This is a genomic window from Mesorhizobium sp. M1409 (assembly GCF_040317535.1).
Classification (GTDB): Bacteria; Pseudomonadota; Alphaproteobacteria; order Rhizobiales; family Rhizobiaceae; genus Mesorhizobium.
This window is the reverse complement of the sequence record NZ_JAMYKV010000035.1, coordinates 1-57,488: the sequence shown is the minus strand read 5'-3', so window position 1 is coordinate 57,488 and position 57,488 is coordinate 1. Positions and strand designations below refer to the sequence as shown.

Annotated in this window: 53 protein-coding genes and 1 pseudogene (1 of these 54 running past the window's edge); 24 read left to right on the top strand and 30 right to left on the bottom strand. The window is 62.4% G+C overall.

Going from position 1 to position 57,488, the window contains the following annotated elements:
- The 7 genes from NKG99_RS23895 to NKG99_RS23865 all read left to right on the top strand — a co-directional run.
- Positions 1-1,478, top strand: the 3' portion of a protein-coding gene (locus NKG99_RS23895) for an ABC transporter substrate-binding protein (protein ID WP_352871198.1). Its footprint begins 1 nt before the window's first position; 1,478 of the gene's 1,479 nt are visible here — the last part of the coding sequence; its start codon straddles the left edge of the window (only 2 of its three bases are visible, at positions 1-2); its stop codon occupies positions 1,476-1,478.
- A 65-nt stretch (positions 1,479-1,543) separates the two neighbouring features.
- Positions 1,544-2,503: a carbohydrate ABC transporter permease gene (locus NKG99_RS23890; protein WP_352871196.1), complete on the top strand. Its 960-nt coding sequence runs from the start codon at positions 1,544-1,546 to the stop codon at positions 2,501-2,503.
- Positions 2,500-3,390, top strand: coding sequence for a carbohydrate ABC transporter permease (locus tag NKG99_RS23885; protein WP_352871194.1), 891 nt, complete (start codon positions 2,500-2,502; stop codon positions 3,388-3,390). Before NKG99_RS23890 ends, NKG99_RS23885 begins: the two co-directional genes overlap by 4 nt.
- Positions 3,391-3,400: 10 nt before the next feature.
- Positions 3,401-4,498: an ABC transporter ATP-binding protein gene (locus NKG99_RS23880; protein ID WP_352871192.1), complete on the top strand. Its 1,098-nt coding sequence runs from the start codon at positions 3,401-3,403 to the stop codon at positions 4,496-4,498.
- A gap of 33 nt (positions 4,499-4,531) precedes the next feature.
- Entirely contained in the window at positions 4,532-5,695 is a 1,164-nt protein-coding gene (locus NKG99_RS23875; RefSeq protein ID WP_352871191.1) for a mandelate racemase/muconate lactonizing enzyme family protein, read from the top strand.
- A gap of 21 nt (positions 5,696-5,716) precedes the next feature.
- Positions 5,717-6,460: a ribonuclease activity regulator RraA gene (locus tag NKG99_RS23870; protein ID WP_352871189.1), complete on the top strand. Its 744-nt coding sequence runs from the start codon at positions 5,717-5,719 to the stop codon at positions 6,458-6,460.
- 69 nt (positions 6,461-6,529) lie between these two features.
- Complete coding sequence (locus NKG99_RS23865) at positions 6,530-6,883, top strand: YybH family protein (protein ID WP_352871187.1); 354 nt, start codon at positions 6,530-6,532, stop codon at positions 6,881-6,883.
- Between the two features lie 114 nt (positions 6,884-6,997).
- Here NKG99_RS23865 and NKG99_RS23860 read toward each other — a convergent pair whose 3' ends face one another.
- Positions 6,998-7,300: a DUF982 domain-containing protein gene (locus NKG99_RS23860; RefSeq protein ID WP_352871185.1), complete on the bottom strand. Its 303-nt coding sequence runs from the start codon at positions 7,298-7,300 to the stop codon at positions 6,998-7,000.
- A gap of 335 nt (positions 7,301-7,635) precedes the next feature.
- Here NKG99_RS23860 and NKG99_RS23855 point away from each other — a divergent pair, with 335 nt between their 5' ends.
- Entirely contained in the window at positions 7,636-9,093 is a 1,458-nt protein-coding gene (locus NKG99_RS23855; RefSeq protein ID WP_352871184.1) for an NCS1 family nucleobase:cation symporter-1, read from the top strand.
- Between the two features lie 67 nt (positions 9,094-9,160).
- Here the strand turns inward: NKG99_RS23855 and NKG99_RS23850 are convergent, their stop codons facing one another.
- The 5 genes from NKG99_RS23850 to tpiA all read right to left on the bottom strand — a co-directional run bounded on the left by NKG99_RS23850 (position 9,161) and on the right by tpiA (position 14,228).
- Complete coding sequence (locus tag NKG99_RS23850; protein WP_352871183.1) at positions 9,161-9,700, bottom strand: DUF1697 domain-containing protein; 540 nt, start codon at positions 9,698-9,700, stop codon at positions 9,161-9,163.
- Between the two features lie 21 nt (positions 9,701-9,721).
- Positions 9,722-11,359: a CTP synthase gene (pyrG, locus tag NKG99_RS23845; RefSeq protein ID WP_352871181.1), complete on the bottom strand. Its 1,638-nt coding sequence runs from the start codon at positions 11,357-11,359 to the stop codon at positions 9,722-9,724.
- Between the two features lie 136 nt (positions 11,360-11,495).
- Positions 11,496-12,614 carry a L,D-transpeptidase gene (locus NKG99_RS23840; RefSeq protein ID WP_352871180.1) on the bottom strand — a complete coding sequence of 373 codons (1,119 nt, stop codon included), beginning with the start codon at positions 12,612-12,614 and terminating at the stop codon, positions 11,496-11,498.
- Positions 12,615-12,825: 211 nt separating this feature from the next.
- Positions 12,826-13,290: a preprotein translocase subunit SecG gene (gene secG, locus NKG99_RS23835; protein ID WP_352871179.1), complete on the bottom strand. Its 465-nt coding sequence runs from the start codon at positions 13,288-13,290 to the stop codon at positions 12,826-12,828.
- Positions 13,291-13,460: 170 nt separating this feature from the next.
- A complete protein-coding gene (gene tpiA / locus NKG99_RS23830; RefSeq protein ID WP_352871177.1) occupies positions 13,461-14,228 on the bottom strand; it encodes a triose-phosphate isomerase in 768 nt (255 codons plus the stop codon).
- A gap of 143 nt (positions 14,229-14,371) precedes the next feature.
- Between tpiA and NKG99_RS23825 the strand changes: the two genes are divergently transcribed.
- From NKG99_RS23825 to NKG99_RS23805, 5 genes are read left to right on the top strand one after another with little or no spacing between them, the layout of a single operon-like run.
- Complete coding sequence (locus tag NKG99_RS23825) at positions 14,372-16,264, top strand: SurA N-terminal domain-containing protein (protein WP_352871175.1); 1,893 nt, start codon at positions 14,372-14,374, stop codon at positions 16,262-16,264.
- The gene (trpD, locus tag NKG99_RS23820) at positions 16,261-17,271 is read left to right on the top strand and encodes an anthranilate phosphoribosyltransferase (protein ID WP_352871173.1); all 1,011 of its coding nucleotides are present in this window, start codon (positions 16,261-16,263) and stop codon (positions 17,269-17,271) included. Before NKG99_RS23825 ends, trpD begins: the two co-directional genes overlap by 4 nt.
- A gap of 3 nt (positions 17,272-17,274) precedes the next feature.
- Entirely contained in the window at positions 17,275-18,087 is an 813-nt protein-coding gene (gene trpC / locus NKG99_RS23815; protein WP_352871171.1) for an indole-3-glycerol phosphate synthase TrpC, read from the top strand.
- Positions 18,088-18,089: 2 nt separating this feature from the next.
- Positions 18,090-18,572, top strand: a complete 483-nt coding sequence (gene moaC / locus NKG99_RS23810) for a cyclic pyranopterin monophosphate synthase MoaC (protein WP_352871169.1) — start codon at positions 18,090-18,092, stop codon at positions 18,570-18,572.
- A complete protein-coding gene (locus NKG99_RS23805) occupies positions 18,572-19,777 on the top strand; it encodes a molybdopterin molybdotransferase MoeA (RefSeq protein WP_352871167.1) in 1,206 nt (401 codons plus the stop codon). Before moaC ends, NKG99_RS23805 begins: the two co-directional genes overlap by 1 nt.
- 49 nt (positions 19,778-19,826) lie before the next feature.
- On the opposite strand, the gene NKG99_RS23800 is transcribed toward NKG99_RS23805, so the two are convergent.
- Positions 19,827-20,657 (bottom strand): hormone-sensitive lipase, encoded by an 831-nt coding sequence (locus NKG99_RS23800; RefSeq protein WP_352871165.1) that lies wholly within the window; start codon positions 20,655-20,657, stop codon positions 19,827-19,829.
- Between the two features lie 316 nt (positions 20,658-20,973).
- Between NKG99_RS23800 and NKG99_RS23795 the strand changes: the two genes are divergently transcribed.
- The 4 genes from NKG99_RS23795 (at position 20,974) to lexA (ending at position 25,960) form a co-directional block, all read left to right on the top strand.
- Entirely contained in the window at positions 20,974-22,599 is a 1,626-nt protein-coding gene (locus NKG99_RS23795; protein WP_352871163.1) for an AMP-binding protein, read from the top strand.
- Positions 22,596-23,432: a tryptophan 2,3-dioxygenase gene (gene kynA, locus NKG99_RS23790; protein ID WP_027036649.1), complete on the top strand. Its 837-nt coding sequence runs from the start codon at positions 22,596-22,598 to the stop codon at positions 23,430-23,432. Before NKG99_RS23795 ends, kynA begins: the two co-directional genes overlap by 4 nt.
- A gap of 82 nt (positions 23,433-23,514) precedes the next feature.
- Complete coding sequence (gene kynU / locus NKG99_RS23785) at positions 23,515-24,762, top strand: kynureninase (RefSeq protein WP_352871161.1); 1,248 nt, start codon at positions 23,515-23,517, stop codon at positions 24,760-24,762.
- A 445-nt stretch (positions 24,763-25,207) separates the two neighbouring features.
- The gene (gene lexA / locus NKG99_RS23780) at positions 25,208-25,960 is read left to right on the top strand and encodes a transcriptional repressor LexA (protein WP_352871159.1); all 753 of its coding nucleotides are present in this window, start codon (positions 25,208-25,210) and stop codon (positions 25,958-25,960) included.
- Here lexA and NKG99_RS23775 read toward each other — a convergent pair.
- Positions 25,957-28,422 (bottom strand): ComEC/Rec2 family competence protein, encoded by a 2,466-nt coding sequence (locus NKG99_RS23775; RefSeq protein ID WP_352871157.1) that lies wholly within the window; start codon positions 28,420-28,422, stop codon positions 25,957-25,959. The genes lexA and NKG99_RS23775 overlap by 4 nt on opposite strands.
- Positions 28,423-28,524: 102 nt before the next feature.
- Here NKG99_RS23775 and gltX point away from each other — a divergent pair, with 102 nt between their 5' ends.
- On the top strand, positions 28,525-29,949 hold the full coding sequence (gene gltX / locus NKG99_RS23770; protein ID WP_352871155.1) for a glutamate--tRNA ligase: 1,425 nt from the start codon (positions 28,525-28,527) through the stop codon (positions 29,947-29,949).
- A 184-nt stretch (positions 29,950-30,133) separates the two neighbouring features.
- Positions 30,134-31,462, top strand: a complete 1,329-nt coding sequence (gene gltA / locus NKG99_RS23765; RefSeq protein WP_352871153.1) for a citrate synthase — start codon at positions 30,134-30,136, stop codon at positions 31,460-31,462.
- A 75-nt stretch (positions 31,463-31,537) separates the two neighbouring features.
- On the opposite strand, the gene lpxB is transcribed toward gltA, so the two are convergent.
- From lpxB to NKG99_RS23700, 13 genes are all read right to left on the bottom strand, one after another.
- On the bottom strand, positions 31,538-32,716 hold the full coding sequence (gene lpxB, locus NKG99_RS23760; RefSeq protein ID WP_352871152.1) for a lipid-A-disaccharide synthase: 1,179 nt from the start codon (positions 32,714-32,716) through the stop codon (positions 31,538-31,540).
- The gene (locus NKG99_RS23755; protein WP_352871150.1) at positions 32,709-33,626 is read right to left on the bottom strand and encodes an LpxI family protein; all 918 of its coding nucleotides are present in this window, start codon (positions 33,624-33,626) and stop codon (positions 32,709-32,711) included. Before NKG99_RS23755 ends, lpxB begins: the two co-directional genes overlap by 8 nt.
- Positions 33,598-34,431: an acyl-ACP--UDP-N-acetylglucosamine O-acyltransferase gene (lpxA, locus tag NKG99_RS23750; protein ID WP_352871148.1), complete on the bottom strand. Its 834-nt coding sequence runs from the start codon at positions 34,429-34,431 to the stop codon at positions 33,598-33,600. Before lpxA ends, NKG99_RS23755 begins: the two co-directional genes overlap by 29 nt.
- 11 nt (positions 34,432-34,442) lie before the next feature.
- Positions 34,443-34,910 carry a 3-hydroxyacyl-ACP dehydratase FabZ gene (gene fabZ / locus NKG99_RS23745; RefSeq protein WP_352871147.1) on the bottom strand — a complete coding sequence of 156 codons (468 nt, stop codon included), beginning with the start codon at positions 34,908-34,910 and terminating at the stop codon, positions 34,443-34,445.
- Positions 34,903-35,961 carry a UDP-3-O-(3-hydroxymyristoyl)glucosamine N-acyltransferase gene (gene lpxD, locus NKG99_RS23740; protein WP_352871145.1) on the bottom strand — a complete coding sequence of 353 codons (1,059 nt, stop codon included), beginning with the start codon at positions 35,959-35,961 and terminating at the stop codon, positions 34,903-34,905. The genes fabZ and lpxD overlap by 8 nt, the downstream gene beginning before the upstream one ends.
- Positions 35,962-36,035: 74 nt before the next feature.
- Positions 36,036-38,411, bottom strand: coding sequence for an outer membrane protein assembly factor BamA (gene bamA / locus NKG99_RS23735; protein WP_352871143.1), 2,376 nt, complete (start codon positions 38,409-38,411; stop codon positions 36,036-36,038).
- A 217-nt stretch (positions 38,412-38,628) separates the two neighbouring features.
- Positions 38,629-39,771: an RIP metalloprotease RseP gene (gene rseP / locus NKG99_RS23730; RefSeq protein ID WP_352871141.1), complete on the bottom strand. Its 1,143-nt coding sequence runs from the start codon at positions 39,769-39,771 to the stop codon at positions 38,629-38,631.
- 103 nt (positions 39,772-39,874) lie between these two features.
- Positions 39,875-40,690: a phosphatidate cytidylyltransferase gene (locus tag NKG99_RS23725; protein ID WP_352871139.1), complete on the bottom strand. Its 816-nt coding sequence runs from the start codon at positions 40,688-40,690 to the stop codon at positions 39,875-39,877.
- Positions 40,687-41,445 (bottom strand): isoprenyl transferase, encoded by a 759-nt coding sequence (locus NKG99_RS23720; protein WP_352871225.1) that lies wholly within the window; start codon positions 41,443-41,445, stop codon positions 40,687-40,689. Before NKG99_RS23720 ends, NKG99_RS23725 begins: the two co-directional genes overlap by 4 nt.
- Before the next feature lie 10 nt (positions 41,446-41,455).
- On the bottom strand, positions 41,456-42,010 hold the full coding sequence (gene frr / locus NKG99_RS23715; RefSeq protein ID WP_128309126.1) for a ribosome recycling factor: 555 nt from the start codon (positions 42,008-42,010) through the stop codon (positions 41,456-41,458).
- Between the two features lie 98 nt (positions 42,011-42,108).
- Positions 42,109-42,831, bottom strand: coding sequence for a UMP kinase (gene pyrH, locus NKG99_RS23710; RefSeq protein WP_091574801.1), 723 nt, complete (start codon positions 42,829-42,831; stop codon positions 42,109-42,111).
- A gap of 138 nt (positions 42,832-42,969) precedes the next feature.
- The gene (locus tag NKG99_RS23705) at positions 42,970-44,076 is read right to left on the bottom strand and encodes an aldo/keto reductase (RefSeq protein WP_352871136.1); all 1,107 of its coding nucleotides are present in this window, start codon (positions 44,074-44,076) and stop codon (positions 42,970-42,972) included.
- A 27-nt stretch (positions 44,077-44,103) separates the two neighbouring features.
- Positions 44,104-44,640, bottom strand: coding sequence for a nuclear transport factor 2 family protein (locus tag NKG99_RS23700; protein ID WP_352871134.1), 537 nt, complete (start codon positions 44,638-44,640; stop codon positions 44,104-44,106).
- Positions 44,641-44,754: 114 nt separating this feature from the next.
- Between NKG99_RS23700 and NKG99_RS23695 the strand changes: the two genes are divergently transcribed.
- Positions 44,755-45,681: a LysR family transcriptional regulator gene (locus NKG99_RS23695; protein WP_352871132.1), complete on the top strand. Its 927-nt coding sequence runs from the start codon at positions 44,755-44,757 to the stop codon at positions 45,679-45,681.
- A 21-nt stretch (positions 45,682-45,702) separates the two neighbouring features.
- On the opposite strand, the gene tsf is transcribed toward NKG99_RS23695, so the two are convergent.
- The 5 genes from tsf to NKG99_RS23670 form a co-directional block, all read right to left on the bottom strand.
- Complete coding sequence (gene tsf, locus NKG99_RS23690) at positions 45,703-46,623, bottom strand: translation elongation factor Ts (RefSeq protein WP_109669054.1); 921 nt, start codon at positions 46,621-46,623, stop codon at positions 45,703-45,705.
- 109 nt (positions 46,624-46,732) lie between these two features.
- A complete protein-coding gene (gene rpsB / locus NKG99_RS23685; protein ID WP_352871130.1) occupies positions 46,733-47,521 on the bottom strand; it encodes a 30S ribosomal protein S2 in 789 nt (262 codons plus the stop codon).
- Positions 47,522-47,723: 202 nt separating this feature from the next.
- Entirely contained in the window at positions 47,724-48,002 is a 279-nt protein-coding gene (locus NKG99_RS23680) for a DUF4031 domain-containing protein (protein ID WP_352811983.1), read from the bottom strand.
- Between the two features lie 59 nt (positions 48,003-48,061).
- Positions 48,062-49,360: a lysophospholipid acyltransferase family protein gene (locus tag NKG99_RS23675; RefSeq protein ID WP_352871127.1), complete on the bottom strand. Its 1,299-nt coding sequence runs from the start codon at positions 49,358-49,360 to the stop codon at positions 48,062-48,064.
- Positions 49,361-49,477: 117 nt separating this feature from the next.
- Positions 49,478-50,305 carry a cell envelope integrity EipB family protein gene (locus NKG99_RS23670; protein WP_352871125.1) on the bottom strand — a complete coding sequence of 276 codons (828 nt, stop codon included), beginning with the start codon at positions 50,303-50,305 and terminating at the stop codon, positions 49,478-49,480.
- Between the two features lie 138 nt (positions 50,306-50,443).
- Here NKG99_RS23670 and NKG99_RS23665 point away from each other — a divergent pair, with 138 nt between their 5' ends.
- The 4 genes from NKG99_RS23665 (at position 50,444) to NKG99_RS23650 (ending at position 53,439) form a co-directional block, all read left to right on the top strand.
- Positions 50,444-50,908, top strand: coding sequence for a RidA family protein (locus tag NKG99_RS23665; protein ID WP_352871123.1), 465 nt, complete (start codon positions 50,444-50,446; stop codon positions 50,906-50,908).
- A 14-nt stretch (positions 50,909-50,922) separates the two neighbouring features.
- On the top strand, positions 50,923-51,651 hold the full coding sequence (locus tag NKG99_RS23660) for a glycerophosphodiester phosphodiesterase (RefSeq protein WP_352871121.1): 729 nt from the start codon (positions 50,923-50,925) through the stop codon (positions 51,649-51,651).
- Between the two features lie 50 nt (positions 51,652-51,701).
- Positions 51,702-52,916, top strand: coding sequence for a GNAT family N-acetyltransferase (locus NKG99_RS23655; RefSeq protein ID WP_352871119.1), 1,215 nt, complete (start codon positions 51,702-51,704; stop codon positions 52,914-52,916).
- A 91-nt stretch (positions 52,917-53,007) separates the two neighbouring features.
- Positions 53,008-53,439, top strand: a complete 432-nt coding sequence (locus NKG99_RS23650; protein ID WP_352871117.1) for an HIT family protein — start codon at positions 53,008-53,010, stop codon at positions 53,437-53,439.
- Between the two features lie 75 nt (positions 53,440-53,514).
- On the opposite strand, the pseudogene NKG99_RS23645 reads toward NKG99_RS23650, so the two are convergent.
- From NKG99_RS23645 to NKG99_RS23630, 4 genes and pseudogenes are all read right to left on the bottom strand, one after another.
- Positions 53,515-53,745: pseudogene (locus NKG99_RS23645) on the bottom strand (phosphotransferase-like protein); the annotation flags it as partial.
- Positions 53,746-53,806: 61 nt separating this feature from the next.
- The gene (gene clpA / locus NKG99_RS23640) at positions 53,807-56,275 is read right to left on the bottom strand and encodes an ATP-dependent Clp protease ATP-binding subunit ClpA (protein ID WP_352871115.1); all 2,469 of its coding nucleotides are present in this window, start codon (positions 56,273-56,275) and stop codon (positions 53,807-53,809) included.
- Positions 56,276-56,281: 6 nt separating this feature from the next.
- The gene (gene clpS / locus NKG99_RS23635; protein WP_010909565.1) at positions 56,282-56,611 is read right to left on the bottom strand and encodes an ATP-dependent Clp protease adapter ClpS; all 330 of its coding nucleotides are present in this window, start codon (positions 56,609-56,611) and stop codon (positions 56,282-56,284) included.
- Between the two features lie 280 nt (positions 56,612-56,891).
- The gene (locus NKG99_RS23630) at positions 56,892-57,221 is read right to left on the bottom strand and encodes a phasin family protein (protein ID WP_352871113.1); all 330 of its coding nucleotides are present in this window, start codon (positions 57,219-57,221) and stop codon (positions 56,892-56,894) included.
- Between the last annotated feature and the right edge of the window lie 267 nt (positions 57,222-57,488).

The window sequence follows — 57,488 nt, the reverse complement described above, 5'->3', positions numbered from 1 at the left end:
TGACGAGGATTACACTCGGCAGTGCGGTCCTGCGCGGCACTGTCGTCCCTGTGCTGGTAGCATCGCTGATGTCCACATCGGCGCTGGGCGCGCCGCCGGTCGACCTGAGCAAGTGGTCGCCCGAATATGTGCGCTCCATCGCGGGCACACAGGATTTCGACACGGCGGCCGATTGCGCCAAGGTCACCCCGCTCGACTACAAGGGGCGACTGACTTTCTGGTATCAGGGCGTGTTCGAGGGCGACCCCGACCTCCTGCGCCAATACTACAAGGATTTCTTTGAGACCTTCCGTAAGACCTATCCGAACATCCAGCTCGAGGATCAAGCCCTCACCTATAACGACCTTCTCGACAAGTTCCGCACGGCGCTCTTGGGCAACGCCGCGCCGATGGCGGTGCGCCTGCAAATCCTGGGTGGTACCGAGTTCGCCTCAAAGGGTTACTTGGAGCCGCTCAAGCCCGAGGATGTGGGGTACTCGGCCGAGGATTTCTGGCCCGGCGCCATGAAGGCCGTGACCTGGGAGGGCGTGACCTACGGCATCCCGACCAACAACGAGACGATGGCGTTCATCTGGAACGCCGACATCTTCAAGCGTGCGGGGCTCGATCCGGACAAGGCTCCGGCAACCTGGGACGACGTCGTCAAGTATTCCAAGCAGATCCATGACAAGCTCGGCATTGCCGGCTACGGCCTCGTGGCTCGCAAAAACGCCGGCAACACGCCGTATCGCTTCATGCCACAGCTGTGGGCCTATGGCGGCGGCGTTTTCGACGAAGCGGCGGCGAACCCGACTTATGACAAGGTCGAGCTCGATAGCCCGCAGAGCAAGGCGGCGCTGCAAGCCTCGTACGACATGTATGTTCGCGACAAGTCGGTTCCGGTCTCGGCGCTCACGAACCAGCAGGCCGATAACCAGCCACTGTTCGTCGCCGGCCAGCTCGGCATGATGATCTCGCACCCGTCCGACTACAATGTGATGCTGGACCTGCAGAAGAAGGCGACGGGCACCGACAAGGACAAGGCCCAGACCGTCATCGACAACATGCGCTACGGCCTCATTCCGACTGGCCCCGACGGCAAGCGCGCCGTCGTGTTCGGCGGCTCGAACATTCACATCCTGAAGCCCGAATATGTCGAGGGCGGCAAGGTGGACGAGCCGGCCGCGAAGGCTATCATCTGCATGTGGACCAGCCCGGAATGGTCGTTGAAGATGGCTTACGCAGGCTCGAATCCGGGCAACCTCAATGGCTTCAAGACCAAATGGATGAAGGAGCGTCTGGACAAAATCAAGTTCCTCGATGTCACGACCTCGATGCTGCCATACGGCATCCCGTTCCCCGCGCTGCCGCAGTCCCCCGAGATCATGAACATCATAATCCCGGATATGCTGCAGAATGCCCTGACCGGAGCGATGACCGTCGACCAGGCGGCGGAGGACGCGGCCAAAAAGGTAAAGGACTTGATGGGCGGACTCTAGTCCGAGCCTGACCGGCTGCGCCGATCGTGCAGCCGGTTCGTTCCGAAGAATAAGGGCACGCCACAGTGACGATCGTGACCGGCAAGGCCGAGGCTCGCCGAAGATTGCAACCCGTTAGGGCCGGCGTGCCGCGGAAGATATGGGAGCATCGCGCTGACTACGCGTATGTGCTCCCTGCAATCGCCGTAATGCTCATCGTCATTGCCTATCCGATCTACTACACGATCGAGCTGTCCTTCTTCAAGACGCCGCCTGGCCTGCAGCTCCGCGACAAGAGCTTCGTCGGCTTCGATAACTACACGGCCATCCTCACCAGCGAGGTGTTCTGGAAGGTCACCTGGAACACGCTGATCTGGACACTGGGATCCACATTCATTTCCTTTGCACTGGGGTTTGGCGCCGCGCTGGCGCTCCACCGCGACTTTATCGGCCGTGGTGTCCTGCGCGCCATCCTGATCATTCCGTGGGTCATCAGCGCGGTTGCCGCCTCCTATATCTGGAAGTGGATCTATCATTCGGACTTCGGAATCATCGGCGCGGTGCTGGTCGGCCTCGGATTGGCCGACCGGCCGCCGAACTTCATCGACAACGTCAGCACGGTGCTGCCCTCGCTGATCGTCGTCAATATCTGGCGCGAGTTTCCGTTCGCCATGATCATGATGATGGCCGGTCTGCAGACAGTCCCCGAGCAGTTGCTGCGCGCAGCGGAAGTCGACGGGGCCAATGCATGGCAGCGCTTCTGGCACGTCACTTTCCCGCACTTGCGCAACGTCTCGACGGTGACGATCCTGCTGCTCGCAGTCGCCAACTTCAATTCCTTCATCATTCCTTGGATCATGACGGGAGGCGGGCCATCGAACGCGTCGCATATCTGGATCACGCACATTTATGAGCTCGCCTTCGGCCGCCAGCGCTGGGGCGTCGCTTCGGCTTATTCGGTGCTCCTGTTCCTCATCCTGATGGCGCTCGGCTATTTCTATGTCCGCGCGTTGAGCGGCAATGAAGGGAAAGAGGGGAACTCATGAGCGCGACCGCCGAGTCAGCTCCTCGAGGCCAGACCCGTCGCCGCGTGCGCGTCGACGGATGGCGATGGGCCGGGCGCATGTTCCTCGTGTTCATGCTGCTTTACACCGCGGTGCCGATGATCTGGATGCTGATCACCTCGATCAAGTCCGGATTCGCGGCGACCCAATTTCCGCCTCAATGGTGGCCGGATGAGCCTACCCTCGCCAGCTACCAGAAGCTGCTCGATCCCCAGAGCAGCGTCGGCCAGGACTTTCTCCGCTTCTTCTGGAACAGCCTGTTCGTATCGACCGTCACGACAGTCCTTTCGGTGATCGTGGCTGTTCCTGCCGCTTACGCGTTTTCGCGCTTCCGTTTCCCCGGCCGGAACTTCCTGTTCTTCGCCGTGCTGCTGCGCAACATGTTCCCCGCGGTGATCTTTCTCGTGCCGCTCTTCATCCTGATGCGCATGCTTGGGCTGGTGAACACACATGGCTCGCTTATCCTCACCTATCTCACCTTCGGCCTGCCGCTGGCAATCTGGCTGCTCAAGGGGTTCTACGACAACATCCCGGTCCAGCTCGAGCAGGCGGCACGCATCGATGGAGCGACGCGCTTCCAGGCCTTCATCCTGATCGTGATGCCTCTCTCGACGCCCGGCATCATCGCCACCGCGATCTATTCCTTCATCGGCGCGTGGAACGAGTACATCTACGCCTACACCTTCCTCTCCAAGAACGACCAATTGACCCTGCCGGTCGGCATCCAGCGTTTCTTCTCGGAAAATACGACGGACTTTCCAGGCCTGATGGCGGCCAGCTTTATGATGAGCGTGCCCGTCGTGGTGCTGTTCCTCATCCTGCAACGATACTTCGTACGCGCCCTTACAGAAGGCGCGGTCAAGCACTAGGGAGTTGCCGATGGCCCACGTGGTCCTCAAAGATCTCGTCAAGACCTATGGCGGCTTCAAAGCTGTCAACGACGTTTCACTGACCGTCAATGACGGCGAGTTCGTTGCGCTCGTCGGCCCTTCAGGCTGCGGCAAGACAACCACGCTCAATCTCGTCGCGGGGCTGATCCCGATCACATCGGGCGACATCGTCATCGGGGACCGGGTGGTCAACGATCTCGACCCTAAGGACCGGGACATCGCAATGGTGTTCCAGAACTACGCGCTCTATCCGCAAAAGTCGGTCTACAAGAACCTGGCGTTCCCGCTGCAGATGCGCAAACTGCCCCGGGACGAGATCGACAGGAAGGTCAAGGAAGCGGCGCGAGTGCTCGACATGACGCACCTGCTCGAGCGCAAGCCGCGCGAACTTTCGGGTGGGCAGCAGCAGCGTGTGGCGCTCGGCCGCGCCCTCGTCCGCGACCCGGCGGTGTTCCTCATGGATGAGCCGCTCTCCAACCTCGATGCCAAACTGCGCGTGCAGATGCGGTCGGAGATCAAGCGCTTCCACCAGGATCTCAAGGCGACGATCATTTATGTGACGCACGACCAGCTCGAAGCCGTGACCATGGCCGACAAGATGGCGGTGATGAACGGCGGCTACCTGCTACAATACGATTCACCGGCGCAGGTCTTTGCCCATCCGGTGAACATGTTCGTCGCCAGCTTCATCGGCAGTCCGGCGATGAGCCTTATTCCGCTGGAGGCGTCGACGGCAAACGGCAACACTGTGTTGAACGGCGCGGAGGGCTGGAGCCTCGAGCTGTCGCAACTGAACGCGCGCAAGGTCCAGAGCGCGACCACCAAGAAAATCGTGCTCGGAGCGCGACACTCGACGATCAAGCTGCACAAGAGCACAGTCCCCGGTGCCATTCCGGCCAAGGCCTATACGGTGGAACCAACAGGGGATGTGACCTTCGTACAGGCGTTCCTCTCCGGCGCCATCGTCAACATCAGCGTGTCACCCAACATCGCCGTCGCACCTGACGAGCAGATCTGGCTCGAGTTCGACCAGGAGCGGATGCATCTGTTCGACGGCGAAACCGAAATGGCCCTCAGGGCCGACTGAGACAGGGCGGATGCGTGTGGAACGTGGGCGTGGATGACTACGAAGCTTAAGATCACCGCGATCAAGCCCTATCCAGTGTGGGTAGGAACGCGCAACCAGATGCTGGTCAAGGTCGAGACCGATCAAGGCATCTTCGGCTGGGGCGAGAGCGGCTTGAGCGGTCGCGAGAAGGCCGTGGCCGGCGCGGTCGAGCATTATCGCGAGTTCCTCATCGGCCGCGATCCCATGCGGATCGGGCGGATCTGGCAGGAGGCCTATCGCAGCCAATACTTCGAGGGCGGGCGGGTCCTGCAGGCGGCGATTTCCGCCATCGACATCGCCCTGCATGACATCAAGGGCAAGGCGCTGGAAGTGCCGGTCTACGAGCTGCTAGGCGGCAAACAGCGCGACCGCATCCCCACCTTCGCCTCGATCGGCGACGAGGCCGAGGGCGATATCGCCATCGAACGAGCCCGCGAACTGCGCGCACAGGGGTGGCAGGCGGTCCGCTTCTTCCCCGTCGGGCAGAACAGCAGGGACATCTTCGAGCCCCGCGAGTCGATCGGCGCTACCGCGAAGATGCTAAACAAGGCGCGCGAGGCGCTGGGCGACGAGGTCGTCCTCGGCCTCGACTATCATCATCGGCTGTCGGTGGCAGAGGCGGTGAGCTTCTGCAACAAGCTCGGCCGCGGCGTGCTTGATTTCCTCGAGGAGCCGATACGGGACGAGACGCCGGAGGCCTACGAATCCCTGCGCACGATGACCGACATCCCCTTTGCCATCGGCGAGGAATTTGCCAGCAAGTGGCAGTTCCTGCCCTACATCGAGCGCGGCATCCACCAGTTCAACCGGCTCGATGTTTGCAATGTCGGCGGGCTTACCGAGGCGATGAAAGTCGCTGGCTGGAGCGAGGCCCACTATGTGGACCTGATGCCGCACAATCCCCTTGGTCCAGTTTGCACGGCCGCGAGCGTGCATCTCGCCGCCGCGGTACCCAACTTCGCGTGGCTCGAGACGAGGGCGCCTGAAATAAAGCTGGGCTTCGACAATTCCGACTTCTTCCCCGTGCAGCCCCGGCTCGACGGGACCGATTATCCGGTCAGCGAGATGCCGGGGCTCGGCGTCGAGGTCAATGAAGAAGCGGTCAAGGCGGAGAGTTCGCGTTTCTGGGAAGCGCCTCACCTTAGGCGCCGCGACGGTTCTGTCACGAACTGGTAGTTTGCTTCAACGGAGTCCACAATGACGCATTCCCTCGACATCACGCGGCCGCCTAAAGATCTGATCGACGCGCTCAAGGAGATCGGCGCCGCGACCGTTGCCGGCACACTTGGCCACATGGGCTTCCGCAACCCGCACATGATCGGTCCGATGGCACAGAACCACGGGAAATCGATCGTCGGGCCGGCGCTGACACTGCAGTTCATGCCGCAGCGGCCGGACCTGTTCACCGAGGGCGAATATGCCGATCCGGAGACGCAACTGCACCGGCACGTGCTCTATCACGCGCAAGAGGGCGATGTGGTCGTGGTCGACGCGCGCGGCGACATGAGCTCGGGTGTCTTCGGCGATATGATGTCGACATATTTCAAGGGCAGAGGCGGCGCGGGCATCGTCATCGATGGATGCATGCGCGACCGGCCCAATGTCGAAAAGCTCGATCTGCCCCTATGGCTGCGCGGCTGGACGCCAAACTATCATGTGCAGACCAGCATCTATCCGAATGCCGTCAACGTTCCGATTGCCTGCGGCGGTGTCACGGTGATCCCCGGCGACATTATCGTCGCCGACGACGACGGCGTGGTGGTGCTTCCCGTCGCAATGGCCCCGCAGGTAATCGAAGAATCACAGAAGCATCACGACTGGGAGGAGTTCTCACGAATGAAGCTATTGGAGGGCGGTCCGCTGCAACGCTACTATCCGCTGCATGACGATGCCCGCGGCGAATATGAGGAGTGGCGCAAAACCAATCGCCTGATGGATTGACGTGGAATCACCAGGGCACGGGCGCAAGTTTGCGGCAGGATTTTCGTTCGCGGATTAGCGGAGGTCAGCATGAACGCAGAGAGAAAGCCTGTCTACGACCCCCAGCAACTGGAGCCCTTGCTGATCTCGCGGCAGCACGCGGGCGACGTCGACGGCATGATCGCTCTGTTCGAACCCGATGCGGTGATCGACCGCGGTGGCGGACGGTTGCTGCGCGGCAGGCAGGCCATTCGCGGCTACTATGTCGAGATCGTCGCGTCAGGACGAAAGTTTGCCGTAGGCGAGCAGCGGCCGGCGCTCATTTGCGGCGATCTCGCGCTTACATCGACCCGACTTCCCGACGGTGGCGTGACCAGCGAGGTAGCCCGGCGGCAAGGCGATGGCAGTTGGCTTTGGGTGATCGATCGCTATTCCGTGACTTGAGATAAGGCATTGACTATGGGCCAGCTCGTTTGGCTTGCCTCCTCGCCGGAGGCGCATAACAAACCCTGCCACGGCCATCACGGGGCGCAGCTTCGAGGTCAACAGATCCGGCGCCTACCGCCTCAACGCCTGAACGTTTTCCGTGTTTTCGCCACCGATCGGCAGCGCCATGTCGTCGTCCAGCAGACGGGTGATGCGGGCAAATCCGGCAAAAGCCTTCCTCGCTTCCTCGGCCGACATGTTGCCGGACAGAGCAGCGGAGCAGCAATTCAAGGCGCACTGGTAAACCGGTCCGCGCCGCCCTGTTGGCCACTTGCGCAAGAACACCATCGCTTCGGCAACGCTGTCGATTTCCTGAACTGGGTATCCCAGCCCGGGCGCAAGGCGCACGGGCGTGAAGAAATGCAAGCGATCCATAAGTTTCCTCCCGGCCGATCGCCTCCGCTCAATCGAACCCCATTAAACTCCCGAATGGGCATTGGGTTCCAGAAAAAAGATGATCCCGCATAAAAAAGCTTGATGGCGAGAAACGGGCAGACTTCGGCCCGCGTTTCTCGCGACAAAATCGGCGAAATTCGAATCGCCGTGGAGGCACCCCGGCTGCAGCTTACTCCTGCCGATAAGCGCGGTTCTTATTGAATATCTTTAAGGCCAAAGCCGGCAAATAGGTTGCTTGTCGGTTCCCCTGCGTCAGGCTTACCCTGCACGCGGCCAACGCGTGAGGGCGCGTGCTGCAAAAGGGGAACATTGCAATGACAATACAAGGTGCTTCACCTGATCTGTACAACGAGGATCTGGCGCCAGCCAAAATTCGAAACTGGGGACCATTCTCGATCTTCAACGTCTGGACGTCGGACGTTCACAGCCTCTGGGGCTACTATCTGGCCGCCAGCCTGTTTCTGTTCTGTGGCGGCTTCGTCAATTTCCTCATCGCCATCGGCATCGGCTCGCTGATCATCTACGCGCTGATGAACATGGTCGGCTATGCCGGCGTAAAGACCGGCGTGCCCTACCCCGTGCTTGCCCGCGCCTCTTTCGGCATCTGGGGCGCCAACATACCGGCACTGGTGCGCGCGGTGGTCGCCTGCTTCTGGTATGGCGCGCAGACCGCCGCCGCCTCCGGCGCGATCGTGGCGCTGCTGGTCCGCTCGCAATGGTTTGCCGATTTCAACGCCAACACGCATTTCCTCGGCCATACCGGCCTGGAGGTGATCTGCTTCGTGGTCATCTGGGCGCTGCAACTGCTGATCATCCAGAACGGCATGGAGACGGTGCGCCGCTTCCAGGATTGGGCAGGACCGGCAGTCTGGGTGATGATGCTGATCCTGGCGATCTATCTCTGCGTCAAATCCGGGAGATTTGCCTTCACCAGCGACATCCCCATGGACGTGCTGCTTGACAAGACCAAGGATGCGGGCGTGCCCGGCACGCCCGGCTCGTGGACCTCGCTGTTTGCGGTGGCGGCGATCTGGGTCACCTATTTCTCGGCGCTTTATCTCAATTTCTGCGATTTCGCCCGTTACGCGCCGGACAAGGCATCGCTGCGCAAGGGCAACATCTGGGGCTTGCCGATCAACCTGATCCTGTTCTCGCTGGTCGCCGGCGTCACCACCATTGCCGCCTTTGACGTCTATGGCGAAGTGCTGCTGCATCCCGACCAGATCTCGGCGAAATTCGACAGCTGGTTCCTGGCGGCGCTCGCAGCCTTGACCTTTGCGGTTGCAACGCTCGGCATCAACGTGGTGGCGAACTTCGTCTCGCCGGCCTTCGACTTCTCCAACGTCTTTCCCAGGCAGATCGACTTCAAGAAGGGCGGCTATATCGCGGCCGTGATCGCCCTGCTGCTCTATCCCTTCGCACCATGGGAAGGCAGTGCCGCTTCCTTTGTCAACGTCATCGGCGCGACGATGGGGCCGATCTTCGGCGTGATGATGGTCGACTACTATCTGATCCGGAAGGGTGAGGTCGACGTCGAGGCGCTCTATCGCGAGGACGGCGAGTTCCGCTTCCAGGGCGGCTGGCACGTCAACGCCTTCATCGCCGCCGGCATCGGCGCCATCTTCTCGTCGATCCTGCCGAACTTCACCAACTGGCTGCCGTCCTGGTGGGGCGTCTATGGCTGGTTCTTCGGCGTGGCGATCGCCGGCATCATCTACTACGTCCTGCGCACCGCCGCTTTGAGCGCCGGAGCGAAGACGGCAAAGGCTTGAAATGAGGCAGTAGGTGCTAGGGAGCAGAGAACCGCTTCCCTACTGCCTACTGCCTACTGCCTACTGCCTACTGCCTACCGTCCACCATCTCGGCCAGTTTGCGCACCGTGTTCCAGTTGCGCGATGTACCGATGCCCAGACGCTTGTGGCTGGTTGCCGTCAGAAGCCGTGAACTGGCGCGCGAGAAGACAATCCAGATATCGCCGCCGACGGCCTGCATCTTTTCGTCCTTGCCGACATAGGATTTGAGCGCCGCGATGGCTTCGTCGGGCACGGGCTGGCGCATTACCCGCACCGCCACCTGATCCGCGGTCGCATTCGATTCGTCCGGAAACGGATTGCCGGCGGCAAGCTTCAGCCAATCGTTTGCGGTGCGCACGATGATGTCGACATGCTTGCCAAAGGCTTTTTCAAACGCTGCCTCAAGCCGCTTTTCGAGCGTGGCGATCGAGGTCTTTTCACTCTCGAAGACCAGATTACCGGTCGCCACCAGCGTGCGCGGGTTCTTCAGCCCGAGTTCTTCGGCCATCGCCTTGAGGTCGGCCATGACGACCCGTCGCCCCTCGCCCAGGATGATGCTGTAAAGCAGCGCGACATAGGTCTGCATGGTCCGACTGGGCTATGGGAGCTACACCAACCGGCTCTGCTCCACCGCCGCCTCGATGAAGCTGGCGAACAGCGGATGCGGGTCGAGCGGCCGGCTTTTCAGTTCCGGGTGATACTGCACGCCGATGAACCAGGGATGATCGGGATACTCGACCGTTTCCGGCAGCACGCCGTCGGGCGACATGCCGGCAAACACCAGGCCGCAATCCTCCAGCCGTTCCTTGTAGTCGACATTGACCTCGTAGCGGTGGCGATGACGCTCGGAAATCTGCGTGTCGCCATAGATCTCGGCAATCTTCGAGCCCTTGGCGAGCTCGGCCTGATAGGCACCGAGCCGCATCGTACCGCCGAGGTCGCCGGTCTCGCGGCGTTTCTCCAGCATGTTGCCTTTCAGCCATTCGGTCATCAGGCCGACGACCGGTTCCTCGGTCGGACCGAACTCGGTCGATGACGCATGCTCGACGCCGGCGAGCGACCGGGCCGCCTCGATGCAGGCCATCTGCATGCCGAAGCAGATGCCAAAATACGGCACTTTTCGCTCACGCGCGAACTTCGCCGCCAGGATCTTGCCTTCCGAGCCGCGCTCGCCAAAGCCGCCGGGAACCAGGATGCCATGCACCTTTTCCAGCCAGGGCGTCGGATCCTCCTTTTCGAAGATTTCTGATTCGATCCAGTCGAGCTTGACCTTGACGTGATTGGCCAGGCCGCCATGCGAGAGCGCCTCGATCAGCGATTTGTAGGCATCCTTGAGGCCGGTATATTTGCCGACAACGGCGATGGTGACCTCGCCCTCCGGATTGTGGATGCGGTTGGACACCGCCTGCCAGGGCTCCATGCGCGGCTTCGGCGCCGGATCGATGCCGAAGGCGGCCAACACCTCCGAATCGAGTCCTTCCTTGTGGTAGGCCATCGGCACATCGTAGATATGCGGCACGTCGAGCGCCTGGATCACGGCACTTTCGCGCACATTGCAGAACAGCGACAGTTTTCTGCGCTCTTCCTTGGGGACGGCGCGATCGGCGCGGACCAGCAATATGTCGGGCGCGATGCCGATGCCGCGCAGTTCCTTGACCGAATGCTGGGTCGGCTTGGTCTTCAGCTCGCCGGCCGTCGGGATGTAGGGCATCAGCGTCAGATGGACGTAGACGGCGTTGTTGCGCGGCAGGTCGTTGCCGAGTTGGCGGATCGCTTCCAGGAACGGCATCGCCTCGATGTCGCCGACCGTGCCGCCGATCTCGCACAGCACGAAATCATAGTCGTCATTGCCGTTGAGGACGAAGTTCTTGATCTCGTCGGTGACGTGCGGAATGACTTGCACGGTGGCGCCGAGATAATCGCCCCGCCGCTCGCGCTCGATGATGTTCTTGTAGATCCGGCCGGTGGTGATGTTGTCCTGCTGATTGGCGGAGCGGCCTGTGAAGCGCTCGTAGTGGCCAAGATCAAGATCGGTTTCCGCACCATCGTCGGTGACGAAAACCTCGCCATGCTGGTACGGCGACATCGTGCCCGGATCGACATTGAGATAGGGATCGAGTTTTTTTATGCGTGCGCGATAGCCTCGCGCCTGCAGGAGAGCCCCAAGGGCCGCTGCGGCTATGCCTTTTCCAAGTGAGGAAACCACGCCGCCTGTGATGAATACATATCGCGCCATGGGAGTCATCGCTTAACGCGGCCGGATTGATTCCGCCAGAGAAAAAACCACCGCGAAGGTTTTTTCCCAAGAAGGCGCTTGGGTCGTGAACAAGCAAAACAAAAGGGCCGGCTGAGCCGGCCCTTTCGGCAGGATGACGAAAACGTCAGATGATGACGACCTTGGTGCCCACCCTGACGCGGCTGTAGAGGTCCATGACGTGCTCGTTGATCATCCGGAAGCAGCCATTCGAGGCGCTGGTTCCGATCGACTGCGGCGCGATGGTGCCGTGGATGCGCAGATGCGTGTCCTTCTTGCCGTCATAGAGATAGATGGCGCGCGCGCCGAGCGGATTCTGGCCACCGCCAGGCATGCCGTCCTTGTACTGGCCGTAATGCTTCGGCTCGCGCTTCTGCATGTCCAGCGTCGGGATCCAGCGCGGCCATTCCTGCTTGTCGCCGACCGCGACCGTGCCCTTGAACTGCAGGCCTTCGCGGCCGACCGCGATGGCGTAGCGGCGCGCGGTGGACGACGATTCGACGAGGTAGAGGCGGCGCGCGCTGGTGTCGATGACGATGGTGCCCGCGGCGTAGCCGCTGAATTCCACGTCCTGCGGCACGAATTCCGGCTTCACCTTGAACAGCTTCTTGGCTTCCCTCTTGGCGAGAGCCTGGTCAAGAGCCCGCGTCTCGGGGAGATATGAAATCGACGAAGAGGACGAGGTGCCGCCGAAGAGGCCGGCGAACAGACCGCCGCTGCTCGGCTGCTTCTGGCCGATAACCTCACTGCGCAGCTCGCCATTGTTGCCGGTCAAGGCAACGTTCATCGCCTCCGCCGGAAGCGGCTCGGCCGATTGGATCGGTTCGATTGGCTCGATGATCTTGGCAGCCTGCTTCTTGGCCAGCTTGGCATCGGCCACCTCGGTTGCCGGCGCGCTCTTGCCCTTCTTGGCCAGGAACGCCTGACGTTCAGCGTCGGCCTTGGCCTTGGCCGCCTCGCGCATCGCCAGTTTCCTGGCTTCGAGCGCCTTGGCTTTGGCGGCTTCCTTGTCGGCAACGATCTTGGCCTCGATCTTCTTGATCTGGGCTAGATCGTCCGGTGTCGGGTTTTTCTTCTTCTTGAGAAGCTTCAATTGCGTCGCATCACTTTTGACGGCGACGTTGATGGCGGAGGTTGTTTCAACCGAAGGCTGTGCGGCCATATTGGCCAGAACGCCAGCGAAAGCGGGGGAACTCACGCCGAGTACGGCGCAAAGTCCAAGGAAAATGAAGCTGCGAAGCTGCATGGCGAAGATCCGATCGTTCTATGCTTGTTGCCCACGGCGTCGCCCAGCGCCCCCCAAGGGCGCCGGAAATGCCGCGCGCAATCTATAGTCGAATAAGCGCGGGGGCCTCAAGCGCGAGGCCGCGCCTCATCCCATCGAATCTTCGTGATCTTGCTGCATTTGCCGCGACTGTGTTCAAACGACCACAGATCGCGGCTTCAGGCGCCGAGGACTACTGGTTCGGAACCTGCGGGGTCGCCGGCGCGGCGGGAGCGGCGCCATTGGTTGCCGGCGGCGTCGAACCGGCGGCAGGCGCCTTGGCCGGGGCAGTCGCCGGAGCCGCGGCGTCGTTGCCGGATGGCGGCGTGGTGGTGCCTGCGGGCGCCGGGGTGGTCGTGCCGGGCAATTGGTTGAGCACACCCTTGCCTGCACCGTCCGATGTCGCCGGCACGCGGTCGAGGATGTCGATCGGCTTCTCGCCATAGCGGGCGACTATCGACAGTGTCAGTGACGTGGCGAAGAAAGCGGCCGCCAGGATCGCCGTCGCACGCGTCAGCGCATTGGCGGCACCTCGCGCGGTCATGAAGCCGGATCCGCCACCGATGCCAAGGCCGCCGCCTTCGGAACGCTGCAGCAGCACCACGCCGACAAGGGCGAGCACGACCATGAGATGGATGACGATCAGTACGGTTTCCATAGTTTATCCTGGCAAGGCCTTGCCCGGCCGCGGACACGACCGGTGAATTGGAGGCGGCTCAATACAATGCTTTGATGGCATTTCCAAGCCCGTGGCCGGAATATGGGAAGCAACGCCTTCTTTGCAACGATTTCCAGCGCCGGGAGCCCCATCCGGCGTGGCGAATATCTTCAACCGATATTGCGATAAGCCTCGGCGATGGCAAGAAAATCCGCCGCCTTCAGGCTGGCGCCGCCGACCAGCGCGCCGTCGACATTCCTGACCCCGAGCAGTTCGACCGCGTTGGAAGGCTTGACCGAGCCGCCATAGAGGATGCGCACCTTCGCCGCGACGCTGCCGAGCTTTTCCGACAGCTTTTCGCGGATATGTGCGTGTGCTTCGGCCACATCGGCCGCGGTTGGCGTCAGGCCGGTGCCGATCGCCCATACCGGCTCATAGGCAATGATGGTGTTGGACGGGGTGGCGCTTGGCGGCACCGATCCGTCGACCTGCCGCGACAGCACGTCGAGCGTGGCGCCCGCTTCACGCTGCTGCTGGGTCTCGCCAATGCAAATGATCGCCACGAGTCCGGCACGCCAGGCGGCGGAGGCCTTGGCCTGGACCGTCGCGTCATCCTCGCCGCGCTGCTCACGGCACTCGGAATGGCCGACGATGACGTGGCTGGCGCCGGCATCCCTAAGCATTTCCGCCGAGATGCAGCCGGTGTAGGCGCCGCTCTCCCTGGTGTGGCAATCCTCACCGCCGGCATGCACCGGTGTGCGCGACAGGATCTCAGCGGCGTGGGCAAGCAGGGTTGCCGGAACGCAGACCAGCGCTTCGGTCTCGGCATCGAGCCCACTCATGAAACCGTTGCCGATCATCCTGAGCTCGTTGAGCGAGGCACTGGTGCCGTTCATTTTCCAGTTGCCGGCGACAAGCGGGCGAATTCCTGGCGTCATGGTTTGCTTCTCCGGGCGATATCGGGCTCTGGCCCTCACTACCAAAATCAGCCCACAAAGCAATCGACAGTGGACCGGAAGGGCGCTATTGCGCTTGTTTCAGACTCGGCGCATGCGAAATTGCGCATAAATCGGAAGTAACGATGCTTGGTGTATTGAGAAGCGCGGCGGGTACCTGGGTCGCGAAGACGCTGCTTTCGCTGCTGGTGGTCAGTTTCGCCGCCTGGGGCATTTCCGGGCGGCTGATGGGCGGTTTCGCCGGCCATGATTCGGTCATAACCGCTGGTGGCACCAAGGTGTCGATCAACGAATACCGTCTCGCCTATGATCGGCAGCTCGCCGTTATGTCGCAACAGTTCGGCCAGCGTCTCAGCCACGAACAGGCAAAGGCGCTCGGCGTCGACAACCAGGTTCTGGCGCAGCTCGTCTCGGGCGCGGTCCTCGACGAACAGGCCCGCAAGCTTGGTCTCGGCCTCTCCAGGGACCGGCTGGCCGAGCTGACGCGCGAAGACCCGGCGTTCAAGGGCCCGGGCGGCCAGTTCGACCGCAGAACGTTCGAATACATGCTGCGGCAGATCGGCATGCGGCCGGAGGACTATCTGAAGAACCGTGCCCAGGTGGCGGTCCGCCAGCAGATCGTCGAGGCGGTCTCTGATGGTCTGAAAGCTCCGGATACCTTCTTCAAGGCTGTCGCGCTCTATCGCGGCGAAGACCGCACCATCGAGTATCTGACGCTGCCCAAGGCACTGGTCGAGCCGATCGAGGCGCCGTCCGACAGCGTGCTTTCCGCCTATTTCGAAGCCAACAAGAAGACATACGCCGCACCCGAATACCGCAAATTCTCCTATGTCCGCCTCGAACCGGTCGACATCATGGATACCACCGCCGTCACCGACCAACAGGTCAGCGACGACTACAACAAGAACAAGGCGCGCTACACCACGCCGGAACTGCGCACCATCGAGCAGCTTGTGTTCAAGACGCCGGATGCGGCCAAGGCCGCGCTCGATTCGCTTAAGACCGGTGCAACATTCGACAAGCTCGTCATGGCGGAAGGCAAAATCCCGGCCGACACACTGCTCGGCACGCTGGCCAAGGACAAGATCGCCGACAAGGCGGTCGCCGATGCGGCCTTTGCGCTCAATACCAATGAAGTCAGCCAGGTTGTGCAAGGTGCCTTCGGTCCGGTGTTGCTGCGCGTTACCGAGATCAAGCCCGAGGTGGTGAAGCCGCTCGCCGAAGTGTCCGACCAGATCCGCAAGGACCTGGCGCTGGGCGAGGCAAGCCGCATCCTTCTGGACGTGCGTGACAATTACGAAGACGCCCGCGCAGCCGGCGGTTCGCTGGCCGATGCTGCTACCAAGCTGAAGCTGAAGATCGTCACCATCGACGCCATCGACCGCAGCGGCCTGCGGCCCGACGGAAGCATCGTCAAGGACCTGCCGCAATCACCGGAGTTGATCAAGGCTGTCTTCGACGCGGAACCCAACACCGAAAACGATGCCTTGACCACGGCGGATAACGGCTTCGTTTTCTATGAGGTGGCCTCCATTACGCCAGCTCGTGACCGGACGCTGGACGAGGTTCGTCAGAAAGTCGTCGCGGACTGGACCGCGGCGGAGACGACCAAGCGGCTGGCCGCCAAGGCTGACGAGCTCGAAAAGCGGCTCAAGGCCGGCGCCACGCTCGACGTCATCGCCGGCGAACTGAAGCTGGAAAAACAGACCAAGCGCGGCGTCAAGCGGGAGGCCGACGATGTCGATTTCGGCAAGGAAGGCGCGGCAGCGATGTTCGGCGTCGGCGAAGGCGGCACCGGCTTGATCCCCTCGCCCACCGGCGACGGGCAGATCCTGTACAAGGTCGCCGAAGTGTTCGAGCCCGCAGGAGCCGATGCCAGCTCGGTGCCGGACGATGCGCGGAAATCCTTCACTTCCGGCATGTCTGACGATCTGCTCGACCAGCTGGTGGCGCAGCTGCAGACGCAGTATGACGTTCGCGTCGACCAGGCCGCAGTCGCCCAAGCCTCGACAAGATGAGCGCGCTGAAAACCCATATCGCCAAGGTCGCGACCGGAAGCGCGCTCTCCTTCGAGGAAGCGCGCGAGGCCTTCGACATCATTATGTCGGGCGACGCCACCCCCGGCCAGATCGGCGGCTTCCTGATGGCGCTGCGCGTGCGCGGCGAGACGGTGAGCGAGATTTCCGGCGCCGTCGCCACCATGCGCGCCAAGATGTTGCGCGTCGACGCGCCTGACGGCGCCATCGATATCGTCGGCACCGGCGGCGACAATTCCCACAGCGTCAACATTTCCACTGCATCGGCCTTCGTCATTGCCGGCAGCGGTGTGCCGGTTGCCAAGCATGGCAATCGCGGCCTGTCGTCGCTGACAGGAGCCGCCGACGTGCTGGTTGCACTCGGCGTCAAGATCGACATCTCGCCCGAATTCATCGGCCGCTGCATCCACGAGGCCGGCGTCGGCTTCATGTTCGCGCCTGCGCACCATCCGGCGATGAAGCATGTAGGCCCGACCCGCGTCGAGCTCGGCACCCGCACCATATTCAACCTGCTTGGGCCCCTCTCCAATCCGGCCGGCGTCAAGCGGCAGATGGTCGGCGTGTTCCTGCCGGAATGGATCCTGCCGGTGGCCGAGACACTGAAGGCGCTGGGCGCCGAGCATGCCTGGGTTGCCCATGGCGACGGCTATGACGAGATCACCACCACCGGCGAGACACAGGTCGCCGAACTGATCGGCGGCGAGATACGCAGCTTCACCTTGACCCCTGAAGCGGTTGGGTTGGCGCGCCACACCAAGGATGAGTTGCGCGGCGGCGACGCGGACTACAACGCCAAGGCATTGCGCGATATGCTGGGTGGCGCTGCCGGCGCCTATCGCGACACCGTGCTGATGAATGCCGGCGCCGGACTGGTCGTGGCGGGCAAGGTGACGACGCTTGGCGACGGCATCGTGACGGCGGCGCAAGCCATCGACAGCGGCCGGGCGCTGCAAGTGCTCGACAGGCTGGTCGAGATTTCGAACGGATAGAGCGTGTCTGACATTCTTCGCAAGATCGAGGCCTACAAGCGCGACGAGATCGCAGCGGCAAAGGCGCGTGTGCCGCTCGCCGAAATCAAGGCGCGCGCGAAGGACGCGGACGCGCCCCGCGGCTTTCTCGCCGCACTCGAGGCGAAGCGCAGATCCGGCGCCTTCGCGCTGATCGCCGAGATCAAGAAGGCAAGCCCATCCAAGGGTCTGATCCGCGCCGATTTCGATCCGCCAGCGTTGGCGCGAGCTTATGCGAAAGGCGGCGCCGCCTGTCTTTCGGTGCTGACCGACGCGCCGTCTTTCCAGGGCGCGCCGGAATTTCTCACCAGGGCGCGAGCCGCCGTCGCCCTGCCCGCGCTGCGCAAGGATTTCCTGTTCGATCCGTATCAGGTCTACGAAGCCCGCGCCTGGGGCGCGGACGCCATCCTCATCATCATGGCCAGCGTCGACGACGCCTTGGCCAGCGACCTCGAATCGACGGCGTTCGAACTCGGCATGGATGCGCTGGTCGAAGTGCATGACGAGGCCGAGACACAGCGCGCGCTAAAGCTGTCATCGCGGCTGATCGGGATCAACAACCGCAATCTGCGCACGTTCGAGACTAACCTCGATACCTCAGTGCGGCTGGCGACGATGGTGCCGGCCGACCGCTTGCTGGTCAGCGAGAGCGGAATTTTCTCGCATGATGATTGCCTCAGGCTTCGAAAGAGCGACATCGGCACCTTTCTGGTCGGCGAGAGCCTGATGCGGCAACAGGATGTCACCGCGGCCACGCGCCTGCTGCTGACGGGCAAGGCAGCGGCCGAGGTGGTCTGACGATGACGGCCGCCCTCACCCATATCGACGCCCAGGGCGAGGCCAATATGGTCGATGTCGGAGACAAGGCGGAGACGACACGCACGGCGATCGCCGAGGGCTTTGTCGCGATGCGACCCGAGACGCTGAAGACGATTCTCGCCGGCAACGCCAAGAAAGGCGACGTGCTCGGCACCGCGCGCATCGCCGGCATCATGGCGGCGAAGAAGACGCATGAACTGATCCCGCTCTGCCATCCGCTGCTTCTGACCAAGGTCTCCGTCGACATCGAGCCGGACCATGCTCTGCCCGGCTTGAAGGTAACCGCACTGGCGCGTGTCACCGGCAAGACGGGCGTCGAGATGGAAGCGCTGACCGCCGCGTCGGTCGCCTGCCTGACCATATATGACATGGCCAAGGCGGTGGACCGCGCCATGGTCATCTCCGGCATCCGGCTTGTCGAAAAGACCGGCGGCAAGTCGGGCTCGTACAAGGCAGGTGCCTGATGGCGCTTGTACCAATCGCCGACGCGCTCGAGTGCCTGCTCGAGGGTGCAGGGCCTTTGGCCGGCGAAAGCGTTCCCCTGTTCGAGGCGGCGGATCGCGTGCTGGCGGCACCGGTTGTTGCGCTGCGTACCCAGCCGCCCTTCAACGCCTCCGCCATGGATGGCTACGCAGTGCGCGCTGTCGATGTGGCGTCGGTGCCGTCGCGACTTTCGGTGATCGGCATGGCGCCGGCCGGGCGCGGCTTTGGCGGTGCGGTCGGCAAGGCGCAGGCGGTGCGCATCTTCACCGGCGCACCGCTGCCTGAAGGCGCCGACACCATCGTCATCCAGGAAAATGTCCGGGATCTCGGCGGCGGCGACATCGAAGTGATCGAACCCACCGCCGAAGGGCGCAATATCCGCCGCCTCGGCCTCGACTTTTCAAAAGGCGACGTGCTGCTGGAAAAAGGCCGCGTGCTCGACCCGGCGGCGCTGTCGCTGGCGGCATCGGCAAATCATCCACGGGTCAGCGTGGTGAAACGGCCGCTGGTCGCCATCATCGCCACCGGCGACGAATTGTTGCCGCCCGGCAGCGAACTCGGACCGGACCAGATCATCTCATCCAATGCCTATGGCGTTGCCGCGACAGCACAATCGGTCGGCGCCCGCGCGCTCGATCTCGGCATAGCCGCCGACCACAAGGATGCGATTGCAGCCTTGGTGAAAAAGGCGGTCACTGCCGGCGCGGACGTCATCGTCACGCTTGGTGGCGCCTCGGTCGGTGATCACGACCTGATCCATGACGTGCTGACCGGCGAAGGCATGAAGCTCGGCTTCTGGAAGATCGCCATGCGCCCCGGCAAGCCGCTGATGTTCGGCCGCCTCGGCGATATCAGGTGCATCGGCCTGCCCGGCAACCCGGTCGCGAGCCTGGTCTGCTCGCAGCTGTTCCTGAAGCCGTTGCTGGCACAACTCGGTGGCCGCGACCATCGCCAGGATATACGCCCGGCACGATTGGGCGTCGCTATGCCGGCCAATGATCTGCGCCAGGACTATGTGCGGGCGGTGGTCAAGGAAGATGACGGCGCGCTGGTGGCGACCCCGTTCGGCATCCAGGACTCCTCGATGCTGAAAATGCTGGCCGACGCCAACGGGCTGATCGTGCGGGCGCCGTTTGCCGCCGCAGCCGCCGCGGGCGAGGCCTGCAGCGTGCTGATGCTGCGCTGAAGAATCGCCGGACAAGCCATTAATAGTAATATGGAAAACGATCTCGGTGCTATTCCGCGATCAAGGTCAGTGTCAGCGGATGCGCTGGATCGGCAAGGCCGTCGACAATGCTGTAATGATGCCGGTCGGGTTCGACCACGGTGCTGGTGGTGGCGCCAAGACCTGTCCAGATGTTGGCGAGCAGCGCGTTCTGGCGCAGGAATTCGGCGCGCTCGCCACCACCCGCCCAGCAAGTGATGCGCGCACCATCCATTGGCCGCAGCAGCGCCGGACTTTCAGCCAATGCCTCCTCTTCGTCGATTGCCAGTGCCTTGTTCATCCCGGTGCGCATGATCGGACGCAGGTCGTGGAGGCCTGAAATCGAAACGACGTGGCGTATGCGCCGCGCCACATCGGCCGCCAGAGGCGTGGTTGTCGTTATCATGCGGGTGGCGAGATGGCCGCCGGCCGAATGTCCGGTCAGCATCAGCGGCCCGTCGACCATCGCCGCGGCCTTGCCGACAGCCGCCCCGATCTCCTGGACTATGCCGGCAATACGTATGTCCGGGCATAGTGTGTAGGACGGCATCGCCACGGCAAAGCCGCTGCTGACCGCGCCATTGGCGAGGTGCGACCACAAACTCTTGTCGGTCTCCAGCCAATAACCGCCATGGATGACCACCACCAGCCCCTTGGGCGCGGCATTGGGAAAGAAAAGATCGAGCCGATTGCGCCGCCCGTCACCATAGGCGATGTCGAGCCGTGCCCGGCCCTCCACCGCGAGCGCATCACGAAATGCTTGCGCTGGCTCCGCCCACGCGGCCGGCCAGCGGTCGCTGCCGGCGATGTTCGCGCCATTGGCATAGGCATCGTCCCAATCGACAATGTGACGTTCGAACATCTGCGCCCTCCCCAAAACGGCATCGCTTGTGACCTAGCAATGGCCACCGCCACGCCATGCGTCAATGCTCCGGAACAAAAACATTTTAGGCTTGAAACAAATTTCGACTGGTGCGATCCTGCCATGACGAACAGCCGACAAAATGGGAGGTCTGCTGTGCTGCCCTGCCCCGCTGATGCTCATCCTTTCTCGGTGGCATCGTCGAGCAGGCACGATCGGTGGCGCGAAGCCTCCCGCGAAGGACAGGAACTTCCAATCCACCACACCGGCCAGGCGCCTCGCGCACCGGCCAGGCAGCAGACGGGATAGCGGCGACATGCTTGGGCCTTCAGCGCATATCGACACGTTCACGCGCGATCACTTGCCGCCGCCGGAGCAATGGCCGGACTTCCTGCTCGAAGGTTTCGACTATCCCGAACGCCTCAACGCCGGCGTCGAACTGACCGACAGGCTGGTCGAGAAGGGCCTCGGTGACCACACCGCGCTGATCGGCAATGGCCGCCGCCGCACCTACAAGGAACTGTCCGACTGGACGAACAGGCTGGCCCATGCGCTGGTCGAGAATTATGGCGTCAGGCCAGGCAACCGGGTGCTGATCCGTTCGGCCAACAACCCCGCCATGGTCGCCTGCTGGCTGGCCGCCACCAAGGTCGGCGCCGTGGTCGTCAACACCATGCCGATGCTGCGCGCCGGCGAACTCGCCAAGATCGTCGACAAGGCGGAAATCACCATCGCGCTCTGCGACACCAGGCTGATGGACGAGATGACCGCCTGCGCCAAGGACAGCGCGTTCCTCAAACAGGTCATCGGCTTCGATGGCACCGCCAACCATGATGCCGAACTCGATCGTGCCGCTCTCGACAAGCCGGTTACCTTCACCGCCGTCGACACCGGCCGCGACGATGTCGCGCTTCTCGGCTTCACCTCGGGCACGACAGGTGTGCCGAAGGCGACGATGCATTTCCACCGCGACCTCCTGATCATCGCCGACGCCTATGCCCGCGAAATCCTCCAGGTGACGCCGGACGATATCTTTGTCGGTTCGCCGCCGCTCGCCTTCACCTTCGGCCTTGGCGGGCTCGCCATCTTCCCGCTGCGCTTCGGTGCGGCGGCGACGCTGCTGGAACAGGCGACGCCACCCAACATGATCCACATTATCGAGACCTACAAAGCGACAATCTCCTTCACCGCGCCGACCGCCTATCGCGCCATGCTGAAGGCCATGGATGAAGGGGCCGATTTGTCGTCGTTGCGCGTCGCCGTTTCGGCCGGCGAAACCTTGCCCGCACCGGTTTTCGAGGAGTGGACGCAAAAGACCGGCAAGCCGATTCTCGACGGCATCGGCGCCACCGAAATGCTGCACATCTTCATCTCCAACCGCCTCATCGACATGAAGCCCGCTTCGACCGGCAAGCCGGTGGGCGGCTACGAGGCGCGCATCGTCGACGACGAGATGCGCGAGGTGCCGCGCGGCACAACCGGCAGGCTGGCGGTGCGAGGCCCGACCGGCTGCCGCTACATGGCCGATGACAGGCAGAAAGAATACGTGCGCGACGGCTGGAACCTCACCGGCGACACCTTCACCCAGGACGAAGACGGCTTCTTCCATTTCGCCGCACGCTCCGACGACATGATCGTCAGTGCCGGCTACAACATTGCCGGACCCGAGGTCGAGGCAGCACTCCTGTCGCATCCTGACGTCGCCGAATGCGCGGTGATCGGCGCGGACGATGCCGAACGCGGCCAGATCGTCGAGGCGCATGTCGTGCTGGTGCAGGGCGTAGCGCCTGACGCATTGACGACCAAGCGTCTGCAGGATCACGTCAAGGCAACGATCGCGCCCTATAAATATCCGCGATCGGTGAAATTCATCGCCGCTCTGCCCAAGACCCAGACCGGCAAGATCCAGCGCTTCCGGCTGCGCACGGAGAAAATCAATTGAGCGAACCATACGATCCGGCGTCCGAAGGCGCACAGATGTCGTTCAAGGAGCGCATGTCCTACAGCGACTATCTGCATCTGGAAAAGGTGCTGGAGGCGCAGACGCCGCTGTCGTCGGCGCATGACGAGATGCTGTTCATCATCCAGCATCAAACCTCCGAACTGTGGATGAAGCTCGCCCTGCACGAGATTGGTGCCGCGATCCGTTCGATCCGCGCCGACCGCCTCGAGCCGAGCTTCAAGATGCTGTCGCGCGTCGCCCGCATCTTCGAGCAGTTGAACAACGCCTGGGACGTGCTGCGGACGATGACGCCCAGCGAATACACCGAGTTCCGCGACGCGCTCGGCCAGTCCTCGGGTTTCCAGTCCTGGCAGTATCGCGCCATCGAGTTCATGGCCGGCAACCGCAACCTCGCCATGCTCGGGCCGCACAAGCACCGGCCAGACCTCAGCGGAAAGCTGGAGGCGATCCTGGCGGAGCCGTCGCTCTACGACGAAGCGCTGCTGCTCCTGGCGCGCAACGGATTCGATATCGGCGCTGATGCCAGGCGCACGGACTGGCGTGAGACGCGAACCGAGAATGAAGAGGTCCTGGTCGCCTGGCAGACCATCTACCGCGACCCGCAGCGCTACTGGATGTTCTACGAACTGGCCGAGAAGCTGGTCGACTTCGAGGACTATTTCCGCCGTTGGCGCTTCAATCATGTCACCACGGTCGAGCGCATCATCGGCCTGAAACGCGGCACCGGCGGCACGTCGGGTGCTTCGTACCTGAAGAAGATGCTCGAGGTCGTGCTGTTCCCGGAGCTGTGGACGGTCCGCACCCGGCTCTGACATCATCGAAATGAGAACAGGCACACCGAGGGGACGCGCTTGCAGCGGGAACCCTTCGCGAACAACCGAGGACTGAACGACCATGAGTGGAATTCCTGATCTCGCTGCGATCGAAGCGATGGATGCCACGGATCCGCTGCGTGCCATGCGCGATCGTTACATTTTGCCGGAGGGGGTGATCTATCTCGACGGCAATTCACTTGGGGCGGCATCACATGCCGTTTTCGGCGAGCTGCAGCAAGCGGCGGCCCAGGAATGGGCCCAGGATCTCATCCGGGCCTGGAATACAGCCGGATGGTTCGAGATGCCGATCGAACTCGGCGATCAGCTTGGACGTCTGATCGGAGCCGCGGCCGGCCAGACCGTCGTCTGCGACACGACGTCGACCAACATCTACAAGGTGTTGCATGCGGCGATGGAGATGCGGCCCGGCCGGTTGGCCATCGTCGCCGAGGGTGACAGTTTTCCCACCGACCTGTACATCGCCGAAGGCGTGGCCTCGACCCGGGATGGCGCCTTGCTGCGCCTCGCGGGCGTCGACGCGCCAACCATCGAAGAGCTGATCGACGAAAGCGTCGCGGTGGTGCTGGTCAACCACGTCAATTACAAATCCGGTGAACTGCGCGACATGACGGCGCTGACGCGCAAGGCTCATGCGGCCGGAGCGCTGATCGTTTGGGATCTCTGCCACACCGCGGGCGCTCTGCCGGTCGAGCTCGATCATGCAAATGCTGATTTCGCTGTCGGCTGCACCTACAAGTACCTCAACGGCGGTCCGGGCGCGCCAGCCTTCATCTATGCCGCCCAGCGCCACCACGGCGAGATCAGCCAGCCACTCAGCGGCTGGTGGGGGCATGCACGGCCCTTTGCCTTCGAACGGGGTTATGTTGCCGGCACCGGTATCCGCCGCTTTCTGTGCGGCACGCAGCCGGTCCTGTCGATGCGGGCGCTCAAAGGCGCGCTTGCCATCTGGAACGACGTCGACATGGCGGCATTGCGAAAGAAGAGCGTCGCGCTGACCGAACTGTTCATCCAGCTCGTCGAAGCGAAGTGCGGCGCCTATGGTCTCACGCTGGAGAGCACTCGCGACGCGACCAGGCGCGGCAGCCAGGTGTCGTTCCTTCACGATCATGGCTATCAAATCATGCGGGCGCTGATCGAGCGCGGCGTGATCGGTGACTTCCGCGCGCCGTCAACCATCCGTTTCGGATTTACGCCGCTCTATGTCGGCTACAAGGACGTGTGGCTGGCGGTCGAGGTGCTGGAAGACATTCTGCGCACGAGTGCATGGAAGGACCAGCGTTTCGCCGTCAAGGAGGCCGTAACCTGACGCGGCCGTCCCGACGATCTGTCGTCGCGTCTTGCCCCCAGGTCGGATGACGGAGGACGAATTTTTCGGCTCGCGAATGCGTTCGCCGCTGGTAGCCAGCGCAGGCTGCAATAGATTAACCAAGGTTGGCATTTTGGCTTCGTTTCGTTCACGGCAAACGAACGCCCGGAAAGCTGGAAATGCGCCCGTCGCGGATCCATGGGCAGCTCATGCCAGGCTTGAGCCAAGGGTGGGCCACAGCCCATTAACCATAACAATTTCAATGCCGGCAAGCGCATTGTGACGGCATACAGCCGTCGACGAGGCCCGCTGGCGAGCGCCAATAATTTCGACCCCCTTAATAAATTCATTAAACTTTAAACAGTTGCGGAACACAACTGGAACAGATAGTGTTTGTTCTGGGTTTGTTTTTCCGATTCTGGTTTCAGGTACCCTGGGGGCCGCCATGCTGACGCGCAAGCAACACGAACTGCTGATGTTCATCCATGAACGCCTGAAGGAAAGCGGCATTCCGCCATCCTTCGACGAGATGAAGGAGGCGCTCGACCTTGCCTCCAAATCCGGGATTCATCGTTTGATCACGGCACTGGAAGAGCGCGGCTTCATTCGCCGGCTGCCCAACCGGGCACGCGCGCTGGAAGTGCTGCGGCTGCCGGACTCGATCGCACCCGGCCTCAACGCGGCAAAGAAGTTCTCTCCAAGCGTCATCCAGGGCAGTCTTGGTCAGGCCAGTCTCGGCCAGGGCGGCCTTGGCCGGCAGATCAGGCCAGCGTCTTCGCGGATGTCTTCAGCAGGCAATGACGACGACGTGGTCGCCGCCGTGTCGATCCCCGTGATGGGGCGCATCGCCGCCGGTGTGCCGATCGATGCCATCCAGCACCAGACGCATTCGATCTCGGTGCCGCCAGACATGATCATGGGCGGCGAGCACTATGCGCTGGAGGTCAAGGGCGACTCGATGATCGAGGCCGGCATCTTCGACGGCGACACCGTCATCATCCGCAATGCCGATACGGCGAGCCCTGGCGAGATCATCGTGGCGCTGGTGGATGAAGAGGAAGCGACGCTGAAGCGGTTCCGCCGCAAGGGCGCCTCGATTGCTCTCGAAGCCGCCAATCCGGCCTATGAAACCCGTATTTTCGGGCCAGACAGGGTCAAGGTGCAGGGCAAGCTCGTTGGCCTGATCCGCCGCTACTAAGGCAGCTGCGGTTCAACGACTGGCTTCTCGGGTCTCTTGAAGGGCGGCAGTCCCCTCGCCTCGCGTGAAAACTTGCGTTGCGCGTGCCAGGGCCGATATGGCCTGTCCACGGCGAAGCTGATTGTCGCCGGCGCGGTCGCCGATTGGCGATCGAAGAAGACGGCAGCACTGCCTTTGCGGGCCAGTTGCCGTTTGGTGATAACGAGAACCAGCGGGTTGTGACAGGCGTCATAGGCCGTCGCGTCATTGATGACGATCAGGTCGGCGAAACCACAGGCTTTCCAGGTGTCTTTTCGGTCCTCGACATAGGCAATGAACGCGCCGGACGGATGCCTGGCGACGCAAACGCCTGAAGTGCAATAGAACGGTGCTCCCGGCGGCATTTCAGCCGCATCAGCGACGTCGAATTGACCGTCGCCTTCGTCGAACACCTCCGGCACGATGATGCTTTCGGATGTCAGCGCACGCTTCCAGTTGTCGACGGTGAATTCGTTCGGCCTGGCCCGGCTGACCGCGAGTTCGCCGCCGCCGATCGGCAACGCAACCAGCCTTGCGTCCTCCGAGATCAGCACGTCGGGTGCGCGCGTGTCCGAGACCGTCAGCAGGCCGGCAAGCGCGAAAGGAAGAGCTGCCAGCCGCAGCCATGTCGTCGCCATCGTCGCGATGACAAGGGCAATCGCCACCAGAAGGACAGACTGCTGCGAAATCAAGCCGATTGCGTCGACTGGCGAACGCTCGGAAATCCATCCGGACATCGCGATCATCGCCGTCAGGCCTTTGCCCATTACATAAAGAAAGGGGCCGTCGGCGCCGAATGGCATCGCCAGTGCGCTGAGGACGGCGAAAGGCATGACGACCAGTGATACGATCGGCATGATCGCCAGATTGGCGAACAGGCTGAGCGGCGACACACGCTGAAAATGCCAGATGGCAAACAGCGCAGTGGCGCCGCCGGCGATGATGGAAGTCATGGAAAGGCCGCCTGCCGCCAGCAGGAATTTTCGCGTCAGGAAACCAGGCAGCGACCGCTTTGGCGGCGGTGGTCTCGTCTTTCCCGCACGATGCTCCGACCAGCCGGCATAGGCGCCGACCAGCGCCGCGGTTGCGGCGAAGGACATCTGAAAACTCGGGCCGACCACTTCATGCGGCGACACCACGATGACGGCGATCGCCGAAATTGCTAGATTGCGCATGGTGAGTGCCGCCCGATCGAACAGCACGGCAATCAGCATCACCGCCAGCATGATGAAGCTGCGCTCGGCGGCGACGACGATGCCTGAGATGATGAGATAGGCGGCGATCGAGAACAGTGCCGCGACGGCGGCGTATTTCTTGACCGGACGACGCGCGGAAAAGTCCGGAAACAAGGCGAAGGCGCCGCGCAGCAACCCCATGATGGTGCCGGCGACGAGCGCCATATGCAGTCCGGAAATGGAGATGATGTGGTAGATGCCGGTACGCCGCATAGCTTCGTTGATGTCATCGGGAATGCCGGCGCGCACGCCGACGATCAGCGCCGCCGCGATCTCGCCCTCGGCGCCACCGACGCTGCCCCTGATGTGGTCGGCAATCGCTTCACGGGCTTTTTCTATCCCCGAGGAAAGGCGGTCCGATAGCGGCATGTCGCCGTCATCGGTGACGATAAGTTTTGGATTGCCGAGAAAGAACCCGCTGCCGCCGATGCCGGCGAAATAGCTGTCGAAGGAGAAGTCGTAGCTGTCCGGCCGCACAGGCCCGGTCGGCGGCAACAGCTTGGCATATCCAGTGATCAGGGAGCCGGCGATCACGTCCGCCGGGATCTTTCGCGCCGAAAGTCGCACCCGCTCCGGCGCATAGCGCAGTTTCGGCCTTGCGGTCGATGTGACGTCGATGGTCAGCCGGATACGACCGCTCTCCATCCGGTCGAGCGAAACGACGCGGCCGGTCACTTGCGTCGAGATTTCCGAGCCCAGCATCTGCGTTCCCGCCCGCCATGTCTCGACCTTTGCGGTGAGCAGGCCGAACGCGCACAAAAGTGCCGCCATGAAGCACAGATGGGTTTTCGGCCAGGAACGCGAGACCAGCGCAAACAGCCCCGCCAAGATGACAACTGCGACAGGCTTTGCGAAGCCAGGTTCCGCCGCCAGCGAAAAATAGCCGATCGCCCCGCTCGCCAGGCAGACCGGCACCAGCAGGAAGGCCACGCCTCGGTCGAGTTCCAGGCCCGCCGCCATGGTCACGCCATGGCGCAGGCGCGGCAGCGAAATCCGGCCGATTTGCCGGCGCACGCGCACGATCCTGCTGGCTTCGGCAGCTGGAACCGGGGCGGGGGCATCCGTTTGCAACGGCGCCTTGCCGGGATCCGGCACGAGGGGCGATGGCGGCGGCAATGAAGCCGGCAGCGGCGCTGCAAACAGGGACCGTTCGCTGACGCCAATGACAGCGTCCTCGCCCTGATCCGAGCCCCAGCCTCGTCCAGCCATCGGGTCTGCCCCTTGCGCCCTCGACACCCTATGCTACATGAACGCCGGGCGCGCGAAAGTCCGCGCAGCCGCACCCCGCTTCAGATGGTTTCCGAGAGTTTCATGTCCGACAAGGTCGTCACCCGTTTTGCCCCCTCGCCCACCGGCTACCTGCATATAGGCGGCGCGCGCACGGCGCTGTTCAACTGGCTGTATGCAAGGCACACCGGCGGCACGATGCTGCTGCGCATCGAGGACACCGATCGCGAGCGCTCCAACGATGCCGCGACCGCTGCCATTCTCGACGGGCTTTCCTGGCTTGGCCTCAGCTGGGACGGCGAGCCGGTGTCGCAGTTCGAGCGTGCGCCGCGCCACCGTGAGGTGGCCGAGGAACTCGTGCGCATGGGCAAGGCCTATTATTGCTATGCCACGCCGACCGAACTGGAGGCGATGCGCGAGGCCGCCAGAGCCAAGGGTCTGCCGCCCCGCTATGATGGCCGCTGGCGTGACCGTGACCCCTCAGAGGCGCCCGCGGGCGCCAAGGGCGCCATTCGCATCAAGGCGCCGACCGAGGGCGAGACGGTGGTGCACGACCGCGTCCAGGGCGAGGTGCGCTTTCCCAACAAGGATCTCGACGATTTCATCATCCTGCGTTCGGACGGCAATCCGACCTACATGCATGCCGTCGTCGTCGACGATCATGACATGGGCGTCACCCATATCATCCGCGGCGACGATCATCTGACCAACGCCGCGCGCCAGACCGTGATCTACAACGCCATGGGCTGGGCCGTGCCCTCGATGTCGCATATTCCGCTGATCCACGGCGCCGACGGCGCCAAGCTGTCGAAGCGGCACGGCGCGCTCGGCGTCGAAGCCTATCGTGCCATGGGTTATCTGCCGGAGGCGTTGCTGAACTACTTGGCGCGCCTCGGCTGGAGCCATGGCGACGACGAGATCATGTCGATCAAGGATATGATCTCCTGGTTCGACATCGGTGATGTCAACAAAAGCGCGGCTCGCTTTGACTTCGCCAAGCTGGAGGCGATCAACGGCGCGCATATGCGCCGCATGAGCGACGCCGAACTGCTCGATATCTTCATCGCCACCCTGCCCTATCTCGAAGGCGGCCCGGCGATGGCCGCGCGCCTGAACGACAGCAACAAGGCGCAGCTGCTGGCCGCGTTACCGGGTCTGAAGGAGCGCGCCAAGACGCTGGTCGAACTCGTCGATGGCGCGGCCTTCCTGTTTGCCACGCGGCCGCTGCCGATCGACGACAAGGCGGCCCTTTTGCTCAATGACGATGCCCGCAAGATCCTGCGCGGCGCTCACGAAGCTTTGAACGGGCTTACAAGCGACTGGACGGCCGCCTCGGCGGAGGCCGTGATCCGCGAGGTAGCAGTGGCCGGCGGCCACAAGCTCGGCGCCGTGGCCCAGCCTTTGCGCGCCGCTTTGACCGGCAAGAGCACCTCGCCGGGCGTGTTCGATGTGCTTGCCGTGCTCGGCCGCGAGGAAAGCCTGGCGCGCATAGCAGATCAAATCGATTAGGAGCAAACTGGCCCAAGAAGATTGGCATTGAAAGGCGGGTTTCGCAGTGCAACATTAGGCCTTGGCCCAATCTGGCACGCACCTCCTGAAATGCGGTGGCGAATACGCGCATTGCGGTGATCTCAACGTGTCGCACTGCAGAATTTTGCCTTTGCCGGCATGAGGAAACAAGAAGGAGTTTGCAATGACCGACGCTGCGAAAAAGCTGGACTTGGGCGGCAAGAGCCAGGAGGCCACGGCAACCCTTGCATTCGCCGGCAAGACCCATGAATTCAAGGTGCGAAGCGGCTCTGTCGGGCCTGATGTCATCGACATCGCTTCGCTCTACACCACCACCGGGGCCTTCACCTACGATCCCGGCTTCACCTCGACCGCAAGCTGCGAATCCGAAATCACCTTCATCGATGGCGATGCCGGCATCCTGCTTCACCGCGGCTATCCGATCGACCAGTTGGCCGAACACGGCGACTTCCTCGAGGTCTGCTACCTCCTGCTCTACGGTGAATTGCCGACCAAGGCGCAGAAGGACGATTTCGACTACCGCGTGACGCGCCACACCATGGTGCACGAACAGATGTCGCGCTTCTTCACCGGCTTCCGCCGCGACGCGCACCCGATGGCGGTGATGTGCGGCGTGGTCGGCGCGCTGTCGGCCTTCTATCACGATTCCACCGACATCTCCGACCCGTACCAGCGCATGGTGGCGTCGATGCGGCTGATTGCCAAGATGCCGACGATCGCGGCCATGGCCTACAAATACCACATCGGCCAGCCCTTTATTTACCCGAAGAATGAGCTGAATTTCGCCGCCAACTTCCTGCACATGTGCTTTGCCGTGCCGTGCGAGGAGTACAAGATCAACCCGGTGCTGGCGCGCGCCATGGAGCGCATCTTCATCCTGCACGCCGATCACGAGCAGAACGCCTCGACCTCGACCGTTCGTCTCGCCGGCTCTTCGGGTGCCAACCCGTTCGCCTGCATCGCCGCCGGCATCGCTTGCCTGTGGGGGCCGGCGCATGGCGGCGCCAATGAAGCGGCGCTCAACATGCTGGGCGAGATCGGCCATGTCGACCACATCCCGGAGTTCATCGCCCGCGCCAAGGACAAGAACGACCCGTTCCGGCTGATGGGCTTCGGCCACCGCGTCTACAAGAACTACGATCCGCGCGCCAAGATCATGCAGAAGACGGCGCACGAGGTTCTGGGCGAGCTCGGCATCAAGGACGATCCGCTGCTCGACATCGCCATGGAACTGGAAAAGATCGCGCTGACCGATCCCTATTTCATCGAGAAGAAGCTCTACCCGAACGTCGATTTCTATTCCGGCATCACGCTGAAGGCGCTGGGCTTCCCCACCACCATGTTCACCGTTCTGTTCGCGGTCGCCCGCACCGTCGGCTGGATCGCGCAGTGGAAAGAAATGATCGAGGATCCGCGCCAGAAGATCGGCCGCCCGCGGCAGCTCTATACCGGTGCGCCCGAGCGCGACTACGTGCCGATCGCCAAGCGGTGATGAGAGCGAGTAGGGAATAGCCAGTAGCGAATAGGGAGTTTTATATAGGCCGAGGCGGTGAGAACCGCCTTCTTCCTATTTGCTATTGGCTCTCTTGATATACCGCATCACCACCTGTGCGGCGATCTCGCCGGAGGGCATGTCGGTCGCCATGCGCCGCGTGATCTCGGCAAAGCCTTGCTTCTGCCAGGCGCGCATGCCGCTGTCGGCGAACAAGGCTTCCAATTGGCGGGCCAGATTGTTCGGCTTGACGTACTCATTGTAGAATTCCGGGATCAACGCTCGATCCGAGATCAGATTGGGCAGCAGTGCCGACCAGACAGAAACCAGATACGGCGCTACGACGCGCGCGACCGGGTCGAGCCGGTAGCAAGAAATCATAGGCACACCCGCCAGCGCCAGTTCCAGCGATACCGTCCCGGATGCGATGAGCGCGGCATCGGCCTTGCCGAAGGCCTGCCATTTGCGCTGCGGATCGACGATGATCTCGGGCTTTTCATCCCAACGGTTGACCGAGGCTTTGACCAGGTCGGCGACATGCGGAACCGTCGGCAGCAGCAGGCGCAGGCGATGCCCTCGCGCGCGCAGCATCGATACCGTCTCGCCGAACGGGTCGAGCAGGCGCCGCACCTCACCGCGCCGCGAACCGGGCAGGACAAGCAGCGTCTTCACGCGGTCCGCGGCAAGGTCGCGCGGCAGGTCCTGCGCCTTGGCCGCGGCGAGAACGCCCGCATCATGCGTCAAGCGATGCCCGACATAGGTGCCCTGCGGGCCGCCCAGCCGCTCGAGCTCCTTCACCTCGAATGGCAGGATGCAGAGGATATGGTCGACATAGGGCTTCATCGCCGCCGCCCTGCCCGGCCGCCACGCCCAGACGCTCGGGCAGACATAGTGGATGATCGGGATCGATGGATTGGCCGCCCGCACCTTCTTGGCGACGCGCAACGAAAAGTCCGGGCTGTCGATGGTGACGAGGCAGTCCGGCTTTTCGTCCGCAACGGTCTTGGCCAGTTGGCTGATCCGCCGCATCAGGCGCGGCAGGTCGCGCAGGATGGCGCTGAAACCCATCAGGGCGATCTCGCCTGCATCGAATGGCGAGACCAGCCCCAATGCCTGCAAATGGCGACCGCCGAGGCCGACGAGTTGCACTTCGCGCCCGGTAGCCTGCTTGAGCGAACGCACGATGTCGGCACCGAGCAGATCGCCGGACTCCTCGCCGGCCACGATCGCGATCTTCAATGCCCTGTCAGCCATTGTGTGGCTCCGTCGCGGCAGGCAGGCCAATGATGAACAGGCCGAGTGCGTTGGCGCGTGCGATGGTTTCCGGGCCTTCGAGAACCAGCGAACGTCCCGCCTCGACGGCAATGCCGGCAAGCCCGGCCGCATGCACGGCTTCGACCGTGCGTGGGCCGATGGACGGAAGATCCGCGCGCAGTTCCTGACCGGGCTTGGCACACTTGACCAGAACACCGCGGGTCTTGCCGGCAATACGGCCGTGGCCACGCAGCAGCTTCGCACGGTCGAGCAGTCCCGCTGTTCCCTCGATGCCTTCCAGTGCGATGGTACGGCCGCCGACCGCGATGGCCGCCTGGCCAATATCCAACGCCCCTATGGCCTTTGCCGCGGCAAGGCCAGCCTCGATGTCGCGCCAGTCGGATTTCCTTGGCGCGGCTTTCGTCAGGACGCCTTCGGCGGCGACAAGGTTCGGCACGATTTCGTGGGCGCCGACAACCTTTATCCCACGCGCTTCGAGGCCCCGCGCCAGGACCTTCAGCAGGCCATCGTCGCCACGCGCCAGCGCCGCGACAACAACCGGTATCACCGCGAGCAGGCTGAGACTTGGACGCAGCTGTGTCAGTCTTGGCCTGCGCTTGATCTCGCCTGCAAGCACCAGATGGGTGATACGGTGCCGCCGCAGCAATGGTATCAGCGAGCCGATACCTTCCAGGGCGAGGCTTTCATGCTCGTAATGGGAGAGCTCCGCGATGCGGTCGACCTCGCCTTCCATCAGGACGACGAAGGGCGGATAACCTTGTTCAGCCGAGCCGGCCGCGACCTCGACCGGCAGGCTGCCGCCGCCGGCGATGATGCCGACCCTGGAGCCTGGCGGGAGATCAAGACGCGCTGCCGCTGTCTCAGTCTTCGTCATCGACATCGTCGCCATCGCCGCCCTTGAGCGACGGCACAGCGTAGTGCCGCTTGCCGCGACTGGTGATGAAATCGATGATCTTCATGGCGGTCGGCGACGACGCGAACTCCGCCTTGGCGAATTCGATGTTCTCGCCGACGGTGCGGGAACGATCGAAGATCATCCTGTAGGCCTTGCGCAGCACATGGATTTCGGATCTCGGCAAGCCGGAGCGCTTCAGGCCGATGATGTTGAGTCCGCGCAGGCTGGCGCGGTTGCCGACCGCGATGGCATAGGGAATGACGTCGCCGACGACCGCCGAGCAGCCGCCCAGAAAGGCGTTGTCGCCGATGCGGACAAACTGATGCACGGCGGTCAGGCCGCCGATATAGACGTTGTTGCCGACCTCGCAATGGCCGCCCAATGTCGCGCCGTTGGCGAACGTCGCGTTGTTGCCGACGACGCAATCATGGGCGATGTGGGCGTAGGCAAGGAAATTGCCATTGTCGCCGACTGTCGTCTCGCCGCGGCTGGAATCGGTGCCGAGATGCATGGTCACGCCTTCGCGGATCGTGCAGTTGTTGCCGATGACCAGCGTGGTGCGGCCGCCCTTGTGCTTGGTGTTCTGCGGCGGCGCGCCCAATGTTGCCATTGGATAGACCTTGGTCAAGGCGCCGATTGACGTCGCGCCCATCACCGAGACATGACTGACCAGTTCGACGCCATCGCCGATCACCACATCGGCGCCGACGTGGCAGAACGGCCCGATGCGCACACCTTGGCCGATTTGGGCGCCTTCCTCCACAACGGAGGAAGCATGGATGGATGTCTTGATTTTCATAAGCATTATCGTCAGTCGCTGGTGACCATCATGGCTGAAATCTCGGCCTCGGCCGCCTTGGCGCCGTCGACCATGGCTTCACAAGCGAATTTGAGCAGGTTGCCGCGTTTCTTGATTTTCTTGACATGGATCTTCAACTGGTCGCCGGGGACGACCGGTTTGCGGAATTTAGCGTTGTCGATGGTCAGGAAATAGACCAGCGACGGCTTTTCAGTGCCCAGGCTGCGGATGCAGATGGCGCCGGCCGTCTGCGCCATCGCCTCGACGATGAGCACACCCGGCATGACCGGCTGCTCGGGGAAATGGCCCTGAAAATGCGGCTCGTTTATGGTCACGTTCTTGATGCCGATGGCGGACTCGTCGCCGTCGATCTCGACGATGCGATCGATCATCAGGAACGGATAGCGGTGCGGCAGGAGCTTCATCAGCCCCATGATGTCGACCGCTTCCAGCGTCGTCGACGCGATCATGTCAGCCATTGCCTCCCTCGCCCTGTTTGCGGGTCCTGGCGAGCTTGCGCAGCATGGCTATCTCCCGCATGGCTTCCGCCATCGGCTGTGCCGGATAACCGCCCCAGATCTCGCCTGCAGGGACATTGCTCATAAATCCACTTCTGGCGGCAAGCTTGGCCCCTGTCCCGATGGTCAGGTGATCCGCAAGCCCGACGCCGCCGCCCATGGTGACATTATCACCCACGACCACGGACCCAGAAATACCCGAAAGCCCGGCTATTATGCAATTGCGGCCGATGCGGACGTTATGGGCGATCTGCACGAGATTGTCGATCTTGGTGCCCTGGCCGATGATCGTGTCGGACATGGCGCCGCGATCGACGGTGGTGTTGGAGCCGATCTCGACATCGTCCTGAATGACGACGCGGCCGATCTGCGGCACGCGTTCGGGGCCCTTGGCGCCGCCGACGAAGCCAAAACCATCCTGGCCGATCCTGGCACCGCCATGGATGATGACGCGGTTGCCGATCAAGGCATACTGGATGCTGGCGCCCGGACCGACATAGCCGTCGCGGCCGATCTGGCAGGATTGTCCGATGACCGCATTGGGCGCGATGACGGTACCGCTGCCGATTGAAGCCCCCGGCCCGATGACCGCGCCGGCCTCGATGACGGCACCGGCTTCGACATGCGCGGTCGCATCGACATGAGCATGCGGCGAGACACCGGTTTCACTGGTCATCGGCCCAGGCGTCGCCGCCCTCGGAAACAACAGGCGTCCGACAAAGGCGAAGGCCTGTTGCGGGCGCGGATGAACCAGAACGGCAACGCCCGCCGGCGCCTTGCCGGCAAATTCCGCCGGGCACAGGACCGCGGCCGCCCGCAGCGACGGCATCAGCGCGGAATTGCGCTTGCCGTCGACAAAGACGAGCGCATTCTCGCCGCCCTCGCTGGCCGGCGCGAGCGCCTCGATCGAAATATCGGAGTGGCCGGAATCGACAAGCACCGAGCCGGTCAGATTCGCGACTTCGCCCGCCGTATACCGGCGTGATGGCGCGAAGAACACCGGATCGGTCATTCCAGAAGCTATATCCAGCTAGGTCGGACATTTCTCCCGGACCTGAAAGACCCGGGAGCATCGTTGGCCGCCGATCAGAAGCGGGTCGATATGCCGAAGTTGAATTCCTGCACGTCGTCGGACGCTTCCTTCTTGACCGGGATCGCATAGTCGATACGGATCGGACCGAACGGCGATGCCCACATCAGGCCGACACCGACCGAAGCACGCAGTTTCATGTCAGTCGAGGTCTGAGTAGCGATGCTCTCGCTGATCTTGCTGCCGTAGAGCGTTGCGGCATCAGCGAACACAGCGCCGCGCAAACCAAAGCTTTCCGGAATGACCGGCATCGGGAACTGGGCTTCCGCCGAGGCATTGAAATACGTCGTGCCGCCGAGATGGTCACCCGTAAGACTATCCGCCGGGCCAATACCACCGTACTCAAAACCGCGGATCATGCGGTCGGTGCTCTGGAATTGGTCGAAGATGCGCAAACCACCATCGCCGCCGTACCCCTCGACATGACCTGCGCCAGCCGAGACGAGACCAACCAGATCGAATTGCTCCGAGAGCGTCTGATAGATGCTGCCGCGACCAGTAACCTTCACATACTTGGCATCGCCGCCGACGCCGGCAAATTCGGCCGTCGTGGTGGCGTAGATACCTTCATGCGGGTTCTTCATATCGTCGATGGTGTTGTAGACCAGCCCCAGGCTGATCGACGATTTGATCCAGGGGCTTTCATCGATACCCTGGAGGATCGCCTTGGAAATATCGCAGGTGCCATCAGGCTCTGCATCACTGGTGGGACCGCAATCGTCGTCCAACTTATATTTCTCTTGCGAAATATTGTACGCCAGCTGGGTCGAAATGCTATCGGTGATCGGCAAGCCGAACCGTATCGTAGCGCCCGTGGTGTCGCTGTCGTAGTTGTTACTATATTCCCTGGTCTGTTTGAAGATGTCGAAGCCAGCGGCAATGCGCCGTCCGAGGAAATAGGGTTCGGTGAAGGACAGGCTGTAGTCGCGCGAATTCTTGCCGCCGCCGGCCGAGAGCTTGATGAACTGGCCACGGCCGAGGAAGTTGCGCTCGGTGATCGATCCTTCGACGGACGGGCCGGCCGTGTCCCCGCCGGTCGAATAACCGGCGCCGACCGAGAATTCACCGGTCGACTTTTCGACGACGTCGACCACCAGCACGACCTGGTCGGGCTGCGAGCCCGGCACTGTCGAGATGTCGACTTTTTCAAAGTAATTGAGAGCTTCCAGGCGCTTCTTCGCGCGCTGGATGAGCACTTGGTTGAAGGCGTCACCTTCGCTGACATCGAACTCGCGACGAATGACATAGTCACGCGTGCGGTCGTTGCCGCGGATCTCGATGCGCTCGATATAGGCCTTGGTGCCCTGGTCGATCGTGTAGACCACCGAGATGGTGTGGTTCTCGAAATTGCGGTCGCCGCGCGGCGTCACCTGCGCGAAGGCGTAGCCGGAGCCGGCCACCTTCTCGGTCAGCGCGATGATGGAATCCTCGACGTCCTTGGCGTTGTAGACGTCGCCCTTGCGGGTCTCGACCACCGATTCCAGCGATTTGCTGTCGACTTCAGGGATCGTGCTTTCGACGCTGACGTCACCGAATGTGTAGCGGTCGCCTTCCTGGACGGTGATGGTGACCGTGTACTTGTTCGTCGCACTGTCGAGTTCGCCGACAGCGGATACGACCTGGAAATCGGCGTAACCATGATTGTAATAGAAGCGGCGCAGCAGCTCCTGGTCGGCGCGCAGCTTGTCGTCGTCATAGACGTCGTCGCGCAGGACGAAGGAAAGCCAGGATGAACGCTTGGTGTTGATGACATCCGACAGGCGGCGGCTCGAATAGGCGCTGTTGCCGACGAAATTAATCGCCGCGATCTGCGTACGGTCGCCTTCGGTAATGTTGAAGACCACGTTCACGCGGTTGTCGCCAAGCTGCATGACCTGCGTGGTCACGGTCACATCGTCGCGACCAATGCGTTTGTAGGCAGCCTTGATCGATTCGACATCGGCATCGAGCGTTGCCTGCGAGAAAGTCCCGCGCGGCTTCAGCTGCACCGCCGCAGCAAGCGCATTGTCCTTGAGCTTCTTGTTGTTCTGGAACAGCACCTGGTTGACGACCTGGTACTCGGCAACCTTGACCACCAGCGTCGAGCCGACCTGGTTGATCTGCACATCCGAGAACAGGCCGGTGCCGAACAGCGCCTTGACCGCACTGTCGATATCGGAACTGGAGAAGGCCTTGCCCGGCTTGATGGTGATGTAATTGCGGATGGTCTCGGCGTCGATACGCTGGTTGCCGCTGACTTCGACTCTACTGACGACAGCGGCTTCGGCCGCCGATGTGGCAACGAACTGCACTGCGAGCGCGCCTGGCACGACAAGAGCCGCGGACAGGGTCACCGCGGAAGCGGCGCTCAGAAACTTGGATGCTGCCTTCATCGGGCTTAATAACCTTTTCTCGTAGTCCCCACGGCGAGAAAACCGGACGTGCGGTAATTTCCCCTACCGTATTAACCGGATTTTCCCTACACGCAAGGCTTCTGGTTAATTTGTATTTACTTAACCCTGCGGCGTGGCTTTCGCGTCACTCATATCCCCGTGCATGGTAAACGGCGTCTCAACATCGTCCATGCGGAGGCCGAATTTCTTCATGATTTCAGCATCCAAACAGATCGTTCCAGAAAACGAAACCCATGAAGCACAGCACCAGAAGCAACCCGGCCCGATAGGCCATTTCCATCATCCGTTCCGACACGGGACGGCGAATGACGGCCTCCACCCCGTAGAACAACAGATGGCCGCCGTCGAGGGGGGGAATCGGCAAAAGGTTGAGAAACCCGATGCCAACCGACAGCAGTGCAACCAGTTGCACGAGCCATTCGAATCCCAGTTTCGCCGCCTTGCCGGCCATGTCGGCGATCTTCACCGGGCCACCCAGCTGACATTTGTCCTCGCGCCCGACGACAAAGCGCTGCAGGAACTGGCCGGTGCGCTGGATGACGTGTCCGGTTTCCTCGACCGCCGCCGCAACCGCCCCGACCGGCGTGTACGTTATGAGACGCGGCTGGCCGAGTTCCTTGTTGTTGACGACACCGATCACGGCGACCTTGACCTTGTTGCCGAGCGCGTCTTCCTGTTCCATCAGCCGCGGCGCCGCGGTCACCGTGACCTCCTTGCCGTCGCGCAGCATGACGAAGGTGATGACGTCGTCGGCGCGGCCCGAGACCAGGCGCTGGACGTCGCCAAAGGTTTCGACCTTGTTGCCGTCGACGCTGACGAATCGGTCACCGGGCAGGATGCCGGCCTTCGCCGCCGGGCTGTCGGCCGTCACCTCGGCCACCATCGGCTCCGCGACATAACGGCCATAGGCGGTGAACAGCACGGCAAAGACGGCGATCGCCAGCAGGAAATTGAACAGCGGCCCGGCCACCACGGTTGCCGCGCGCTTCCAGATCGGCTGCGTGTGAAAGGCGACCTTGCGCTCCTCCTCCGTCAGCGTTCCGAGTTCTTCCGACGTGGGCTGGCTCGATGTGGCGTTCATGTCGCCGACGAATTTGACATAGCCGCCAAGCGGGATCGCGCACAGTTTCCAGCGCGTGCCGTGGCTGTCGTTGAAGCCGAAGAGTTCGGGACCGAAGCCGATCGAGAAGGCCTTGACGCCGATCCCGCACCAGCGCCCGACAAGGTAATGGCCCATTTCATGGACGAACACGACCACGGTCAGCACGAAGAGGAATGGCACCAGCGTGCCGAGGACAAAGCCTTCTGTGCTGAGAAGCGCGTGAAGAATCTCGTTCAAGACAAACCCTCAAATTCTGCCACGGCGCGGATTGCGCCGTGACTGTGACACCAATCCGGGCGAATCCAAGGCGCGCCGCGCATTGGGCCTGAAATGACACCGCTCAAACGGGAAACAAACCCTGCGCCGGATGATCGGCGGTCGCCGAAATCCAGCCAATGACGTATAGGGCGAAAGCCGCCGCGACAAGCCCGTCGACACGATCCATGACGCCGCCATGGCCCGGGATCAGCGCACCCGAATCCTTGCGGTCGTGGCGGCGTTTGACCCAGGATTCAAACAGGTCGCCGCCCTGTGAGACAATCGAAAGCACCAGCGCCACCAGGCTGAGCAATGGCAGATTGCCGACACCGGCAGCGGCGGCGAGGATCAGCCCCGCGACGACGCCGCCAACAGCGCCACCGAGCGCGCCGCTGCGCGTCTTGCCAGGCGAGATCGCCGGCGCCAGCTTCGGGCCCCCAACCGCACGGCCAACGAAATAGGCAAAGATATCGGTGGCCCACACGACGGCGAACAGAAACAGGATGGCGACCAGGCCTGAACGATCGCCGTCGCGCAGCAAGGCGAGCGACAAGCCTGAAACCGCGGCATAGGCAAGGCCGCTCGCATCCCATTGTCCGGCCTTGCGAACCGATGCGGCAATCGCCGTTACGGCAACCATGACCATCACAAGCGGCAACAGCCAGGAGGCGGCGAGGCCGCCAATCAAGGCGCCAATGAAGACAACCAGCAGCGTTTCCGGCAGTAAACCCAGACCCGTGGCCCCGGTCGGGCGTGACATGCGGGTCCATTCGTAGAAGATCACCCCGGCCATCGCGGCGCACAGCAAGCGGAACGGCAGACCGCCGAGCCAGGTCAAGCCAAGGGTGATAGTGGCAAGCACGATCGCCGAAATGACGCGCAGCCGGAGATTGCTCATCCCGCGGCCGGTCGCGAAGCGACATCCTGGGGCCCAAGTCCGCCGTAACGGCGTTCGCGGCCGGCAAATTCGCGCAAGGCCTCGGCAAGGTGCTCGCGACTGAAGTCGGGCCAGTAGCAAGGCAGGAAGACGAGCTCGCTATAGGCGGCCTGCCACAGGAGGAAGTTAGACAGCCGGAGTTCGCCGCTGGTGCGGATGACCAGTTCCGGGTCGGGAATGCCATGCGTGTCGAGAGCGCCGGCAAAGCTTTCGGCTGATATCGCCTCGCTGTCGAGTTCGCCACGCGCCACGGCTGATGCAAGCTTGCGCGCCGTGCGCACGATCTCGTCGCGTCCGCCATAGTTGAAGGCGATCACCAGCGTCAGCGATTCATTGCCGGCGGTCAGCGATTCGGCCTCGTCGAGCAGCCCCCTGATGTCGGGCTGCAACCCTGCCCTGTCGCCGATGATTTTGACCCGCACGCCACTCTGGTGCAATTCGGCCAGATCACGGCGGATGAACATTTTCAGGAGACCCATCAGGTCACTGACCTCGGACTTCGGCCGCGACCAGTTCTCCGACGAGAAAGCGTAGACGGTCAGGTAGGAGATACCGAGCCCGGGTGCTGCGCGCACCGTCTTGCGCAGCGCCTCGACGCCGGCACGATGGCCAGCAAGACGAGGCATGCCGCGCGCCTTGGCCCAGCGTCCATTTCCGTCCATGATGATCGCGACATGCGCGGGCGTTGCCATGTTCTCGCTTTCGGGTCGGCCTATGGCCAAGACCCTAAACCTGCATGATTTCAGCTTCCTTATCGGAAAGCAGGTGGTCGATGGTGCTGATCGTCTCGTCGGTAAGTTTCTGGACCTGGTCGGAGCGCTTGCGCTGATCGTCCTCGCTGATGTCGCCGTCCTTCTCCGCCTTCTTCAGGAAGTCCATGCCGTCGCGGCGCACATGGCGCGCGGCGACCCGGGCATTCTCGGCGTAGGTGTGAGAAATCTTGACCAGTTCCTTGCGGCGCTGTTCGTTGAGCTCGGGCAGTGGAATCCTGAGGTTGGTGCCGTCGACGATCGGGTTGAAACCCAGATTGGATTCGCGGATCGCGCGGGCGACCGCGCCGACCATCGACTTGTCCCAGACCGATACCGAGATCATGCGCGGCTCCGGCACCGAGACGTTGGCGACCTGGTTGATCGGCATGGTGGTGCCATAGGCCTGCACCTGGATCGCATCGAGCAGGTTGCTGGAGGCCCGGCCGGTCCGCAGCGAGGCCAGATCATGCTTGAACGCGGCGATCGCCCCATCCATGCGCCGCTTGAGATCGTCGTACTCACCACTCATCTTTATCTCCTCGACCCCGTCTGACGCGGGTTCATTGCTTCGCGGCCGTTCGAATCCGGTTGTCGAAACCGGCTTCCCCTTTCGGGTCGGGCCCCCGATCAATCGTCCGCGACGACCGTGCAGCGGCCGCCGCCCCTCAGAATATCGCCGAAACCACCTTTTTCGTGGATCGAATAGACGATTATCGGAATGTTGTTTTCTCGCGCAAGTGCAATCGCTGCCGTATCCATGATGGAAAGGCCGCGTTTTATGACTTCGCCATGGCTGATGCGCTCGAAGCGCGTCGCATTCGGGTCTTTCTTTGGGTCCGCAGAGTAGACGCCGTCGACCTGAGTGCCCTTGAACAGCGCGTCGGCGCCGATTTCAGCCGCGCGAAGCGCGGCGGCCGAATCAGTGGTGAAGAACGGATTGCCCGTGCCGCCAGCAAAGATCACCACCTTGCCCTGGTTCATGTAGGCGGTCGCCTGGCGCTGCGAAAAGCTCTCGCAAAGTTCGGGCATGGCGATCGCCGAAAGCACCACGGCGTCGACGCCGATCTTGTTCAACGACGTGCGCAGGGCCAGCGAATTGATCACCGTGGCAAGCATGCCCATGTGGTCGCCGGTGACACGGTCGCCGCCCTTGGAGGCAACGGCCACGCCGCGAAAGATGTTGCCGCCGCCGATGACGACACCGACCTCGATGCCCAGTGCACGCGCCTCGGCGATGTCGCCGGCGATGCGATCGACGACCGAAACGTCGATGCCGAAATGCTGTTCGCCCATCAATGCTTCGCCCGACGCTTTCAGCAAGACACGTCGGTAGAGGGGCTTCACCGTCATCTGGTCCTCGTCATTTGCATGTGATGCGTTCCGGGTGGCAACCCTCGCGCAGGCGCCGCCCCGAAACAATGGCGTTCCGATACACGAAGGGGGCCGCGGTTTCACGCCCCCCCCGCCCCGGCAATCGCTTGCCTTTTGTCAACTCACGCCGGCAAACGCGCCTTCCATGAGCAGGTTCGGGAAGTACCCCGCCGGCTTGTCGCCGACCGCCTGACCCCCGGTGAGGCCACCCTGGATTTCCGGACCGAAGAACGAGTACGGGAACGGCGTGACCGGCTGGCTGACCGCGTCGAGCCTTGCCAGGAGTTCCTGGGGAATCTCGAAATCGAGCGCGCCGAGATTATCCTTGAGCTGATCGAGACTCGTCGCCCCGATAATCACCGATGCGACACCGGGCCGTGTCGCCGCCCAGTTCAAGGCGACCTGCGCCATTCCGCGGCCAAGCTCGCCGGCAACAGTCTCCAGTTCGGCAACGATTGCCCAGTTGCGGTCGGTGAATTTCTGGAAACCGGGATTGGTCGAACCGCGCATCGTCTCCAGTCGCCCGCCCGCCTTGCTGATTGCATCTGAACGATATTTGCCGCTCAGCAGGCCGCTGGCCAGCGGGCTCCAGACCATGATGCCGACGCCGTAGCGCGTGCCGAACGGCACGAACTCATGCTCGATATTGCGCTCGGCCAGCGAATATTCGAGCTGCAGCGCCGAAACCGGCTCGTAGCCGCGCTGTTCGGCGACGGACTGCGCACGGCTGGCGTACCAGGCGGGGACGTCGGAGAGACCGACATGGCGGATCTTTCCGGCGCGCACCAGATCGTCCAGCGTCCGCATCACCTCTTCCGGCGACGTCAGCCTGTCCCACGCATGCAGGATGTAGAGGTCGATATAATCGGTGCCGAGTCGTTTCAGCGAGCCCTCGACGGCGCGGATGATGTTCTTGCGGCCATTGCCGCCGGCATTCGGATTGCCCTGCTCCAGATTCATGCTGAACTTGGTGCTGATCACGGCCTTGTCGCGCAGGCCGCGTTCGGCAATGAACTCGCCAAGCCAGGTCTCGGAGGTGCCGCCGGTATAGGCGTCGGCCGTGTCGAAGAAATTGCCGCCCGCCTCGACATAGGCATCGACCAGGGCGCGCGCCGTCTCCTTGTCGGCGCCCCAGCCCCACTCGGTGCCGAAGGTCATGGTGCCGAGTGCAAGCCGGGTGACGCGCAGCCCGCTGCTGCCAAGGGTGTAGTAGGACATGGTCATGATATCGTTCCGATCCTGTTCCAATATTCAATGCCGGTCCTGTCCGGGGGTCGTCTTGACCCACGGGTTGCCGCGCTCATGCGTCATGCGGAATGTGAAGCCGTCCACTCTCCAGTCGGCTCCCGTACGGGTCAGTTGGTGTTCGTAGGTGCCCCAGACTTCCCAGAGCGGGTCGCCATTGCCTTCCATGCGGTTCCAGGCATAGCCGTTGGACAAGACGGTCGCGGCGCCGGCGTCGATGGTGACCTGGTGGTTGGTGCGCAGATGCAGGCTGGTCTTGCTGCCCCTGAGATTCGCGGCCCAGGTTGCGATCAGGTCGTCCGAAGCGATGGTGGCCGGAGGCTGCCCGCTCAAGCTGCTGAAGTCGACGGTGACGCGGTCGGCGAAGTAACTGCGGGCGAGCCGCCAATCCTGGGCGTCGACGGCGCGATCGATGGCATCGGCGATGCGGATGACGGCGCGCTCATCGGCGAGCGTCACTTCGCGGGACGGTTCGGCTCCGCCGGCATCGACTGGCGCTAGCGCCATACCGGCCGCGAGGGTGGCATATCTCAATGCATTCATGTCTCTTCTCCTTTTGCGTCGGCCCGCCGCCGATCTGTTGGCGGCAATGTGGGCCAGCGCGCCGGCATCGATAAGATTGCATTATTCGCATGGACTGTGCGATATCATGCATGAATGGATCGCAATCTACTTGGCCACCTTCCTGTCATCGTCGCCGTGGCGCGGCGCGGCGGCTTTGCGCCCGCGGCGGCAGAGCTTGGCATGAGCCCTTCAGCGGTCAGCCATGCGGTCAGGCTCGTGGAGGAGCGTATCGGCCAGCCGCTATTCGCCCGCACGACGCGCAGCGTGTCGTTGACCGAGGCCGGTCAGGCGCTTGTCGCGACGGCGGAGCCGGCGCTGCAGGACATCGCGGAGCGGATGGAGCGCATTCGGGGCATCAAGGGTCGCCCGGCCGGACTGCTCAGGATCAATGTTTCGCACGTAGCCGTCCCGATGGCGGTGACCCCTGTCGTGACGGCCATGGCGGAGCGCTATCCGGATGTGACAGTGGAAATCTTTGCCAACGAAGGGTTGGTCGATATCGTCGGCGAAGGCTTTGACGCCGGCATCAGACTTGGCGAAATGATCGCGCAGGACATGATCGCGATCCGGATGACGCCACCCTTCCAGGTGATCATCGTCGCTTCGCCAGCCTATATCGGCCGGCGTGGCCGTCCGCGCCGCCTGGCCGACCTCGCCGCCCACAATTGCATCGGCTACCGGCTGGTGCGATCCGGCGCGATCTATCGTTGGGATTTGACGGAGGACGGCAAGGACGTGGCCGTGGAAACGCGCGGCACCGCCGTCGTCACTGATTCCCTTGCCGCGATCGACCTGGCGCTGTCTGGGATGGGACTGGCCTATGTGTTCGAGCCGCTGGTGCGCGCCGACCTTGCCGCTGGCCGACTCGTCCAGGTGCTGCCGCGGTCGGCAATCGAGGAGCCAGGCCTGTTTCTCTATTTTCCGCGTCGGGCGGCAATGGCGCCGAAGCTGCGCGCCTTTGTCGACGTCGCACAAGAAATCGGCCGGACACCCTCGCGAGCGCCCGGCCGAGTTGCCTGAGCCGAAAAGCCGGTTGGCGGCTTACTTCTTGACCGCGGCCGCGACTTCCGCCGCGAAATCGGTCTCTTCCTTCTCGATGCCCTCGCCCAGCGCAAAGCGCAGGTAAGCCGTGATCTTGGCCGGGGCGCCGATGTCCTTCTCGGCATCCTTCAGCGCCTTCTCGACGGTGATGTCGGGATTGAGCACGAAGGCCTGCTTCAGCAGCACGACCTCCTCGTAGAACTTGCGCAGACGGCCTTCGACCATCTTCTCGATGATCGCTTCCGGCTTGCCGGACTGACGCGCCTGGTCGGAGAAGATCGCCTTCTCGCGTTCGACCGCGGCCGGATCGATCTGCTCCGCGGTCAGCGCCATCGGATTGGTGGCCGCGACATGCATGGCGACCTGACGAGCGAAGGCATTGGCCGCATGCTCGTTGCCCGTGGTCTCGATGGCGACCAGAACGCCGAGCTTGCCGAGCCCATCGGCAACCGCGTTGTGGACGTAGGTGGCGACTGCGCCATGCGGAACGGTCAGCTTGGCCGAGCGGCGGAAGCCCATGTTCTCGCCAATGGTGCCGACAGCGTCCTTGATGGTGTCGGCAACCGACTTGTCCGAACCTGGATACTTCGCGGCGGCCACGGCCTCTGTCGTGCCATAGGCCAGAGCAACCTTGGCTACATTGGCGACGATCTCCTGGAACGCGGCATTGCGGGCAACGAAGTCGGTCTCGGAATTGACTTCTACGACGGCCGCTTCGCGAACGCCGGAATCAACGCCGATCAGGCCCTCCGCCGCGGTACGACCGGCCTTCTTGTCGGCCTTGGAAATACCCTTCTTACGCAGCCAGTCGACGGCCTCTTCCATGTTGCCGTTGGTCTCGGTCAACGCCGCCTTGCAATCCATCATGCCCGCGCCGGTCAAGTCGCGGAGTTCTTTGACCTGTGCAGCCGAAATGCTCATTGTCGCCTCTTTGTCTAGAATGCACCGACGCACCATCGGTATTCGATGGTGCGTCTGTTTAGCGTGCCAAAATATGAGAAAGACGAAGGCCGCAACCGGCCTTCGCTTATCAAGCTTGAGGGGCTTCCGACGCCGGAGCCGGGGCCGGATCTAGCGCCGGTTCGATCGGGGCTTCGACCGAAGCACCGATGTCGACGCCGAGCGCGCCCTGCTGACGGGCGATGCCGTCGATCGCAGCCTTGGCGATCAGGTCGCAATAGAGCTGGATAGCGCGGGCCGCGTCGTCATTGCCGGGGATCGGGAAGTCGATCTTGTCAGGATCGCAGTTCGAATCGATGATGGCGACGACCGGGATGCCGAGACGCTTGGCCTCGAGGATGGCAATCGCTTCCTTGTTGGTGTCGATCACGAACATAAGGTCGGGCGTCGAGCCCATGTCCTTGATGCCGCCCAGCGCCTTGTCGAGCTTCTCGCGCTCGCGGTCGAGGTTGAGGCGCTCCTTCTTGGTCAGGCCCTGGGCCTCGCCGGCCAGCATCTCGTCTAGCTTGCGCAGGCGCTGGATCGAATTCGAGATCGTCTTCCAGTTGGTCAGCATGCCGCCGAGCCAACGCGAGTTGACATAGTACTGGGCCGAGCGCTGTGCCGCGTCGGCGACGATGTCGGACGCCTGGCGCTTGGTGCCGACGAACAGCACGCGGCCGCCCTTGGCGACAGTGTCGGAAACCTGCTTCAGCGCCTGGTGCAGCAAAGGCACCGTCTGCGAGAGGTCGATGATGTGGATGTTGTTGCGGGCGCCGTAGATGTAAGGCGCCATTTTCGGGTTCCAGCGGTGGGTCTGGTGGCCGAAGTGAATGCCAGCTTCCAAAAGCTGGCGCATGCTGAAATCAGGCAGTGCCATTCAAAGTTCCTTTCCGGTTAGCCTCCACGGACACAGGCATTTTCGGACTTTGTCCTCGAACGCCACCGGAGGTTTCAGCCGGATTTCTCCCGGGCAGACACCAAAGTCCGTGTGTGGAATGAGCGCGCATATAGAGGGGATGCGCGACAAACGCAAGCGCGGCGGGATCTGTGGTCGGCGTGCGACGATCCGCGCCCTGCCGTCAGCGCTTTATCTTCCCGTTCGGGACCCGCACCCGCCGGAAGACCGCGACGATCTCCTCACGGCTGCATTCGATGGCGCCGAGCCGCACCGCACGGTCGCGCTCGAAGCCGGTTATGTCATAATGCGGCGCCGATGTCTTGGGCGGCCCCTGGTAGGATGAACGCTTGATCGCCAGCTTTGCAGCGAAGCGATGCAGTTCATCGGTGTCGTCGGCCAACAGATGGCACCAGCGATGGCCAGCCCAATTCCAGATCGCTGCGTCGACATAGACTGCCATGAAGCTTGCTGTCTGCCTTCCATCCTGCACGACAGTCGGCCACATGGCCCGTCCGTCCGTCAGTGACGATAGAATGGATTCGGATAGAAAATGAAGCTGCCTTTGGCCTCAACCTCAGCCACCGTGCCGGTGATGGTTTGCTGCATACGACGGTGCAGCTCGGCAACCGCATCGTCGATCGAGCCCGCATACTCATGCAGGCCCAGTGCCTCCGGCACCCGGATGTGGGCGCAACGCGGCCCGGCCGGCTGCGGAATGAACCGGTTGATCGTGTCACGCAGTCCGCCCCGGCAATAGTCGTTGCGGATCCGCTTCAGATGTTCGGCGATCTCCTCCTGGGTGATGCGCGGGTTGGCCGAGGCCCAGGATCCAACGCGTTGCAGCCTCTGAATCGTATCGGCGAGTGCGCGGACATGCTTTTGCCCTTCGGCGTCGCCGGTGTTCTCGCGCTGCCAGCGGCGCGCCCGACGCAGAAGCTCGGCGGTGTCGGTGCTGGCAGTGTCGGCTGAGATGCTCTCGCCGAGTCGGCGGCCGAGCTCGGTGACCAACGCTTTCCGGCGCTCGGCATATGTCGCGCCTTCGTCGGATCGCACGCCGCAGGCGGCCTCATCGCGGGTCAGCAGCGTCGAATAGACATGGTGGATGCGCTGCGGCAGTGTGTCGGTCGCCTGGCGTTCTATTTTCAGGCTTTTCTCGACATAGGCGCATTCCTTCGCCAGCGCCGCTTCGACATTCCCGGTGAAGGCAAGCTTCCAGATAACCGGGGCGATCCAGACCTTGAAATGCGGATCCGTGGCCCGGCCGCGCCGGAGAGCCTCGAGCCCCATCTCGACGGCACCCGGCAGCAACGGCGCAACGACATCGGCGTGCCAGCCGACGCCGCCTTCGGGATGCAGCAGCACGCCATGGCCCTTCAAGGCCCAGGCGACGGAGTGTTCCTTAGCTGCCCCGCTGTTGCCCGGAATCTGGGCGATCAGATTGTTGGCCAGCCAGAATTTCTGCATCATTCTGCCAAGACCGTTGACGACGCCGTTCGTCGCCCACGACGCAGCGAGTGGGCTGACCTGCGACACGATCTCCTTGTCGATCATCCAGTCGGTGAAGAACTCGGGATGATTGGGCGTGATGAAGGTCGCCTTCCCCGCTCCGCAACTGGCTTTCAGCCGCTCGAGGTCGGCATCCGGCAGGTCGATATGGCGGACATTGGAGACGCCGCGCAAACCGGCTAGGCGGTTGAACGGCAACAGATCGCGAAATCCGGGAATGCCGCGCAGCATGACGATCCGATTGACGGATGTCATGGCCCTGATCAGTACCGGGTTAGGTCTCGGCGCAACGAAGACATCGATCTTGCTCAAGCTGCTCCCCCCATTGCGCCTGGACGCTGGGGACGAGGTTGAGAGACGATTGCGGCACGTTCAAGTCGTTAGCCACGAACACGGCGTGTCGTGGTTAATCGACTGGCCACATGAACCCTATTTGGCCGGGCAGGCTTTCGTCTGGTCGAACAGCGACAGATTGACCAGCTTGCCGGTCATCGAGAAGTCGCCATAGTCCATGGTGAGGTCGCGGGTGATGCCGTTCTCATGCAGTTTGAAGCTGATGCGGTATTCCGGCACCTCTTCGCCTGTCTTGCCGGTGTCGTCGAAATAGGCGATGTCGACCGGCCAGTATTTATCGGTGGCGAGCTTCGCCAGTGCCGGAGCCTCCGGATCGGCCTTGTCGGCATCGGTTTTCTTGCCGACGACAACGGTGGTGGTCATCACCTTGTTGGCATCTTCGGATCCGTCGAACAGATTGGTTTCGTAGAAATTTTCGCCTTTTTCGGCCTTGCCGATCAGTTCGACCAGATGCTGGGTCGGGAATTGGGTGCTCGCCAGTTCGACGCTGTTCTTTTCCGGCTTGTCGATATCGACCTTCAGGCCCTTGGTCTCTTTCGTGGCGATGCCCTTGACCTCCTTGTCGAGGTTCTGGTCGACGAAGGACTTCGTCACGAACGAGAATGTCTTGCCTTCGGCATCCTCGAAAGTGGTCGTCTGCTGGTCGGTCAGCCTGGTGTTGTCGGCGGTCACGATCTGGGTAACGAAGCGGAATTTCACCGTATAACCTTCACAGGCAGAGCCGATGAACTCATAGACCATGCGGCCGGATATGCCTGTGATGCCGGACTGATCGGAAGCCTTTTTCAAGGTGAGGTCATAGACGGCGCGGTGGGCTTGCAGCGCCGGCGCGGCCAAGGCTGGGCCGATCGAGAAGACTCCCGACAGCAGAACGGCATGGAATGCAAGGCGCGCTGCGCGCATGAGGTACTCCGATCATCGCGGCTGATGGCAAGCCGCAGGGAAAGATGGTCCAGCTTAAAAAAAGTCATGGCGGAAGCGAGGCAAAAATAGCAATTTCGGCCCGGCCGGCGCGGCGTCACCAAGCAATAGGGAAATACCATGAGTGAAACAATCGAAAAGCGGCTAAGCGATCTGGGCGTGACGCTTCCTGTCGCCGCCGCGCCCGCCGCCAACTACGTGCCCTATTGCAGGACCAGCAATTTGCTGTTCACCGCCGGGCAATTGCCGCTCAAGGACGGCAAGCTCCAGGCGAGCGGGCTGCTTGGCCGAGACGTCGACACGGCAGGCGGCAAGGACGCGGCAAAGTACTGCGCGATCAACATCCTGGCGCAGGCCAAGGCAGCGCTCGGCGACCTCGAGAAGATCCGCCGGCTGGTGAAGATCACCGTTTTTGTTGCCTCGACGCCTGAGTTTGTCGAGCAGCATCTGGTTGCCAACGGCGCCTCCGATTTCCTGGTCGCGGCCCTGGGCGAGCGCGGCAAGCATGCACGCTCCGCCGTTGGCACAGCCTGCCTGCCGCTTAATGCCGCAGTGGAAATCGAAGCCATCTTCGAAGTCGAATGAGCCAGAGGACAGATATGACCGACCTATCCTGGCTGACCGCCCGGCCCGTCGCCCATCGCGGCTTTCACGACATGAACAAGACGCGCTGGGAAAATACACTTTCCGCCTTCGCGGCGGCGGCCGAGCGCGGCTATGCCATCGAATGCGACGTGCACCTGTCGTCGGACCGCGTTCCCATCATCATCCATGATGGCGATCTCAAGCGCCTGACCGGCCAGGACGGCTTCGTCTGGCAGCGCACCGCGGCGGAACTGGCGGCGCTCAAGATCGGTGGCACGACGGATCATGTGCCGACGCTGCAGGAAGCGCTCGACCTGATCGATGGCCGCGTGCCGCTGGTCGTCGAACTGAAGGGCGTGCCAGGCTATGACGAAGGCTTGGTGGCAAGCGTCGGCAAGATGCTCAAGCGGTACAAGGGCAAAGCCGCGATCATGTCGTTCGACCACTGGCTGATCCGCGATTTCCCGAAGGACGCGCCGGGTATCCCAGGGGGACTCACCGCCTATGGCAACGACGTCAAGTTGATCGAAGCGCATTTCGCCATGCTTGCGCATGAGATCGTCTTCACCTCCTATGCCGCCGGCGACCTGCCGAACCGGTTCGTCAGCTTTGTGCGTGAAAAGCTGAAAATGCCTGTCATCACCTGGACCGTGCATGACCAGCCGGCTGTCGACCTGACCTTCAGATACGCCGACCAGATGACATTCGAAGGTTTCGAACCCGATCTGGTCAAAGTCGCCTGAGTGCCTGAAACGTGACTTGTACCGAGCCGGACGGAGTTTAAATAAGCCTCATGGATCAAGGCGACGAGGGCTATGGCCAAACAGCAAACGCGGACTATTCGATCCGCGTCGCCGCAGGCATCGGCGCTTTCACCTGCGATGAATGGAACAGCCTCGGCGGGACCATGCGCGGCGACGCAGAAAACGGCTACAACCCACTCGTTTCATTTGCTTTCCTGAGCGCGCTTGAAGAGTCCGGCTGCGCCGTGCGGCGCACCGGCTGGCAGGGCCACCATCTCAGGCTGGAGGATGGGCAAGGCAGATTGCTCGGCGCGGTTCCCTGCTATCTCAAGTCGCACAGCCAGGGCGAATATGTGTTCGATCATGGCTGGTCGGATGCCTTCGAGCGGGCCGGCGGCCGCTACTATCCCAAACTGCAAAGTGCCGTGCCGTTCACGCCGGTCACCGGTCCTCGCCTGCTGGTCACCAGGGGCGAGGACATCGGCACCGTGAAGGCCGGGCTGGCGGCGGGCCTGAAAGTGGTGACGCAGAAACTCGGTGTCTCTTCCGCGCATGTCACCTTCGCGCAAGAGAGCGACGTGGAGGTGCTGGAAGCGGCGGGTTTCCTGCACCGCACCGACCAGCAATTCCATTTCTTCAACGAAGGCTTTTCAACCTATGACGACTTCCTCGCCACCCTTGCCTCGCGCAAGCGAAAGGCTATGAAGAAGGAACGGCGCGAGGCGCTTGCCGATGACATTTCGATCGACCGGCTGACCGGCAGGGATATCACCGAAAAGGCCTGGGACGATTTTTATGCCTTCTACATGGACACCGGCAGTCGCAAATGGGGCCGGCCCTATCTCAATCGCCGGTTCTTTTCGCTGATCGGCGAGCGCATGGCCGACGACATCCTGCTGGTGATGGCCAAACGCAACGGGCGCTACATTGCCGGCGCCATCAATTTCATCGGCTCCGACGCCCTCTATGGCCGCAACTGGGGCTGTATCGAGGACCATCCCTTCCTGCATTTCGAGGTCTGCTACCATCAGGCGATCGACTTCGCCATCGAGCGCAAGCTGAAAGTGGTCGAGGCAGGCGCGCAAGGCGAGCATAAGCTGGCGCGCGGCTACCGGCCGGTGACCATGCATTCCGCGCACTACATCGCCCATCCCGGCCTGCGAAACGCCGTTGCCGACTATCTCAAGCGCGAACGCCATGAGGTGGAGCGGATGAGCGAATACCTGGAAGAACACACCCCGTTCCGCAAGGATCTGGAGGAGTAGCGACCGCCTGCCCTGAGGGGCAGGTTCGACGATCGTCTTGCCGACTTTCGACCGCTTCGCTACACGAAAGTCACAATCCGGAGCATTCGCCATGGCTGAAACCGCCTATGACACCGACAACATCTTCGCGAAGATCCTGCGCGGCGAAATTCCCTCGCACCGCGTCTACGAGGACGATGCGTTCATAGCCTTCATGGATGTGATGCCGCAGGGGCCGGGCCATACGCTCGTGGTGCCGAGGGCGCCGTCGCGCAACTTGCTCGACGCCGATCCGTCAATTTTCGGCCCGCTTTTCGCGGTCGTTCAGAAAATTGCGCTGGCGGTGAAAAAGGCCTTCGGCGCCGACGGCGTCACCGTCATGCAGTTCAATGAGCCGGCCTCGGGGCAGACCGTCTATCATCTCCATGTGCATGTCATCCCGCGCTTCGACGGCATCCCGCTGAAGCCACACACGGGCGGGATGGAGAAGCCGGAGGTGTTAGTCGAAAACGCCGGAAAGATACGGGCGGCGCTGCAAGGCTGACGCCGCAATCACCGACAAACTGGAAACGGTTTTAGTCGGCCGAGGGCTGAGCCGGTTGCTCGATCGCACTCGGCCGAGCGATGCCTTGAGCGCGGCGTATAATGCTGGCACGAGGTCCTCAAGGTCCGGGCGCTCGCCGCCAGGCCACAATCCCTATCCCAGGCCGATAGCGTGCCGGCGTGGCCTGCTCGTAAACGTCGACGCCGAGATTGATCCAGACGCCGTCGAAGGTCTCCTGAATAGCCCTGGCGACGCTTGATTTTTCGATCGCGGCGCACCGTTCAGGATGATGATCCGCCCGGCCATGCGTCCTCCCGCTCCAATGAAAAAAGCCCCGTTTCCGGGGCTTTTTCGACTTTCATCAAGGTCAGTTCTTTCTGGGCAGTTGCGGCACGAGGCTGCGCTTGCCGCCGTCCTTGCCCTTGGCTTCGGGCTTCTGCGCCACCAGCTTCTTGGCCGCGGGCTTTTTCGCCACGGCCTTTCTTGGCTTTGGCGCTTCTTCCGGCTCTTCCTTCTTCGGCTTCACCGGCGCCTCATCGGCGAGCGATTCGAGCTTCAGACCGGTTTCGCCGGTTTCCTTCTTCTCGACGGTGACGCGCACCGTGCCGCCCTTCTTGAGCTTGCCGAACAGCACCTCGTCGGCCAGCGGCTTCTTGATGTGCTCCTGGATCACCCGGCCGAGCGGCCGCGCTCCCATGCGCTCGTCATAGCCCTTGTCGGCGAGCCAGGCGATCGCATCCGGCGACAGGTCGAAGGTGACGCCACGCTCGGAAAGCTGGGCCTCGAGTTGCATGACGAACTTCTGCACCACCTGATGGATAACCGGCACCGGCAGCGAGCCGAACGGGATGATCGCATCGAGACGATTGCGGAACTCCGGCGTGAACAGCCGGTTGATCGCCTCGACATCGTCGCCTTCGCGCTTGGTCGAGCCGAAGCCGATCGCCGCGCGCTGCGCATCCGACGCACCCGCATTGGTGGTCATGATCAGGATCACATTGCGGAAGTCGATCTGCTTGCCGTTGTGGTCCGTCAGCTTGCCGTGGTCCATCACCTGCAACAGGATGTTGAACAGGTCCGGATGCGCCTTCTCGACTTCGTCCAGCAACAGCACGCAGTGCGGATGCTGGTCAACGCCGTCGGTCAAAAGGCCGCCTTGGTCGAAGCCGACATAGCCGGGAGGCGCGCCGATCAGCCGCGATACGGTGTGGCGTTCCATGTACTCCGACATGTCGAAGCGGATCAGCTCGACGCCGAGCGATGCGGCCAACTGCTTGGCCACTTCGGTCTTGCCGACGCCGGTCGGACCGGAGAACAGGTAGGAGCCGATCGGCTTTTCCGGTTCGCGCAGGCCGGCACGCGCCAGCTTGATGGCGGAGGTCAGCGCGGTGATCGCGGTGTCCTGACCATAGACGACACGCTTCAGCTCGATATCGAGGCCCTGCAGCACCTTCTCGTCATCGGCCGAAACCGTCTTCGGCGGAATGCGGGCCATGGTGGCGATCGTGGCTTCGATCTCCTTGATACCGATGGTCTTCTTGCGCTTGGCTTCCGGCACCAGCATTTGCGAGGCGCCGGTCTCGTCGATCACGTCGATCGCCTTGTCCGGCAGCTTGCGGTCGTTGATGTAGCGCGCCGACAGCTCCACCGAAGCCTTGATCGCCTCGTTGGTGAACCTCACCTTGTGGAACTCCTCATAATAGGGCTTGAGACCCTTCATGATCTCGATGGCGTCCTCGATGGTAGGCTCGTTGACGTCGATCTTCTGGAAGCGCCGCACCAGAGCGCGGTCCTTCTCGAAGAACTGGCGGAATTCCTTGTAGGTGGTCGAGCCGATGCAGCGGATCGCGCCCGACGACAAGGCCGGCTTCAACAGGTTGGATGCGTCCATGGCGCCGCCTGATGTGGCCCCTGCCCCGATCACCGTGTGGATCTCGTCGATGAACAGCACGGCACCTGGATAGTCCTCGAGTTCCTTGACGACCTGCTTCAGCCGTTCCTCGAAATCGCCGCGATAGCGCGTGCCGGCGAGCAGCGTGCCCATGTCGAGCGCGAAGATGGTGGCATTGTGCAGCACTTCGGGAACGTCGCCCTCGACGATGCGCTTGGCCAGGCCTTCGGCGATCGCCGTCTTGCCGACGCCGGGATCACCGACATAGAGCGGGTTGTTCTTGGAGCGGCGGCACAGCACCTGGATCGTGCGGTTGATCTCGGACTCGCGGCCGATCAGCGGGTCGATCTTGCCGGCCTTGGCCTTGTTGTTGAGGTTGACGCAATAAGCGGTCAGCGCGTCCTGCTGCTGCTTCTTCTTGCCGCCTTCCTCCTGCGGTTCGGCGCCGTTCTGGCCGCCCTGCTCGTCATCGGCGCCGCGCGGCGAGCGCGTCTCCGACGCGCCCGGACGCTTGGCAATGCCGTGCGAGATGTAGTTGACCGCGTCGTAGCGGGTCATCTGCTGTTCCTGCAGGAAATAGGCGGCATGGCTCTCGCGCTCGGCGAAGATGGCGACGAGCACGTTGGCGCCCGACACTTCCTCGCGGCCCGACGACTGCACATGGATCACGGCGCGCTGGATGACGCGCTGGAAGCCGGCAGTCGGCTTGGAGTCTTCGTCGTAGCCGGTGACGAGGTTGTCGAGTTCGGTGTCGATATAGGTGAGAACCGTGTGCTTCAGTTCATCGAGATCGACATTGCAGGCGCGCATGACGGCGGCCGCCTCGGTGTCGTCGATGAGCGCGAGCAGCAAATGTTCAAGGGTTGCGTATTCATGGTGCCGCTCATTGGCGAGCGTCAGCGCCTGGTGAAGCGCCTTTTCCAGGCCTTGGGAGAAAGCCGGCATGTTACCTCACTTCTTCTCCATCACGCATTGCAGCGGATGCTGATTCTGTCGGGCGAAATCCATGACCTGGGACACTTTGGTCTCGGCCACCTCGAATGTATAGACCCCGCACTCGCCCACTCCATGATTGTGAACATGAAGCATGATGCGTGTGGCGGCTTCGCGGTCCTTCTGGAAAAAACGCTCCAGCACGTGAACCACGAACTCCATGGGCGTGTAGTCGTCGTTGAGGATGAGGACCCGGTAGAGGCTGGGCTTCTTGGTTTTGGTTTTGGTGCGCGTGATGACGGCCGTCCCGCGGCCGGCCTCATTGCCGTCGCCGCCGCCGTTTTGCATCCGCACCACGCGTCTCGTGGCAGTCAAACCGATCGTCACGTATTCCTGCCTCTTTCGAATCCCCATGCGAGTTCGACATGTAGGTGTTCGATGGACGATTTTAAGCCCTTCTGTTTAGCTGACAATATGGCTAGGTGACCAAACTTGGACGATTTTCGCAATCGTGAAGGGGCGAGAGGCCCTCGATCGGGCATTGACATGAAAAAAACCCGGCCGCGTTTCCGCGGCCGGGCTTTGTCCCTGCCCCCAAAGGGCAGGATCTCCATATTGTCAGTCGAAATTACTTCGCCTTGGCAACGATCGATTCGAACGGCTTGTAGGCTTCCTTGGCGAGCTCGGCATAGAGATCGCCAATCTTGGTGGCCTCGGCGACGAACGCCTCGTAGGACTGCTTGGCGTAATCCGACTGGATCTCGATCGCCTTTTCCAGCGACTTGGCCGACAACAGCTTCTCCACGGTGGCGCTGCCGGACTCAAAACTCTTCTTGGTGTATTCGCCAGCTTCGGTGGCGATCGCCTGGGCGCCTTTGGAGAGCGACGCGAAGCTCTTCAAGCCGGTGTCGGCAAACTCTTTGCCGTATTTGCTGAAGTCCTCATAGGTCTGGGTCATTTCACGATTCCCTTGACGGTTGAGGCGTCCTTCTTTGGGGCGCCCTTGTGCAATGCACCTTAATATATTGTGCGCCGCACAAAAGTCAATATTTCAGGCGTGCGGGGCCAGGGCAATCGGGTGAGTTAACGCGTGACAAGGGGTTTAGGAGCTGAATCTGTCGAGAGCATCTGATTCTTTGAAGGATGCTTTGGATGGACGATGTGGCTTGCGATGCCGGTGCGTTGGCGGAAACGGTTGTTTTTCTGGGTCATTTCAAGGATCTGC

Coding starts and splice junctions, on each gene's coding strand:
- gltA (WP_352871153.1), top strand. CDS start 30,134: ATGACCGACGCTGCGAAAAAGCTGGACTTGGGCGGCAAGAGCCAGGAG.
- NKG99_RS23880 (WP_352871192.1), top strand. CDS start 3,401: ATGGCCCACGTGGTCCTCAAAGATCTCGTCAAGACCTATGGCGGCTTC.
- NKG99_RS23855 (WP_352871184.1), top strand. CDS start 7,636: ATGACAATACAAGGTGCTTCACCTGATCTGTACAACGAGGATCTGGCG.
- NKG99_RS23775 (WP_352871157.1), bottom strand. CDS start 28,422: ATGGCTGGACGAGGCTGGGGCTCGGATCAGGGCGAGGACGCTGTCATT.
- clpS (WP_010909565.1), bottom strand. CDS start 56,611: ATGCAAAACGGCGGCGGCGACGGCAATGAGGCCGGCCGCGGGACGGCC.
- lexA (WP_352871159.1), top strand. CDS start 25,208: ATGCTGACGCGCAAGCAACACGAACTGCTGATGTTCATCCATGAACGC.
- NKG99_RS23695 (WP_352871132.1), top strand. CDS start 44,755: ATGGATCGCAATCTACTTGGCCACCTTCCTGTCATCGTCGCCGTGGCG.
- NKG99_RS23700 (WP_352871134.1), bottom strand. CDS start 44,640: ATGAATGCATTGAGATATGCCACCCTCGCGGCCGGTATGGCGCTAGCG.
- NKG99_RS23800 (WP_352871165.1), bottom strand. CDS start 20,657: ATGTTCGAACGTCACATTGTCGATTGGGACGATGCCTATGCCAATGGC.
- pyrH (WP_091574801.1), bottom strand. CDS start 42,831: ATGACGGTGAAGCCCCTCTACCGACGTGTCTTGCTGAAAGCGTCGGGC.
- NKG99_RS23865 (WP_352871187.1), top strand. CDS start 6,530: ATGAACGCAGAGAGAAAGCCTGTCTACGACCCCCAGCAACTGGAGCCC.
- NKG99_RS23825 (WP_352871175.1), top strand. CDS start 14,372: ATGCTTGGTGTATTGAGAAGCGCGGCGGGTACCTGGGTCGCGAAGACG.
- NKG99_RS23680 (WP_352811983.1), bottom strand. CDS start 48,002: ATGGCAGTCTATGTCGACGCAGCGATCTGGAATTGGGCTGGCCATCGC.
- NKG99_RS23805 (WP_352871167.1), top strand. CDS start 18,572: ATGGCGCTTGTACCAATCGCCGACGCGCTCGAGTGCCTGCTCGAGGGT.
- NKG99_RS23860 (WP_352871185.1), bottom strand. CDS start 7,300: ATGGATCGCTTGCATTTCTTCACGCCCGTGCGCCTTGCGCCCGGGCTG.
- NKG99_RS23725 (WP_352871139.1), bottom strand. CDS start 40,690: ATGAGCAATCTCCGGCTGCGCGTCATTTCGGCGATCGTGCTTGCCACT.
- NKG99_RS23875 (WP_352871191.1), top strand. CDS start 4,532: ATGACTACGAAGCTTAAGATCACCGCGATCAAGCCCTATCCAGTGTGG.
- secG (WP_352871179.1), bottom strand. CDS start 13,290: ATGGAAACCGTACTGATCGTCATCCATCTCATGGTCGTGCTCGCCCTT.
- gltX (WP_352871155.1), top strand. CDS start 28,525: ATGTCCGACAAGGTCGTCACCCGTTTTGCCCCCTCGCCCACCGGCTAC.
- NKG99_RS23650 (WP_352871117.1), top strand. CDS start 53,008: ATGGCTGAAACCGCCTATGACACCGACAACATCTTCGCGAAGATCCTG.
- trpD (WP_352871173.1), top strand. CDS start 16,261: ATGAGCGCGCTGAAAACCCATATCGCCAAGGTCGCGACCGGAAGCGCG.
- kynU (WP_352871161.1), top strand. CDS start 23,515: ATGAGTGGAATTCCTGATCTCGCTGCGATCGAAGCGATGGATGCCACG.
- fabZ (WP_352871147.1), bottom strand. CDS start 34,910: ATGGCTGACATGATCGCGTCGACGACGCTGGAAGCGGTCGACATCATG.
- NKG99_RS23850 (WP_352871183.1), bottom strand. CDS start 9,700: ATGCAGACCTATGTCGCGCTGCTTTACAGCATCATCCTGGGCGAGGGG.
- lpxD (WP_352871145.1), bottom strand. CDS start 35,961: ATGACCGATCCGGTGTTCTTCGCGCCATCACGCCGGTATACGGCGGGC.
- tpiA (WP_352871177.1), bottom strand. CDS start 14,228: ATGACGCCAGGAATTCGCCCGCTTGTCGCCGGCAACTGGAAAATGAAC.
- NKG99_RS23670 (WP_352871125.1), bottom strand. CDS start 50,305: ATGCGCGCAGCGCGCCTTGCATTCCATGCCGTTCTGCTGTCGGGAGTC.
- moaC (WP_352871169.1), top strand. CDS start 18,090: ATGACGGCCGCCCTCACCCATATCGACGCCCAGGGCGAGGCCAATATG.
- NKG99_RS23655 (WP_352871119.1), top strand. CDS start 51,702: ATGGATCAAGGCGACGAGGGCTATGGCCAAACAGCAAACGCGGACTAT.
- NKG99_RS23660 (WP_352871121.1), top strand. CDS start 50,923: ATGACCGACCTATCCTGGCTGACCGCCCGGCCCGTCGCCCATCGCGGC.
- lpxA (WP_352871148.1), bottom strand. CDS start 34,431: ATGAAAATCAAGACATCCATCCATGCTTCCTCCGTTGTGGAGGAAGGC.
- tsf (WP_109669054.1), bottom strand. CDS start 46,623: ATGAGCATTTCGGCTGCACAGGTCAAAGAACTCCGCGACTTGACCGGC.
- NKG99_RS23885 (WP_352871194.1), top strand. CDS start 2,500: ATGAGCGCGACCGCCGAGTCAGCTCCTCGAGGCCAGACCCGTCGCCGC.
- NKG99_RS23705 (WP_352871136.1), bottom strand. CDS start 44,076: ATGACCATGTCCTACTACACCCTTGGCAGCAGCGGGCTGCGCGTCACC.
- lpxB (WP_352871152.1), bottom strand. CDS start 32,716: ATGGCTGACAGGGCATTGAAGATCGCGATCGTGGCCGGCGAGGAGTCC.
- pyrG (WP_352871181.1), bottom strand. CDS start 11,359: ATGACTCCCATGGCGCGATATGTATTCATCACAGGCGGCGTGGTTTCC.
- NKG99_RS23755 (WP_352871150.1), bottom strand. CDS start 33,626: ATGGCGACGATGTCGATGACGAAGACTGAGACAGCGGCAGCGCGTCTT.
- NKG99_RS23795 (WP_352871163.1), top strand. CDS start 20,974: ATGCTTGGGCCTTCAGCGCATATCGACACGTTCACGCGCGATCACTTG.
- bamA (WP_352871143.1), bottom strand. CDS start 38,411: ATGAAGGCAGCATCCAAGTTTCTGAGCGCCGCTTCCGCGGTGACCCTG.
- NKG99_RS23840 (WP_352871180.1), bottom strand. CDS start 12,614: ATGCAGCTTCGCAGCTTCATTTTCCTTGGACTTTGCGCCGTACTCGGC.
- NKG99_RS23665 (WP_352871123.1), top strand. CDS start 50,444: ATGAGTGAAACAATCGAAAAGCGGCTAAGCGATCTGGGCGTGACGCTT.
- NKG99_RS23630 (WP_352871113.1), bottom strand. CDS start 57,221: ATGACCCAGACCTATGAGGACTTCAGCAAATACGGCAAAGAGTTTGCC.
- clpA (WP_352871115.1), bottom strand. CDS start 56,275: ATGCCGGCTTTCTCCCAAGGCCTGGAAAAGGCGCTTCACCAGGCGCTG.
- NKG99_RS23870 (WP_352871189.1), top strand. CDS start 5,717: ATGACGCATTCCCTCGACATCACGCGGCCGCCTAAAGATCTGATCGAC.
- rpsB (WP_352871130.1), bottom strand. CDS start 47,521: ATGGCACTGCCTGATTTCAGCATGCGCCAGCTTTTGGAAGCTGGCATT.
- frr (WP_128309126.1), bottom strand. CDS start 42,010: ATGAGTGGTGAGTACGACGATCTCAAGCGGCGCATGGATGGGGCGATC.